The sequence below is a fragment of the Clostridium luticellarii genome (genome assembly GCF_002995845.1).
Classification (GTDB): domain Bacteria; phylum Bacillota; class Clostridia; order Clostridiales; family Clostridiaceae; genus Clostridium_B; species Clostridium_B luticellarii.
On the sequence record NZ_PVXP01000005.1, the window covers coordinates 1 to 57,671 of the forward strand.

Below are 57,671 nucleotides of genomic sequence, written 5' to 3' on the forward strand. Positions count from 1 at the left end.
ATATTAATTCCTGAATTATCCCTCTTTATCATTCCGAATTCTTGACTTGCAGAAAGTACAGGAAGTTCCGGATGATTTTTATCAACTACCGTAAAAAAAATATCACCAGCCTTACGCTGTTCCCAAGGATCAGTAAATCCCGGGAAACGAAGTTCTGGAAAACTTTCACCATTTTTCGGGAACATTTTTTGCAACAAACTTTTCTTCTTATCCTTCAAGTGATTTAACTTACGCTGATGAAGGGTGATGAGGTGGTCAATATTATTGAAAAATCGTCCGATTTTCTCTTGTTCAGCCTTATCTTTTGGTATTGTTAATTCTGTTTCAAAGAAATCTGAAGCGGCAATATTTAATAGGCCATGATTTCTTGCTCCCTCAGCTGCGTGTTTTGAAACCTCATGATACCAGTATGTCGTATCATAGTATTTTGTCAAGAAATCACTATTCACATCAGTTAGCTTGAAAACGATGTAAAGCGTTGATAATACGCCCATATCATAACGATCAAGACGTTTAACTGCACCCCAAGGATAACCATTTGAATATGATTTGTTATAAGCAAATTCACCATTTTTCACTAGATAATATCCACTTACATCACGACTCGCAACAGTCTTATTAAAGAACATGTTTTGGTCTACTAATCCATCTTGTGCAGAAATTGTTAGTGGTAATGTTGACTCTAAATCTTTGTTCTTTCGAGTAACACGTTCAGCAACTTCACCCAGCTTACGCTGTTCCCAAGGGTCGGTAAATCCTGGAAATCTTATTTTAGGTACATTAGCTTTATTTTTATCCATTTTATCTCCTATCTTAACTGTCAATTGATAATTAGCAGTTCAATAATTAATTTTAAAGTTTTATTAGATATGAATTAGCTTTCAGCATGCTCATCAGCCAATTCATAAATGGCTTTACGCAAACCATTACGGTACTTGATTTTAGACAAAGATTGTATCTTTTCGTCATGTGCCAACATCTTATAGTCAACGCTTGCTTTGGCAATTATATCCCGGATTTGACCAGCATCATCTAAATCCTGCATATCATAACGATGATGACTAAATAATTCACGCATCTGGGCACTTGTAATAATATCTGTAATTCCCCACTTCACTCGAAAATCCAGGAACATTCTATCAAGGCTGACATTGTTGGCTGCTTGAATAATTTGTTCACTATCTCTCAATTTTACTGGATATTTAAGATTATAACCTTCCGGTGGAAAATGCCCTTTGATAATAGCGATTGCTGCATTCATGACCTTTACAGCATAATTTCTGTCTTCCAAACCAGTGGCAAACTGATCAATTTTCTCTTTCGTAGCTTGCGCTTCCTGACTTTTGCCCTCATGCACCTGGTTTAATAATTGTTCCACCAATTCAGTTAAATAATCATAATCTATTTTCACATCCTTCACATGGGTCATTTTCAACTCAATTTGATAAAAAGGAATTTTCTTTTTCTTCGACATAAACTGTTTAAGCTCATTGGTTAAAGTTGTGGTAAGCATGGTTTCTTGAGCACCTGTCATGCCTAATTTTTCAACTAATTCATCAGGATTGTCGTAGTTGAAACCTACTGTATTTCCATCAACTTCTTCAGGTGTATATTGTTTTAATTTAGCCACACCGGCATTATAATCACGCAGCAAATCAAACATATCTTCTTTTTGCTTCTCAGAAGGTGGTAATTGCTGAAACTCATCAGTTAAGCCATCTAATTTCTGAACAGCCTCTTTGACTTCATTAAATATATCTTCAAAGGGTTTAGCGATAATACCATCTCTTTGATTGGATTTACGCTGCTCATTTTCTGATAAAATTGCTGAATCTTTATTGGCATAAATTGCGAGAGCTTCATTCATCAGCTTCTCATTTTGAGCAGGCCAGCGATAGTTCACAATACGCCCCCAGGGTTTTTCCTGCATGTCAGCAATACGATTTGTCCTTGAATAGGCTTGAATAAGTCCTGCTCCTTTGAGTGTTCTATCTACATAAAGTGTATTAAGTTCCGGTGCATCAAATCCAGTCAAAAGCTGATCTACCACAATCACAATATCCAGGAAGTTCTTGTCCGTAGCAGTTTTATTCAAACGACTAGTAACATCCTGTGTATATCCAGCTGCATCATCCATGCCAAAGCTTGTACCAAATTCTTTGTTATAGGCCTTTATAGCATCATATAAACCTTGATTGGCAGCAAGCATGCTGTCATTATTGGATGAGTTCTGGCTGAATGTAACTGCTACTTTTAATGTCTGACCACCATTTTTCCTATTCTCATCATTTACTCGCTGAAATTCACTAAAATACATCATTGCCATTGGAGTACTGGCTTTCCCGCCACCAACATGAGTGGTAAAGAGGGCATTATATTTACCTTCATTTGAACGATTTCTCCAGTTCTTGAAAATATCTTCAACTACTAACTTGATATGATCCGGATTTTCATCATAAAAGCTTGGTTCAACTGCGTCATCCATATCTTCCTGACTTAGATTATTGATCTTATCTTTAATTTTTTGTTCAGTCCACTTCGGATAGCGTTCCCGGTAGAAATTTGGCAGATATTTGGTTTTCATTTGCTCTTCATCAATGGTTGTTTCAAAATCCACTTTAAAACCTAAAACATTTCTGTCTGCAATTGCTTCACGAATAGTATAGGCATGTAGCAGTGGTCCAAAAATGTCTTCAGTTCGCAAACCGCTGGTAGTTTCATCAAACATGGGTGTTCCTGTATAACCAACCCAGGCGGATTTTCTAAAAGCCTTTTGTATCTTTGCAAAACTTTCGCCGCCAGTTGAACGGTGTGCCTCATCCACGATAAATACAATATTTTTATCAGGTGCTTTAAAAGATTTACGTTTCACTAAAGTATCAAGTTTTTGAACAGAAGTAACAATGATACTATTATCTTTGCTCTTTAATTTACGGCTTAAATCAGTAGTATTATTGGTATCTTGAACACTTCCAATCATATCTTCACCAGCATCCGGGTCATAGGCCCTGTAATTTTCATTTGTCTGTTTCGTTAAAGCAATTCTATCCACTACGAAGACAACTTTGTCAACTTTGGGCATGCGGCTTGCAAGCCATGCTGTTTTAAAACTGGTTATGGTTTTGCCGGAACCAGTGGTATGCCAAACATAACCTACTTTATTTGTACCCAGTTCAAAATCAACTTTCTTTAATTTTTCAATTACATTCTGAGTGGCGTATACCTGATATGGACGCATTACTTTTAACATTTGTTTGTTTTTTGTGCCATCCAAAATCATATAATTAGTAGCCATCTGATGTGCCATTGGAATACTTAGCATTGAATCCGCAAACTCTTTCCAATTACGAACAATGGTATTATCACTTTTACGCTGCCAGTTAAAAGCAAAGTCCTTATTGAACTTATCCGGCGTGGTATTAGCCATATACTTCACGTTATTTGGCGTAATTGCCACTAATATCTGCAAGGTGGAAAAAATATCACGATATTGGTTTTCTTTGGAATATTGATGTATTTGATTCAGCGCTTCATTGACATCATGCGTATCACGTTTTTCTTCAATTTGTATGATAGGCAAACCATTAATAAGAAGTGTAGTATCAAAACGACGATTTTGTTTCCCGGCGATAACTGCAGGGCGTTCAATTTGATTAACCACTTGATATACCGTATCCCCAGCACCGATTTGTTTTTGATCGAAAACCGTTAAAAACACGTGACGGCCGTCATCTAAATCAATTTCAATCTGCGATACACCATTAAGTCCATATAAAAATTGTCCGGCTTCATATGGTGTTTGAATATCAGATATAATCTTTTTAACTTGATTAAATTCAACAGTACTTAGTGGATGATCAAGTGTATTTTGATTGTGCCTCTCAAGAATTTCTTTGAAGTTATCCCAAAGCTGGTCTGTAGTTTTAATTTTTGGTTCATACTTCCACAGCTTTGTTTTCACACAGTAATCAGCAGATTTTTCACTAACCTTAAAGCCACCAATTACTTCCAAATGTTCAGGTTTAGTTATGGTTCCACTGGTAATATATTGTATTAATTCAGTTTCAAATTGCTCTTCATTCATTTTTCACCTGCCTCCTCTAATTTGGATAATATGATTTTTGTTTCAAGTTCTGCTGCTCTATTCTTAACAGCTTGCAGCCTTAACTGATTAAAATAGACTTGTCCTATAATTTTTTGCTTATCTATGGAAGGTATATTCGGTATTTTAAGCTCTTTAAGCTGCTTCAGGGTATATTTTAAAACTTGTGAACCCTGCAGTCCCAACACAAACTGTTTCTTGATTGTTTTGTTTTCATTAATAAGATAAACCAAAAACTTCGGATCAATGTTATTGCCAGGTAATAACTTAACGTAGTTTTGCGTATAAAGATATCCCTCGTGCTCTTTTCTTACCATGGCTGCAGTTCCCGTGATTAAACTAAACACCACATCACCATGGCACAAGGTATTTACTTTGTCATTGGTTCTAACTTGTTTATTGTCCGCACCGTTTGAAATAATACCCACCAGATCATCCGTTAAATCTGTTTGACTATAATAGGCAAAAAGCGGTGCTTTCTCATCAAACACTTCAGTAATTCTAAACTGGGGGGATCCACTTACTAATTCAACCAATTCACTCAACTTTTTCATAAAATATTGTGCCTTTCTAAAATTAACTTTATTTACTATGATGTAATTATATCACATGTGAAATTTTATTGCAACTATTAAAAATGTAATTTTAAAAAATTACATTTTTAATATCACACATTAATTTCAATAAAATAATTAAGTCTAACCAACATATTAATTTTAACAAAAAATGCTGAAAGTCACTGATTTCAGTGACTTTCGATTGTATAAAAATTTTAGTTCTTATTTGGTGAAAGCTATAGGTATATATTCGCTGTTTCTTACTCCTGTATCCCCAAACATATACGCTTTTACTATTTGCTAATTCAGACTATAACAATTCCTATAGCTGTCTTTCCTTTTAAGCTTGACTACAACCATTCCGCATGCCATTAGACAAGCTGTAGATATAATTATGCAAAAATACTGGCTTTTGCATAGAGATGTCCACCTTTCATAACTCTAATCTTAACTCTTTCTTTTGCTATATCGCAATTATCAACTCCAATATAATTCATAATTACATAATAAATAGATCTATATATGTACGTTTTTCCGGCACCATTTACTCCTGCGAATATAGTATAAATAGCCATTACTTTTTACCTATCACCTTTTTTGCTCTATATTGGAGAGCAATAACTTCTTCAACCATTTTGGTATTGGAAATGTAGAAAAAAATAACAGCAGTGCGTATTACACTACCGTTCTTAATCAAATGCACCTCTATTATGTTTCCTATTCCCACGAATACAAATCTTATTCATATTCTCTCATTCTTTTATATCTGTTTACAATTGCAGCAATGACCCGGGCAGCACGTTTTAATTCATCTTTTTTGTGAGTTGACATCAAGGCTACACGAAGCCTTGCGCACCCTTTCTTAACAGTTGGATAACGAATTGCCGAAATATAATAACCTTGTTCAAATAATTCCCTGGATATCTCCATGGCACTTTTTTCATCACCTATAATAATAGGAATAATAGCAGTCTCAGAATCTACTTCAATTCCTGCTTCTCTTAAACAGTTGCAAAAATATTGAATATTTTCCTGTAATGCCTGTACTCTCTGTGGCTCATCCATGATTAATTCAATGGATTTTATTGAAGCCGCCATAACAGCTGGAGATAACGACGTGGAAAATATAAAACTGCGGGACTCATTTTTTAGATATTCAATCAATTCTTGTTTCCCACAAACAAATCCTCCCTCGCTGCCAATGGAGCAGTGCAATTGCACTACCGTTTTTAATCAAATGCACATTTATTATGTTTCCTATTCCCCCGAGTACAAATCTATATGTATTCTCTCATTTTTTATATCTGTTTACAATTGCGGCAATGAGCCGGGCAGCACGTTTTAATTCATCCTTGTTGTGAGTTGACATCAAAGCTACACGAAGCCTTGCGCACCCTTTCTTAACAGTTGGATAACGAATTGCCGAAATATAATAACCTTGTTCAAATAATTCCCTGGATATCTCCATGGCACTTTTTTCATCACCTATAATAATAGGAATAATAGCAGTCTCAGAATCTGCTTCAATTCCTGCTTCTCTTAAACATCTGCAAAAATATTGAATATTTCCCTGTAATGCCTGTACTCTCTGTGGCTCATCCATGATTAATTCAATAGATTTTATTGAAGCCGCCATAACAGCTGGAGATAACGACGTGGAAAATATAAAACTGCGGGACTTATTTTTTAGATATTCAATCAATTCTTGTTTCCCACAAACAAATCCTCCCTCGCTGCCAATGGCCTTGCTTAAAGTACCCATTATAATGTCAGGATTTCGCGTCATATGAAAATATTCCATTGTTCCACGGCCATTTTCTCCAATTACTCCTGTGGAATGTGCTTCATCAATCATAGAAAATAACCCATACTTGTTCGCAATTTCTACCAATTGCGGCAAATTCACAATATCTCCATCCATGCTAAATACGGCATCACTTACCACTAAACCTTTACTGCATGGATTTTGTTTAATTTTATTCTCTAAGTCATTCATATCATTGTGGCGATACACTACAATTTTTGCCTTACTTAAACGACATCCATCAATTATACTGGCATGATTCAACTCATCACTAAAAATAACATCATCTTTTGAACACAGCGCAGAAATTATCCCTATATTCGCCATATACCCAGTATTATAAACTAAAGCTGCCTCTGTTCCTTTAAATGCCGCCAGAAGCTTCTCCAATTGATTGTGTAAGTTCATCGTTCCAGTAGTTAATCTGGAGCCGCCAGAACCAACGCCATATTTTTCCATAGCTTTTAGTGCATAAGCTTTCACCTGTGAATCATTAGACATATCCAGGTAGTTGTTAGAGGCCATCATAATCATTTCTTTTCCCTGGAAAGTGACATGTGCACTTTGTGCTGACTTAATCTCATTCATAGTTCGGTACAAATTATTATATTTTAAATTATCCAATGCCTTATCTATAAAATTCCATTTATTTTTTGTACTTTCTTCCGTTTTATACGTCTTATTTAATATGGAAGATACATTTTTAACCAATACCTTCCGTTTTTCTATATAATCAATGCAATCTTGAACTTTGGAACGATCTCCCCTATAAAGAAAAATCCGTCCCCCCTCCTCACTTCCCATTTCCTTCAATTTGGTAATGCGCATATATCCATTTTCCTTTGATGCCACATAACCTGTTACATAATCAGGATCATCGGAAATGCAGATTTCACCAATAATATTAGGCGCATGTGCTACTTTAGTAGCTAATACAATTGCTTCATTGTAGTGATCCTTTGTATCCTTTTTTTTCATAACAGAATTAACTTCATCCATATAGGTAGCTCGAATTCCTCTGTCTTTATCAGGTTCCAATCTTTCTAATGTATCTACGTTTAATAACATAGCACCCCGCATATTATAAGTATCCTTTAATTTTTCTAAAACAGCAGAAGCATTAGTAATGCCTATTTTTTCTAACATAGCTAATAACTTTTGAATGCCCTCCTGGTAACTACTTACATTTACCGTAGTAACAGGCAATGCATCAAGAAATAAAATATCTTCTCGATTTACTTTTTCGATTTTCATATTTATAAAATCTGCTTTGCCTTTTGAGTGATATAATGCCCTAGTCAATAAAGCTTTAGAATATATATAAAGACTGTCTTCCCCTGTTATTTTTTCTGCACCTGAAATATGTTTCTCTATTCCATCTTGACTTTTACTTGCCCTCATTTTTAAACTATATAAATCCATTCAATTCACCTTATCCACATTGGTATTTAGATTTAAATATTTGACACTGCAATAGTAAAGACCATATATAAAAACATCACAATTATTACCATTAATATTACCAATAATTTTAATTATTCTGTGATTTGTATTTTTTATATAATATTTCTATTCTTTTTTAAGAATATAATTAGTATAAATATATTTTGCTTATTTGTCAACCTTATAGTGTGCGTATGGTTGACAATGTGAATTGTTTTTATCCCATAAATCTTAATTTTACTTATTTAGTTTAATCACGGTTTTAACATGAAATGGTTGAGGCAGCATACATACCTGAATCAAATTGTGATAGAACTCAATTTAAATTTTCTAATAAATTAGAGCGATGTAATTACTATATACAATTTTACAAAAACGCTCTTATAATTTTTCATCAAGACATATTTCTGCGTATTTATATACCCCCAGGGGTCGTTAACCTGCTTATCATCCCAGTCTGTGGGAACATAAAACACACGACAAAAAAGGGCATAATGCCCCAAGCCTTTGATATCAGGCTATTCCCGTACTATCTTCACAACGCACTCCACATGGCACGAGAGGATTTATATGATGTCAAACCAGTTTAGGTAACATTTTACAATAGCCTTGACTGCTTTTCGCTCTCACTTATTCCATATAATTCTATTTTTACCCAAACTGACTAAGACATATCATTGACAGCCTAAAGGTTACGAGGATGGGTATGATGTCATATCCAAATGTCTTTTAACAAATAAATGTTAACCGAGGCAATAACTATTTATTTTGTTTTAAAGAATTTCAAATTCATTCTTATTAAATTTTAACAATCCTTCATCTCGCATATTAGATAACTCACGTGACAGTGCACTTCTATCTACACAAAGATAAAATGCAAGTCCTTCTCGGTTATAAGGTATTAAAAATTTTTTTGAATGATTCATTTGAACTTGTGTATTGAAAAATGCTAATAACTTTTCTCTTGTAGTACGTTTTGATAATATCTCCATTTTTTGATTCAGCATTATATTTTTTCTTGCTATCATCGAAAGCATATTTTCTATCAGATTCCAATGAAAAATACAGGCATTATTACAAGTTTTGATGATTCGTTTGCAATCAATAAACATTATTTCACAATTCTCAGTGGCTTGCACTGTTATAGGACATTCATAAATATCAGCATATGCAAATGCTTCTGCAAAAATATCATTGATACCTAAATGGGAAAGAATATTGATATTACCTTCTATATCTTCTTTTATTATTTGAATACCGCCTGACAAAACTATTCCAACATAGTGAACATGAGCACCTTGTTGTATTATCATATCCTTTTTTTTATAATTATTAACTTTTGCAGATAGGCAATTTAAAATACTTTCCAAATCATTCAAATTGAAATTATTGAACAATTCATTATTTTGTAGTTGCTTAAGATATTTCTTCATAGCTCACCTCTTATGTTGCAAATGCAACCGACATCTTATGTTCATTATACTATACTAATACTATAAAAAACAAGGAGGACTTCAAAATGATTAGAAAAATAATAAAAATAGATGAAGATAAATGTAATGGTTGCGGATTATGTGTTACAGCCTGCCACGAAGGAGCCATTGGTATGGTAAACGGAAAAGCAAAGCTTCTTCGTGATGATTATTGTGACGGACTTGGTGACTGTTTACCGACTTGCCCAACCAATGCTATCAGTTTTGAAGAAAGAGAAGCAGCAGAATATGATGAGGCGGCGGTAAAGATGAATATGGAAAATAAGCAGCCTGAAAATTTGGCTTGTGGTTGTCCTAGTACTCAATCAAAAACGTTCAAGCGTAATGTTATTAGTGAAACCAAGGCAGAAACATCTGCAACAATACAAACCCAATTGAACCAGTGGCCAGTACAAATTAAACTTGCTCCACCAAACGCACCTTACTTTAATAATGCTCACCTACTAATTGCAGCCGACTGTACAGCATATGCATATGGCAATTTTCACAATGAATTTATGAAAAACAAAATAACCCTTATAGGCTGTCCAAAGCTGGATGAAGGTGATTACAGCGAAAAGTTCACTGCCATACTAAAAATGAATAATATAAAATCTTTGACAGTAGTAAGAATGGAAGTTCCATGCTGTGGTGGTATTGAAAATGCTGTTAAGACAGCCCTTCAAAACAGTGGAAAACTCATTCCTTGGCAAGTCATAACAATTTCAACTGATGGCAAAATTCTTGAAGCATAATTCATAAACTATATATCTTTACACCCGCAAAGTCTAGGACACTAAATCTTGCGGGTGTTCTTATTTTTTCTATATCAAAAAGTATTCTTAATTCTTAGTTTAGACTATGACAAATACATTTGTTTCAAAAAGTTTATCCCTGCATCCGTTTTATAATAATTGTCTCTTATTTTACAAATTGCTTCCTGCGAAATTTCATCTTCATATATATTGATTAAAAAATCTGCTTCAACAAGAATTTGAAAATCTATGCCATCAATAGCTGTATATGTATGATGATGTCCTACAATAAAACACACTCTTGAAATTATAGTGTCTTCAAAATCAAGCTTTTCAAGTAATTCCTTTGCTAAAGCAGGTCCTTCAATTTGTTGATACTTTCCTGAACTCGAATTATATTTCTGCTCACTTAATTTAATTCCAATATCATGAACAATTGCTGCAATTTCTAAAACTTCTTGGTTTAAGCAATCTACCTTCTCCATCTCTCCAATTGTTTTTGCGAAGCTATATACTTTCATAAAATGATTAATTCTTTTCACATCACTTGCATAATATTTAATCATTTCATTTATTAAAACAGATTTTTTATCCATGCTGTATCCCTCCGTTTATAAAACAACTCCTGACAAAGGCTATCAATTGTCAGGAGTTATATATTGTTTATTTATTAATTTTATGACATGAATAACTTAATATCATCCTCAACTGTACCAATACCTGCAATACCGAATTTCTCAACCAAAACCTTTGCCACATTAGGAGACAAGAAGCCAGGTAGTGTTGGTCCTAGATGTATGTTTTTCACACCTAGATACAGTAATGCCAAAAGAACAATAACTGCTTTCTGTTCATACCAAGCTATATTAAAGGCAATTGGTAACTTATTGATATCGTCCAGACCGAAAACTTCCTTAAGTTTTAGTGCAATAACTGCTAGTGAATAAGAGTCATTACACTGACCTGCATCAAGTACTCTTGGAATTCCGCCAATGTCACCTAAATTCAACTTGTTATAACGATATTTAGCACAACCCGCAGTAAGTATTATAGTATCCTTTGGAAGCTTTTCAGCAAATTCTGTATAATACTCTCTTGACTTCATTCTTCCATCGCACCCTGCCATAACAAAGAACTTCTTAATTGCACCAGATTTAACAGCCTCAACAACTTTGTCCGCAAGTGCAATCACCTGATTGTGAGCAAAGCCGCCTACAATGCTTCCCGTCTCAATTTCTTCTGGCGAAGGCAGTGTCTTAGCAAGTGCTATGATTTGTGAAAAGTCTTTTTTTCTATTTTCATCGGCTTCAATATGTGTGCAGCCAGGATAACCGGTAGCTCCAGTAGTAAAAATTCTGCCCCTTACTTCTTCGCTTCTAGGCGGAACAATACAGTTCGTTGTAAAAAGAATAGGGCCACGGAAGGATACGAATTCGTCAAGCTGTTTCCACCATGCGTTTCCGTAATTTCCTGCAAAGTTGTCATATTTCTTGAAAGCAGGGTAATAATGTGCAGGAAGCATCTCACTATGAGTATATACGTCAACGCCTGTGCCCTTAGTTTGCTCAAGAAGCTGCTCAAGATCAGTTAAATCATGACCCGAAATAAGAATGGCAGGATTTTTTCTTACCCCGATATTTACCTCGGTAATCTCTGGATTTCCAAATCTCGTTGTATGTGCCTCATCCAACAAAGCCATTACCTTAACACCGTATTCTCCGGTCTTGAGTGTTAATGCAACAAGGTCATCAGCTGTAAGAGAATCGTCTAGTGTTGCCGCCAATGCTTCGTAAATAAAAGCATTAATGTCTAAATCCTCTTTGCCAATATTCTTTGCGTGTTCGCCATAAGCCGCCATACCCTTAAGTCCATAAATAATCATTTCACGCAAGGAACGAATGTCTTCATTCTCTGTTGAAAGCACACCCACGGATGTTGCTTTTTCAATCATAGTTTCTCTTGAATCCACCGTGAATATTGATGCATCGTGGAAATCATTTAGGTTAACAGAATTTTTTAGTTCATCTCTTAGCTTAATCATTTTACTGATTTGTGCCTCAATATGACCGTCATCAAAATTTGCGTTGGTAATAGTCATAAACAAGCTACTCAAAACTTCATAATTAGTCTTGTCCAAATTATGTACATCAACCTTTCCTTTTACAACCATATCTGAAATGCCTTTAAGTGTGTATATCAGAAGGTCCTGAAGCTTTGCAACCTCTTCATTCTTTCCGCAAACACCTTTCACTGTACAACCTGTGTTTTTTGCTGTTTCTTGACATTGATAACAAAACATACTCATTTTAAATCCTCCTTTTATTATTAAAATTTTTAGAAATTAGAATTACAAATTTATTCATATTTATTATACTGCTAAATTTTGCATAAGTATGTTGCAAAAGCAACATAACTGAACTAATCTACAAATTTTTTAAAAATATGGGCTGTCGAATCAATTTAGCATATAATATAAACACAGAATCAAAAAAGCCTCAGAAAATCATTAGCCTATAAAATAAGACTAATGATTTTTTAAAGCTCCCTAGTCAACTAGTAATTTATTGTTATTATTTCCCTTTATACGACAACTTCAAACCATAATATTAATTAATATTATTGACCTAAAATTGCTTTTAAATCTTCTTCAGGTGTTGAAATAGGTTTTAAACCAAATTTGTCAACTAATACTTGTAATATATTTGGTGTAATAAATGCAGGTAGTGTTGGTCCAAGACGAATATCTTTAATCCCTAAAGATAATAACGTAAGAAGTATACCCACTGCTTTTTGTTCATACCAAGAAAGAACTAATGAAAGTGGTAACTCATTTACTCCACAGTTAAACGCTTCTGCGAGTGTAAGAGCAACCTTAATAGCTGAATATGAATCACTACATTGACCACAATCAAGCACTCTTGGGAAACCTGCTACTGTTCCTAAATCAAGTTTATTAAAACGGTATTTACCACAGGCTAAAGTTAAAATAATAGTATCCTTTGGAGTTTTTTCTGCAAATTCTGTATAGTAATTTCTACCTGGTTTTGCTCCGTCACACCCTCCTATCAAAAAGAAGTGTTTAATTTTGCCGCCTTTAACCGCCTCTACGATTTCATTAGCATGACTTAAAATAGCATTATGGGCAAAGCCAATGGTAATTCTCTTTTCAGGCTCATCTTCTTGCCATCCACCTAATTCTAATGCTTTTTGAATAATAGAAGTAAAATTTTTTTTACCATTAACTTCTTCAATATGTGGACATTCAGGCATCCCAACTATACTTGTTGTAAATAATCTATCTTTATAGCTGTCTCTTGGTTTTTGTACACAGTTAGTAGTCATTAGTATACATCCAGGAATTCCGTCAAACTCCTCTTGCTGTTTCTGCCATGCACCTCCAAAGTTACCAATTAAATTCTTATGCTTTTTCAATTCTGGATATGCATTTGCAGGAAGCATTTCACAGTGAGTATAAATATTAATGCCTTTACCTTCTGTTTGTTCTAAAAGTTCCTTTAAATCCTTGTAATCATGTCCTGAAACTATAATAAATGGACCTTTTTTCTTTGTAATTAATACTTCTGTTGGCTCAGGATCACCAAAAGGACTAGTAACAGCAGAATCTAATACTTCCATACATTTAAAGTTGGTTTTACCAAGTTCCATGTTTAAATTAAATAAATCTTCAACCGTTAAACTCTCATCAATCGTACCCGCTAAGCCTTTGTAAAAGAAATTATTGACTTCATCCTCAAATTTGCCGAGTATATAAGCATGATGCGCATATGCAGCCATTCCTTTAAATGCGTATATTAACAATTCTCTTAAAGAACGTATATCCATATCTAATTTTTCATCAGACATAATCCCTATATTCTTAGCATCTGCCACCATTTCTTCCATAGTGTTTGGTGCTCTGTAATTTGCCGCTTTAGGTACATTTTCAATTTCACCAACTGCATTTTTAAGTTCTTCTTTTATTTCTTCGGCTTTTTTAATATACTCTACAAATCTAGTCGGATCAAAATTAACATTAGTAAGAGTAGAAAACATAGTATCTACCACAAACTTATTGATTTCACTCCTAATTTTTAACCCTTTCTCCAAATTTTTTTGACCATAAAAACCAATACCTTTCAATTCATGGATAAGTACATCTTGTAAATTAGCAACCGTAGGATTTTTACCACATACACCTGATTTTACACAGCCTTTAGCACCTAATGTTTGCTCACACTGATAACAGAACATTGAATTTTCCATAATAAACCTCCTAGTATTTTGGGATAGTTATATTATTTCCAGAATGAATAAAATATATTATAAAATATCAAAACTCCGCAAAAATGCTGCGGAGTTCAGTTTTTATTAGGATAATAATCCTTTTTTACATAAAATTTTCTGAATTGCTTTTAAAGCCTGTATATCTCTAATACACCTAAATATTATTTACTCTCATTATAAATATAACCCCATCAATGAATTTTATGATGAGGCAATACATATTAACTATTACATTGTTATTCAATTGTTATTACAGATACAGGGCAACCGTCTCTTGCTTCTAATGCTGAATTCTCTGCATCTGATGGTATAGGATCAACATAAACTTCAGCCGGACCATCATCACCCATACGAAATACTTCTGGACACATAGACACACAAAGCCCACAGGAAATACAACCTTCTCTATCAATTTCTGCTTTCATCTCATTCACCCTTTCATATTTTTACATTTTGGGAGCTGGTGCTTTTACAACAATAAGCTCCAATGTTTCATGATGCATATTTTTCACATTCATCTTCGTTTGAAACGGTATTTTTAATAAAGTACCTGCCTCATACTCATGGATATCCTGATCATTAAGTCCTATTGAAAGCTTTCCTCTAATAACTGTCATATAAACGTTTGAATTAGAAAAATGTTCAGGAAGCCCTTCATCTTTATTGAAAATCATGTGAAGATAATGTACATTTTCGTCAAATACAACTTTCTCAACAGCTTTTTCATTGCCTCTAGCCAGTTCAAATATTTGTTCAATCAATATTTAACACCTCCAACCCAATTATTATTTCAATATATTTAGAATTTAATACTACAAATCAATATATATTTATTATACTGTTAACCTTTGCAAAAATATGTTGCAAATGCAACAAATATTATTATTTTTTGCTATAATCAATATTCGCTTTATAAGTTTGTGCTTAAAGATTAAGATGATTTTATATGTTATATATGCTTTAATATTGTTATTTTTCGGTTATCAATGCTGATAATGCCGTCAAGCTGCATTTTTTTAATTTCTCTAAAAAGCGAAGGACGCTGTACTCCGAGATAATCGGCAAATTCTTTTTTACTAAAAGGCAAATACACTGTTTGCGAATGTTGAGCGATTGATTGTTGTAATAAATACTCATAAATATTCTGGCGAAGTGTTTTTCGTGAAAACATAGCAATTTTGTGATTAAGTCCAAGAGAATTTTGCGATAATGATCTTACATATGACATTACAAAATCATAATTGTGAAGTAATATTTCTACAGCTGTTTTTTCTATATGAATAAGACTACATTCAGATGAACAATATATGTTAAGAGGGTAGATATTATTAGTGGCAAATAACAGATTTGCACCAATAATACTATCCTTTTTAAATTCAAACATTATTGTTGAAGAACCACTCTCGGTAAGAGAATAAGCTGTAAGACTGCCCGTAACGACAATATCGAGTGAGTTACATAAACAGCCTTGATTATATAAGGTTTCCCCTTTTGCATACTTTTTAATTTTGATTTGACCTTGAGAAACGAGTAATTCAATATCAGTAACAGGTTTCAAAATCGGAACACATTTTATAATGTCAATATCTTTCATACTATGCCCCCTTTTTTATATTATATCAAAAAGAAACATTGGTGTCTATTATCTCATATAAAAATCACTTATAATCGGATTATCAAATAACAAGGGGGATTTAAAATGGATATATTCACTATAGCAATCTGGATAGGAACAATTATTTTTCTTATTTTTTCTTTGACAAAAAACAGAGAAAAAACAAAAAACGCACTTAGAATGGCTTTTGGCATGGGCAAAAGTATGATTCTCAGTATATTGTCAATTATTTTACTAATAGGTCTTGTTTTGGCACTACTTCCACCTGAACAAATTGCAGGATATGTTGAGAATCAAAATGTTTTAATTGCTACCATCGTATCTGCACTGTTTGGGACAATTACTCTTATTCCTGCTTTTATTGCATTTCCTCTTGTTGGAACACTTATTGGTGCAGGTGTTGGGGTTGTCCCTTCTATTGCTTTTTTAACAACATTAACTATGGTTGGAGTTGTTACATTTCCACTTGAAAAAAAAGAATTCGGAATGAAATTTACAATTGTCAGAAATGGACTTAGCTTTGTATTTGCTATAGTTATAGCACTTGTTATGGGGGTGATAATATGATAAAGATTACAAAAATACTTAAAGAAAATTTATTTACAGCAATAATTATTATTGCATACGTATTAATATTTATTCTTAAACCTGAAACTGGTATGACTGCGGTAGGCAACAGTGGGTACTATTTAAAAGAAATGCTTATGATTATGCCGGTTATTTTCGTTTTAACAGCCTTGCTTGATGTATGGGTGCCAAAAGAAACAATAATGAAATATCTTGGTAGGCAATCAAAATTTAAAGGCACTATTCTATCATTCCTTCTTGGAGGAATATCTGCCGGACCTATTTATGCTGCTTTTCCAGTCTGTATTATGTTGCATAAAAAAGGAGCATCAATAAAAAATATTGTCATAATACTCAGTTCTTGGGCGGTTATAAAAATCCCTATGCTTCTAAATGAAATAAAATTTCTAGGAATTGAATTTATGGTTGTTCGTTGGATTCTCACTGTTATTGCCATTGTTATTTTCTCATGGATAACTTCGAAAATTGTTAAAGATGAAGATATACCAAGCGAGTCCACACCTGAACAAGAAGGGGTAATAATAAATCGAAATGCTTGCATGGGTTGTTCTCTATGTGTAAAGAACTATCCAGAACTTTTTGAAATAAGTAATAAAAAAGCACAAGTTAAAAAATACGATTTCATTCTTGATGATATAAAACTTAATAAAGCAATTGATAATTGTCCTGTTAAAGCTATTAGCTTTTATAAAAGATAAACTGATAAAAATCTGCTAATCCAATCTAAAGTAAGAATTAAAGCTACGATTTCATATCGCAGCTTTAATTCTTATAAAAATATATTTTAATATATAATCCAAAATAGTAATTCAATCATCCGTTTATTTACTATTGTATTTAAATGCTCAGCACGAGTGTATTCGATAGAGTTGCTATAAATTCATCAGTTATGCTTAATATTATCCCTAAAATTTTAATATAGGGTGATTTGTTTATTTGGCTCACCCTATATCTCCACATCAATCTCCATCCCAGATTTAAAGGCAACAGTGACTTTTTCATCATAAACAGTAATTTTTTCTATCAGCTTGCGGACTATCTGTTCATCATACTCCTGTATAGTGCTTTTCTGCTCTTTAAGGAATTTTGTCATTTCAGCCATCCGCAGTTTCTGACTTGCGAACCCTGCATTCTTAGCCAGTGCAGCCTCCTTTTCTTTTCTAAGTCGGTAAATCTCATTTACAAGAATGGAGTAATCTTGGTTGTTATTAGCAAGCTTGAGTAGTTCCTTTTGCAACTGTTCCAATTTTCGTTCAATACGTTCTACCTCACTGCCATCGACCTGGTTCATGACTACTGCAATATTTCGATTTAATATGTCCATGAATTGTGTCTTGGATTCGAAAACGGAATTGACCGCCTGTACTAATGCATTCTTTAAATCTTCCTCCCATATGGTTCGTGCAATGCAATCCACAGCTGTTTTGTCGAGCCTGCTTGCACATCGCCACACGATGGATTTGCATCCGTGGTTATTCCAATGAATTCTTCGAAAGATATCCCCGCAGTGTCCGCAGGTAACAATGGTTGATAAAGCGTATTTACTACTATAAATGCGTTTTTTACCACTATCACCACTTTTGATATTACTCCTACGTTCCATCTCTTCCTGAACCTGCATATATAAATCCCGTGGTATGATGGCATCATGATTGTTTTCCACATAATACTGGGGAACTATACCATCGTTCTTTACTCTCTTTTTGGTAAGGAAGTCTACCGTGTAAGTCTTCTGTAAAAGAGCATCACCAATATATTTTTCATTCTTAAGTATCTTTTTAATGGTTTCCGGTCTCCATTTTTCTTTCCCTGCAGAGGTTAAAATATTATCTGCCATCAATCCTCTTGCTATCTCTATCAGACTTGCTCCTTCCAGGTACTCACAGTAAATTCTTTTTACAACTTCCGCACCATTTGGCTCAATAACCAAATGCCCTTCTTCATCTTTTGTATAGCCGAGAAAACGATTATGATTAATCTGGACAATCCCTTGCTGATAGCGGTACTGCAATCCCAGTTTCACGTTCTGACTTAATGACTGGCTTTCCTGTTGGGCAAGCGATGCCATAATGGTAAGCAACACCTCGCCCTTGGCATCCATTGTATTGATGGATTCCTTTTCAAAATATACGGGTATGTTCTTATCCTTTAGCTGACGGATATATTTTAAGCAGTCCAATGTGTTACGGGCAAATCGGCTGATGGACTTGGTCACTATCATATCGATATTTCCAGCCATGCACTCATCAATCATGCGGTTAAATTCTTCACGCTTCTTTGTATTGGTTCCGCTGATTCCGTCATCTGCAAATATCCCAGCAAATTCCCACTCGGGATTCTTTTTTATAAAATCTGTGTAATGATCTACCTGTGCCTCGTAACTGGTAGCCTGCTCATCGCTGTCAGTAGAAACACGACAGTAGGCGGCTACTCTTAATTTTGGTATCTGTATTTCAGATGCAGTATTTCCAATCCTTGCTTTGGCTGGAATCACTGTTATGTTTCTTGCTGCCATTTTAACTCATCTCTCTTTCTATCAGACTATAAGCAAATTCAGCCTGCTTGTATGGGTCTTGGAATTTAACCTCCAACGGTCTCATCCAAAACTTCAGTGGGGCAGGAAGGACTCCCAAATCAGGTGGTTCGTTTAGCGTTTCATCATGAACCCTCCCCAGTGCAACCGCTCTCCTGTGACGCTCCTCTTGCACCGTATCAAATAAATTTTTATTAATAATGGCAGGATAATACTTTGTTCCAAGATATTTTTTATTACTAAGCATTCGTGATATCCCCGAATGAAATTTATTAATACCTGCCTTGGCAGCTGCGTTTTGCAGACCGTCACCAGACAGATAATTTTCATATAACTGCCTAACTTGCTTGGCACTGACTTCATCAATCACAGCCTTGCCATCTTCTATTACATAACCATAGGGTGTATGTGCAACCATTTAGTTCACCATCCTTTCTCTCAGCGTAATACCGCATTTCATACAGAATCCAATTTCATCTCTGGAATATACAACAATGTTCTCTATAAACCGTTGAAAGATGGCATCTTCGAATTCTATAATTTCTGGATTTCTGGAAAGATAATGAATAAGTGCATCCAACTCCGACAGTTGCTGATGATTACCTGTAGCCGACCTTTCAAGCCGCTTTTTCTCCTGCTTAAGCATTTCTGCCTCTGTCATAATATCTGATAATTCCTTGGTAAAAAGAGCTGCATCCAGAAATCCCTTACCAACAAGTTCTGCTATAACACGTTTACGGTCTGCGTTTTTTTCTATGCGTTCATTTAAATCAGCAAGTGCTGTAATACGGCTTTCGCCACGCATTGCTTTCAGTCCATTTTGTAAAGGTTTTAACACCGATTTATAGCCAAATTTCAGCTTATTCATCATTAGTACAAAGGCTTTATTTATTCCATCCTCACTGATGTATTTCATGGCACATTCTTCTTTATGCTCAATGTGCGTCTGGCAAGTCCATGCAATGTAAGAACCCCTTGCTGTATAATGTGTCCTTCTCTTAAAATGTCCTCCGCAGTTTCCGCAGATGATTTTTCCAGACAGCACATATCTATTCAGATATTTTGAACTGCCCTTATCAATGTTTTTCTCACTTCCATGCTGTCTGATGACCGCCTGCACCGCATCAAAATCTTTATGACAAATGATGGCCTCATGATGGTTTGGTACAAAATACTGCTCATGTTGACCACGATTGGTATGACGGTTAAACTGACTGTCTGTGTATGTCTTTTGGAAAAGAACATCTCCTGTGTATTTTTCATTGGAAAGAATATCTCTTACAGAAGTTCCTGTCCATTTCCCACCTTTTTTTGTAGGAGCCTTGCTTTCATTCAATTCTCTGGCTATCGTATAGCTGCCTTTTCCGGCAAGGGCACATTTGAAAATGCCTCGCACTATTTCCGTCTCGTCTGGAATAATTTCCATTTTTCCATCAGTATTGGCATAACCATATGGAGGGTATGAAATCTTGTAGGTGCCATTTTTAAATCGTATTTTTGCACCCCACTTATTATTTTCAGAGATTGAGGAAGATTCATCCTGTGCCATACTGCTTAAAATGGAAAGGATCAGTTCACTCTCCATTGACTGAGTATTGATGTTTTCCTTTTCAAAATACAGAAAAATCCCAAGGTCTATCAGCTTTCGAACCATTTCCAAGCAATCAAGTGTATTCCTTGCGAATCGGCTGATGGATTTGGTAATAATAAAATCAATCTGCTTTAACTCACAAGCTGTAATCATTGCCTGCAGACCTTTTCGCTTTTCCTTTTTAGTTCCAGTGATGCCTTCGTCATAATACAGTCCAGCGAATTCCCATCCATGATTTGCTTTTATATATTTTTCGTAATGTTCTTTCTGCGCTGCCAAACTTTCCATCTGCTCTTCACTAGCAGTGGATACACGGCAATATGCAGCTACTCGCAGCTTCTTCGAAACCAGACTTACTACAGAAGAGGCATCAATTTTTGTAACTTTTCTCAAGCTTTTCACCTCCTTGTTAGTGTCACATATTACCTCTTAAACCTATATATATCAACGATTTAAGGGCATAATCTCCGCTAAAAACGGGGAGAAAGTTTTGCGATTTAGTTCTGTTATTTTATTAAATTCCAAAGAAGTAATAAGCCCTTTTTCCAGCAAAGTTTTCAATAATCTTTCTGCTCTAAAATAATCAAATTCTCTTTGCAATTGTTCTGTTGTAATTTCCCTTGTAGGAGTTGAATTTTTTATATGTTCCTCTAAAATTTTTGTTACCTTCATAAATCAAACCTCCATTTCTGCAAATATGACTTGCACCTATATGCAAAAAACCGAGGATAATCGAACCCTTAAAAGTATAAAAAATTTCAGTACAAATAAAAAAAGCCTGCAAGAGTGATTAAACTCCTACAGGCAATTCCTTATTCATTATTTATAAAATTTCTACTTAATTATATATCATTATGCAGGCATCAAAGCCTGCTGCCTTTAACTTTTTCAGTTGAACTTCAGCATTTTCTCTTGATGAGAAAGAGCCTGACATAATTCTGTAAACAGTTTTTTGGGTGGATATCTGCTTTGTCGGTATTTTTTCTGTATGACTGATCCCTAACTGGGATAATATAGCTTTGACTATCGCCCTTATTATTTCATTTCTCTTTGCATCAAACAGATTATTATCTGCACTGTTGTCAATAAAACCAACCTCAATTAAAACTGCAGGTGCCTTGGTCTCCCTGAGAACATGGAAGTTCGCAGTTTTAACTCCCCTGTTTGTAAAACCTAAAGCTGCAAGAGATGTCTGTATGCTCTGTGCCAGAGTTTTAGCCTTTGTTCCTGTGTTTAGATAAGTATAAGTTTCCACTCCTCTGGCTTTTTCAGGCTGGTATGCATTCCTGTGAAAAGATATGAAATAATCATAAATACCTCTGTTTTCAAAGCTGCTCCTCTCTCCAAGACTTACCGTCACATCTGAAGTTCTTGTTTCATGGACAGTTACTCCGTATTTTCTGACTTCTACCGCTGCAGCTTTTCCTATACTCAATACATCATCACTTTCTTTCCTGCCTTTGTAGCAGGCACCGCTGTCCGAACCGCCGTGTCCATAATCAAAACATAATCTTGCCATTATTTATCTCTCCTCTCATTTATCTGTTCTAAAATATTCTTCAGTTTTTCAGGTACAGGAAGTCCAACCTTAGCTGAATTTTCCATTATACTGATACCTTCATTGGAAATGTAGAAAAAAATAACAGCAGTGCGTATTGCACTACCGTTTTTAACCAAATGCACATCTATTATATTCCCTATTCCCACGAGTACAAATATAAGTATCTTTTTAAATATTCCCCTGAAGCCAATTTCACTTGAAAGCTTTTTCTCAAGGACTGCTGACATAAGTCCTGTGATGTAATCGACTGCCACAAAAGTAACCAGTGCATACAAAAAGCCATCGAAGCCTCCCAGGAACCACCCGGTATATGCTCCAATGACCGCAAATATTAATTGAAAACTGTTAATTAAATTTTTCACTTTATCTCCTCCATATATTATTAATGCTGCGGCATATCCAGCGGATATACATAGTCACAGGTAAAATCATATTGTATTTTCATGGTATTTGTAGGGGTTTTGGTTATTGCCTCCGGAAGAAGCGTATGTGCTGAAGCCGGGACAATATACTGCTGTTTTAACTCTCCATAACTATCACCGCTGAATGTGAACAATCTTGAGGTATCTTCATCCCAGACAATACTATCGTAATCAGTAGATGTAAAATCTGAAGTGCCGTAAATACTCATATCGCTGTTAAGCTGCAGGCAGGCACCATAATCTATTATCACCCACAATTTATTGTTGGGTATTTTAGTCAGAGTAATTTCATTGTAATTTCTAGAATATATTTGAGTTTTATCAGAAAAAGTACCGTCTTTATTATACTTCGCTATACAACTTTTGTATTTGGAAATTGATCCGGAAGAATCTATACATCCGTTATAAGTTATATACACATTGGCGGGATTTACTGCAATATCATAATAATGCACACCTGATACAAGTTCACCTGGAATTGCAGCACTTTTAGGATATGATTCTACTACAGTAAAATTTTTATCCAGCTTTTTAAAAGAACCGTCACTTATAAGTATCCAGAAATTTGTACCGTCATAAGCTATGGCCTTGGCAGCTGCAGGAAGCGCTGCATCACTTTTCTTTTCACCTGTAATCTTATCATATACATGCAGTGTTTCTGAATTAATTTCCAATGCATAAAGATTTGTTTCATCTGTGCATAAGTTATAATCAGGCAGATAATTTCCACTGCTGCCTTCTTCTAAAGTTTTCCTGGCATACAGCGGATTTATCCTGGGAACTTGAGCACTGCTCCCGACTCCTGCACCGCCTGTCCAGTATATGCTTTTAAAAGTTCCGTTGGCCGCATTTGTCGGAAAATCCATGACATAGTGTTTTGTGTTTCCATTTCTTGTCGTTTCAGCACTATTTACATTGCCCTTCAAGCTGTCACTGCTGCTGTACTTATATAGGCTGTCAGCATAACCTACAATACTCCCCCAGGTAAAATAATCATACGGATCTTCTGGAATATCTCCCGTAGTAAGAACCATTATCCTGAACGGATAAGTTGTATATATTCGGGTGAGCAAATTATCCTGATCATTATCCAGCATAGGATAATAGAAACCGTCAAGATAAGCTATACTGCCAAATACGGCAGATATTCTGTTTTCACTTTCAGCTTCATAAATCTGTTTTCCTGTAAGTGAATCATATAACTTGACCGTAGCTGTACCTGTGAAAGGCATTATCAGTTTTTTCTTCAACACTTCTATTTTAGTTCCCTTTATTAGATCTTTGCTGTAAGCTAAACTTTGTTTGTATGGCATAGGATTCCTTCTCTCTAAAATTTTGAATATAAAATAGAATTACAAAAATTTTGAATATTATAAAGCATTTTTTTAAAAATAAATTGGCTCTTGGCACCATCCTAAAAATTTCCCTATTCCTTGATTAAATTTATTATTTGTTTGTTGTAACACTTCCAGCTCCTTAGTTGACAAAATTTTAAGGTATTCTTTCCAATCTATAAGTGCCAGTACGTTATTTATTATTTCTGTAACTACATTTAATAGATTGGAAACAAAGGTATGAGCTTCAATATAGTATAAATTCCCATCACACCACATAATGCCAAATTCTTTTAAATCACCTTTCGAAAATACTTTAATGCAATCTACAACTTTCTTCGGAATTCTATACAAATTTTTTTCGTATCCAGAACTTTTTTCTAAATAATGTATTCCTTTCATAAATTCTCTATGCTGTAATGTATCTCTAAGAGGATATACCATCTTAATTTTATTTTGTATAATATTATTAGTAAGATATTCGTATAACTTGATATTTTTTATATGCAATTTATTATAAAATTTAGTTGAAGTCTTTTTTGATGGTATTTTAAGCCCAACTTCCATGTTACTCAATTTTAATGAGTATAGTTTTGTTATTATCCAAGCAACATCATCAAATACACCCGTTATAAGCATAATTAAATAACCTAAATGATAAACAGTGTTATCTTGAGTATCATTATTGGCATACTTTAAATCATAAAAACTAACTTTATCCGCAGCTCTGCAGATCATCTCTAATCGTAACGATAAGCTATCAAATTGATTGAATACATCTTCCGATATATTTTTACCATGCAATGATACAACATTTGACCAAGAATATTGATAATTAAAAAATAATTTTTTAAACCTATATAAATAATAGTAGCCCTCATTTACTTTATAATAAGGATTAACATAAAAATATCCCAGATTTACTAATAATATTCTTACCAGATCAATGGCATTTATAGAATCTACATCCTTACTTTTTCTGTATTTACTTTTAAAAAAATTATCGTTTTCACTTACAACAAAATAATCAAAATAATTATTTCGAGCAGTGAATAAGTCAATTTTATTTACACTACTTCCCTCTACCAAGTTATTTTTATACTTATCTAAGTCTTTACCCATTAAAACTACATTTTCAAAAGTTCGTGATTTTATTGTAATAAAATCTTTACATTGCTTATATTCTGTTATCTCGACGCCTTTTTGTTCCAAAATTTTTATTACATCATTACTATCTGTTGGTGTAAATATTATATTTAAAAATTTAAACTGGCTTAAATCTATAAGAGAATTTATTGTTAACTCTTCATCTATAATTGCCTGATGAAAACTCTCAGTGTGAATTAATAACTTTATTAGAGGAATGTCATTTTTTTCTCTATCAAATGGAGTCTTTTTATTAATTATAATGTTTTTCACCCTTTCATTGAATACTTAAAACACATGCTTTTCTTACCAGTACTAATTGTATATCACAAATACAATTATATTTTCAGAAAACCTCATATTAACATTTATTATATCATGTCTCCTAGATACTATTTTAAAATTCATATATTTTCCTATATTACATTATAATTAATCCTCAATTCTTTCAATTTCAAAATATCCGTACTTGAACTAACTTCCATATACCATGCAAATCTTATTTTTTTATCCGAAAATCCAAGGGAGGTCCATTGTGCTTCAGTAATTCCCTGAAGCTCCGCAGCAGACATCCCTTTACTTTTTACATCCTGCATATTTGTTATATCCACCAATATCCATGAACTGCCATTCCATGCTTTCCATGAAACTCCGCTGTCTGTGCTTACTATAAAAGCTATGATTCCACTGCCAATGCTGTCCATGGTCAATACAACATTTGCGATATCCTGTATATAGGCTTCACTAAATGAAACGTCCTCCAGCATTCTTACTATTATAGGTTTAGGAACAATTGTCTGGGTTATTTTTGGCGCAGGCAGTTCTTCTGAAGGTGACCATATTTTTAAGACCGGAGATGAAGATACAAGTCCTGTTCTTTCTTTGTGGCAGATATCATCACCATAGGTTTGAAATTTTTCTGCTGTCAGCGGCAGTTCTGAAATTTTGACATAGCTTTCGCTTACAGTATCCCAGTGTTTGATATCACTTCCGTCAGCTATAAGATATTTTATATCGGTCTGAATATAGGAACCTTCCTTGACAGTATACGCTTTTCCCTGTTCCTGTCCGGGAATAAAAGCATAGGATTTGCTGTTTTCAAGAGTTAAGGCAGTAGTTCCAAGTACAGGATTTGCAAAGGAGTTCGTACCTGTATTAGGTATTTTGTCAATGACAAGCACCATAAACAGTATAAGCTCCCACACAAGATCAAGAGTTCCCCAGCTGCTGTAGCTCTGATGTCCTTCCCATCTTATTCTGAATGTTGGTCTGCAATTCACTGTTTCTTTTGCATAGTAGATATTATCCGCCCCGGCATCTCTCCTGTTTATTTTAAGCTGTTCAGCTGCACCGGTGAAACCAACCCAGGAATTTCCGCTTACGCTGATTGCAGTTCTGCAGTTTGTTCCATTATAGAAAAAATCGAAACCAATGTCCGGGAAACTAACTGTGCTGTCATCATTATGAGAACTCAACAAAGTCATGCCGCTGTTTCCCTTTGGAGAAATCACAGCTGCAGTATATATGCCCAATTATTCCACCTCCAGTTTTTCAATGCCTGCAAAATTACCGCTGTCCAGAAGTTCAAAGCTGTACATTTTACCTGAATCTACAGACTCACTTGCTGCCGTTCCCTCGTAAATTGTCCTGAAGCAGAGTCCATCACTGTCCAGTATTAATACATCTTCATCTATTGAATACCTGTACTTGTACTGTGGGGTGAAATACAGGATATCCCCGTATTTTTTAATTGAAACAGCATAGTTTGTGTTCATATTTTTGCCGTTTATAATTGCTGATATATCTGCTGTTTCATGAATTCCGACTGTCTGGGTAAGAGGATTCTGAAATTCCGTTCCCATATAGTTACTTTTCACTTTGCTTAAATACAAGCTGTTTATATTCACAAGTTTCTGACTCTCAAGACATTCTGCATGCGGGTGTTGGGCACTTAATCCGCCCTGGAGATTTCTTCCGTCAATCATACACTGAAGATTGAACATCGGTATATTTATCGTACCTGTATCCACCTTTAAAAACACAGCTATATAATGTGCTCCCTGCTGAACCTGAGGTATTCCAAGAGGCATACCTACAACATTATCCCCCTGCTGCAATTTCTGCTTAGGTGTAAATACAATATCCACATTGTCCAGCTGAATCTGAATTGTTATTGTACATGAACTTTCTGCTGTGCAGTACATGCTGAAATTTATTGAAAGGTTTGTATCCGCCGCTGCTGTTATCCCGAGATAAACCGGCTCAACGGGCGACGTACCTACAGTCAGCGGCACAGGATTGGCATAATAAAGCATTGAGCTGAAAGATGCGGCCACCTTATTTCCCAGTTCATCCAGGGTTGTTTTAATATTTGCCGTATCAAGCTTGTTAAATATGCTGTCCCTGGGCTGTCCGAGTTCAACTTCAGCATTTACACCAGTTAAGACATCCTTCTTTATTTTAATTACAGGTACTTTCACATCAATGCCAAAGTCTTTATGTCTTACTATAACCAGATCTCCTACATTTACTGTCTGGAGGTGTCTATAATTTTCATACTCCTTTGTCCTGCTAAGTTCAACAAAATCCACATCAATGTTCACCCTGCTTAAGCCTGTTACCTCTGCTGCCTCCTGAGCCAATGATCTTAATGTGACCTCATCTTCCGCATCTTTGAATTCCACCTTTTTTATTATGGGAAAAGGCGGATAAGCATCACTGTTCCAGTTGGGGACGCTTATATATTTTTCAGTAAGCTTTACACCATTTTTACCTACGGGGTAGAGTTTTGTCACAACACTTGTCGTGTCTATATTGAATTTCAATCCTGTTATATTCTTACCCTGGGCAATCAATACTCCTGCATCACTACCTATAGTTTTTAATATCTTGATATCAAAGTTGTCTCTTTTAAGTTCTCCGCATCCCCATATAGCAATTATTGAAAATATGGCTTCCACAGGATTTTTCTCTGTAATACTGATGGAGTTTGAAGTTATAATATCACTGTCTGCAGAATATATAGTTATCAGGTCTCCTACAAGGGACTTCTGTAGAGCTGTCTTAACACTGCAGTTTTCAGCCTGCATATTTTCTATGAAGTAATACAGAAGATCATAAAATATGTGTTTTGACCATACCTTGATAATATTTTTAACCTCACTGCTTTTTTCCACTTTATATATCCTGAAAAGCTGCCCTTCTGCTTTAATGATATTCCACTCTGTAAGATATTTTGCCTTTTTAGAATTTGCATAATACTCAAGTTCCAGAGAATAATCACCGTTTAATTCTTCAGTTATATAACAGCTTACAGCGTCACTTAATACCCCAAGACCGCTGTTGTCAAAGTTTCCTTTGGCAGTCTTTTTATCATAAACACACATCATTTTATCAACTCAAATCATCTTAATTTCGGATAATAAAAAAATCAGCTTACTATAACTATAATAAGCCGATTTAATGCGAAAATCCTACTTTAATACTTTCCTTATCAGTTCAATTTCATCAATATCTAAATCTGTCAGTTCTTTTATTGTTTTGTTGTCCATACCTTTTTTAATTGCTCTTTTGACTATCTCTATAGTTTTTTCTTTTTTTCCTTCATCTTTTCCTTCATCTATTAAGCTTCTACCGAGTTCAGTCATCTTCAATTTCTCCCGCTGATTTTAAAACCTCATTATACAACTTTACCGACATTCTAAAACCATTCTCTATTAATACATCTAAATATTCCTTTACACTATCAATCTTCTTATACTCTTTTGCCAACAATAATATACCCATAAGTCCAATTGATCTCAATAATACCGTTTCTGCAAAATGTCTGGCTGATCTATCATCTATTACCACTCTTTTTATTTTTAATTCTTTTGCTGCAACCATTACTTCAAGTTCGCCTCTATGAAGTCTTCCATATAATTGTTCTACCAAAAGTTTGTTTTTTACACTATATATTTTTATATAACCATTCTTCACAGCTTGAATTAATTCTTCTGTTCCTATATTTTTAATCTTTTCAGCTGCTGTTATCTCTCTATAAACCTCATCTGTAATATAAACCTCATCAAAAATTTCCCACAACAGATCTAATTTTTTAATGCTGCTCAATCCTATAATGGGACTTGAATTACATATAGCTTTAATCATTCCTGCTTTCTCCCAATTCATCTTTAAAGTCTTTTACTGCAATTTCATCCATGTGGAACTCATCTTCCGTATATTCATTCCAGGGTATATTTTTATTTTTAAGCAAAGTCATAAAATCGGAAAGTCCCATTTCTGCTATTTCCGCTGCCCGTGCTAAAGACACTGATCTACTGGTAAATAATGCAATTGCTATAGATATTTTTATATTGTCATTTAAAGATCTTGAAAGCCCTAAATCTTCTATAAGAGGTATTAAGTCATTAGATATATTTAAATCAACCTTTACTTTTTCGGCACTCATTTATTTCACACCCTTAATCATCATTTATTATAATTATACCCTATAATATAGATAAATTAAATTATCTGCCGTATTTTTTATTTATATCATTAAAACCACCGTCAGTTTGGCAAAATTTCAGATTTAACAACATCTCCTATTATATTTTCCCCCGGTTTCAGTTTTGGAAACTCTCTTTTCATTTTATCGTTCAGATCATTTTTTGTTTAAATTTTATGACTTTTTAACATCCTTATTATTCAATATACTAACCTCTTAAAAAATTTTATTTGGTAAACTTTTACGCCTTTCTGGACACATTTTATATATCTTAGTCCTCTACTCATCTATTTTGACACAATTCGACAATACATTCTGTATGCGAAGTCTGCGGGAACATGTCCACTGGCTGCACTTTTTCTGCCGCATAGCCCAGATCACGCAGGACTGCCAGATCTCTGGCCAGGGTGGCGGGATCGCAGGACACATAGACTATGGTCCTTGGGGACATGTCGGCGATGGAATGGAGAAGGGCTGCGGCACAGCCTTTTCTGGGGGGATCCACCACTACCGCGTCAGCCCTTGTTCCCTGCTCTATGAGCCGGGGGATGACCTCCTCGGATTTGCCTGTTATGAACTCCACATTGTGGATATTGTTTTCTGCTGCATTTATTCTGGCATTTTTCACAGCTGCTTCTATTATCTCCACACCGTAGACCTTTTTTGCCTTTTGTGAGAGAAAAAGTGAAATGGTACCGGTGCCGCAGTAGGCATCAAACACAATTTCATTTCCCGTAAGACCGGCATATTCCAGTGCCTTGTGGTAGAGAATCCGTGTCTGGATTGGATTTACCTGAAAAAAGGACAGGGGGGATATGTTGAACTTGAAATTGTCTATATAGTCGCTTATACTGTCTTTTCCCCACAGGGTTACAGATTTTTGTCCCAGTACTACATTGGTTTTGCTGCCATTTATGTTCTGGATTATACTTACTATATGAGGTATATTTCCAGTTAAAATTTTTATGAATTCATCCCTGGCTGGAAGTTCAGCGCCGGAAGTTACGATTACCACCATTATTTCACCTGTGGTGAAAGCTTTTCTCAGCATTATGTGTCTTATAATTCCTCTTCCGGTTTTTTCATCATAAACGGGTATGCTGTATTTTTCAATCCATTCCCTGATAAATTTCACTGTTTCATCCGCAGACTCATCCTGTATGAGACAGCTGTCCATATCTATTATGTCATGACTTCTGCTGGCATAAAATCCAATTTTCAATCTAGAATTGAACCTGCCCACGGGAAGCTGCACTTTATTTCTATATCTATAGGGGTTTTTCATACCTATAGTATCGTATAATTTCAATGTACCTTCCGTGGAAATTGTCCGTGAGTTTAAAATATTCCCTGATGAACCTTCAAGGTTTTTTTCAGAGCTTATATTTCTAAATTTCGAATCTGCACTGCGGGAGCCTTCACCGGATTCAATCACCTGGAATTTACCTATTCTCTCAAGGCAGTCCTTCACCCTGTTTTTCTTGAAATCCAGCTGTGCTCTATAGGACATGTGCTGCAGCTGACAGCCGCCGCATCTTCTGTATATGGGACAGGGCGGATTAACTCTCTCCGGGGATGACTCAATGATATGCAGCAATTTTCCGAAGGCAAAGTTCTTGTTTACCTTTACCACCTTCATTGTTACTTTTTCTCCCTGCAGAGCACCAGATACAAAAACAGTGAATCCATTTATTTTTCCAATTCCCTCTCCCTGGTATCCCATGCCATCTATTTTAAGTGTGTATTCCATATTTTTTTCTACTCTTTTATCCATAACTTTTCACCTACTAAAAAACTTTAATTGTCTGGTTATATTATCAAGTGATTCCTCAAGATATATTCTATCAAAAAAAATGCACCTGCAGTAGGTGCAAAAATATAGAATCAGTTGTCTTACTTTCCATCATACAATTCTAACCATATATTTATTTATTATACATCAAATCCATGATCATTTCCAATTTTTCAAGCAAAAAATAAAAAATAATTTTAAAATAAATTTTAAAAAAACTGTTGACTATATTTCAGTTCATGATATAATATTATTAAAGAATAATTATTACTTGATATTATTAATCAGAAAACAACTTATAGTATTAACATATATATTAAAATCAAATCGGGAGGGATTTATTATGAAAAACAATAAAAAATTTGAAAAGAAAGTACAGGAAGATGTAATAAATGAAAGAGTGATATTTGCAGCAGATGAAGATGAAGTGGTATTGAACTGCGAAGGAGAACCCTGCAACTTTTCTTACAACAAAAATCTATAGGATACACTAAATGAATTTGACATATATTAATTTTAAAGCAGCCCAGAGGCTGCTCTTTTTTTATCCGGACACTGCCGCTTTATTATAAAGTTCAAATAATAAATATTAAATATCAAATAATGAGGATTTTCGTTTCTACCGAAAATCCTCATTATTTGATATTTGAAATCTGATATTTGATATTTACATTATATTGGCTCTGCCGTTATATACAATGCCCCTTATTACATCCATGGTTACAAAAGTACCTGTCTTCAGCACTTTAGTTGCTCCCCCAGCACTGCAGATTATAGGTATTTCCCTACTTATACACTCAATGGCAAGATGTGATGTCAGTCCGCCTTTCTCCGCTATTACTCCGGCAACTCTGTCCAGTACATTCATATAGCCTCTATCCAGATTCTTGATCACCAGGATATCATCTCTTTCAACAATTTCATCTGCCTCTTTAGGACTGTTTACTATTTTTACATTTCCATATCCCGGTCTGATTCCGGAGCCTCTGCCCTGAACCAGTATGTCGCCTACTATATGCACCTTCAGCATGTTGGTAGTTCCCGAATAACTTACAGGTATTCCTGCAGCTATAATCACCAGATCACCCTTTTGTACATAGCCGCTTTTTAAAGATATTGCCACGGAATTTTCTATGAGTTCATCTGTTGAATCAACCTTATTCGTAAGTATGGGATATACTCCCCAGTTTAGAGCCAGGCTCCTTGCAACTCTGTGACTTGGTGTTACGGCTATGATGTGGCATTGTGGTCTATATTTTGAGACCATTCTTGCGGTATGTCCGCTTTGAGTTGCAGTGATTATGGCTGACGCCTTCAATTCCGAAGCAGTAGTACAAGTTGCCAGGCTTATGGCATTGGGAACATTTTGTACATGAGCTTCTCTTTTTTTCTCCAGCAAAGCATCATAATCAATCTTCTCTTCTGCAGTCTGAGCTATTTTTGCCATAGTCCGTGCAGCTTCCACAGGATATTTTCCATTGGCTGACTCCCCGCTTAACATTATGGCATCCGTTCCGTCAAATATGGCATTGGCTATATCGGATGCTTCTGCTCTTGTAGGCCTTGGATTTCTTATCATGGAATCCAACATCTGGGTAGCAGTTATGACAGGTTTCCCAACTCTGTTGCATTTTTCTATTATCAATTTTTGGATCAGAGGAACCTGTTCTATGGGAATTTCCACTCCCATATCCCCTCTTGCCACCATTATCCCATCTGAAAACTTTATTATTTCATCTATATTATCAACGCCCTCACGGCTTTCAATCTTGGAGAATATCTGTACATCTTGTCCTCCATTTGCTTCAAGTACTTTTCTTATAGTTAAAACGTCAGAAGCCTTCCTTATAAAAGATGCCGCCACCATGTCTATTTCCATTTTACATCCAAACTTTAAATCCTCTTCGTCTTTTTCCGTAATGGCCGGAAGTGATATGGAGACTCCCGGTGCATTTACTCCCTTGTGATTGCTGATAGTTCCACTGTTTTCCACTATGCAGTTTATCCTGTTTCCATCAACGCTTTCAACTTTTAGATCAACCAGTCCGTCGTCAATCAATATATGGTTGCCCTTTTTAACATCTTCACACAATCCCTCATAGGTTATAGAACACTTGTGGCTGTCTCCAAGCACATCTTCCCCGCAGTAAATGGTGAACTTGTCGTTTTCCCTTAGTTCCACCTCTTCTTCTTTGAAATTTCCCGTTCTTATTTCAGGTCCCTTGGTATCCAGCATAATTGCTATTGGCCTGTTGTACTTTTTCCTCAATTTCTTTACAGTATTTATCCTCTCTTCATGTTCAGCATAATCCCCATGTGAAAAATTGTGTCTTGACACATTCATGCCGGCTTCAATAAGCTTTGATAAAACTTCCTCTGAGCCGCTTGCAGGCCCAATGGTAAAAATCATCTTAGTTTTTTGCATATTTTACAATCCTCCTCAATCACTTCATTTTTAAATACTGCTAGGCCAAAGCATTTGCTATCCTGTACAATTTATCGTCAAAATGTCTTGGTACATTTAAAGCTTCATCTATATCCAAATCAATAATTTTTCCATCCTTGATTCCAACCACTCTGGAGGAATCCCCATTTTCCAGCAGTTCTACCGCCCTGTAACCAAATCTGGAGGCCAATATTCTATCCATACAGCTGGGACTTCCCCCTCTTTGGATATGTCCCAGTTTTGTAGCTCTGGCCTCTATCCCCGTAATATCCTGTATTTTTCGTGCAAGGGCTTCAGCACCCCCAATGCCTTCTGCCAGAACTATCAAATTATGCAATTTACCTTTATTTTTTGCTTTCAGCACATCTCCACATAATTTGTCCCGATCATACCCTATCTCAGGTAAGATTATATTTTCGGCTCCCCCTGCAAGTCCGGAATAAAGTGCTATATCCCCGCAGTTTCTTCCCATGACCTCAACAACACTTACCCGCTCGTGGGAAGTGGAGGTATCTCTCAATTTGTTTATGGCATCCAGTACCGTATTTACCGCTGTGTCAAATCCTATGGTGAAATCCGTATATGGCAGATCATTATCTATAGTTCCTGGAATTCCAATAGTGGCTACAGACATTTTAGATAATTCCCGGGCTCCTCTGAAGGAACCATCTCCTCCAATTACCACCAATCCTTCTACGCCGAATTTTTTCAGCATCTGAACTGCTTTTTTTCTTCCGCTTTCAGTTTTGAACTCTTCACTGCGGGCAGTCTTCAATATAGTTCCTCCCCTTTGTATAATATCTGCCACACTGCTTCTGTCCATGGATATTATCTCACCGTTTATAAGCCCGCTGTACCCTCTTTCTATTCCCATCACAGTAAAATTTTTATCCAGAGCTGTTCTCACTACTGCTCTTATGGCAGCATTCATCCCCGGAGCATCTCCCCCGCTTGTCAATACAGCTATTGTTTTCATATTAGTACCTCCCACGACCACCGGGACTATTAATGTCCCATATTGATCAAAACCAACATATTATAATTACAACTATGATTATAGCATAGAATTACATTTTTTTCAGTATCTTGCCATACTAATTTATAAACTAATTTTAAGATCAGGTGGAGTTCCAAAAAAACACTTTCCTCCACCTGAAAATTGAAAACTTGAAAAGAAAATTTTCTCTTTAGTATTTTGTTTATATTACAACTAAAATATACGGATTTTTAAATAATTTTTAAATTTTCTTCCCCGAATTTTCTTTTAAGAACAGCCATGAGCTCGGAACTAGGTTCCACCCACAATTCTCTGTCAAGTCTGAATTTTTTTCTCTCCACTTTTGTACATAAATATACGGGCATATTACCTTTATAGCTCGAAAATATGGATTTGATCTCAGATAAAATATTCTTTAAGCTATGTTGATTCTCAATTAAAATGTAGAGTTTGCCTATATCCACTCTCACCAGAGATTCCATATTTTCACAGAGAAGTTTGGGATCCTCCTCTTCCCTGACACTTACCCTTCCGCTTATTATAATCATGGAATCATCATAAATCAGATCCTTGAATTTCTGAAATACCGCTGGAAATATTATTATTTCCATAATTCCATACAGATCTTCTATCTTGGCAAAAGCCATCATATCATTATTTTTGGTTATCTTCCTGGATACTTCTGAAAGTATCCCTCCAATTATGACTCTATCTCCGTCTTTTACCCTGCTTTCCCCCACAAAACCTTCTTCCAGGGTTTTCGCACTGACTATGTCTGATATTCTGGTATCGGTTTGAAGTTTTAAGGTCTTGGCATATTCTTCAAGAGGGTGCCCTGAAAGATAGAGCCCTGTCATCTCTTTTTCCATAGCCAGCATGTCTTTTTTCTTGAACTCACCTATTTGGGGATACTGTATTTTTACACTATTCTCTTCAAGCTGGGAGAACAGGCTAACCTGGCCCTTTATATTTTTCTTTCTGGAATTTATGATACCGTCAATTACCTTCTCATGTACTGCCACCAGCTGGGATCTGTATACGTTGAAACAGTCAAAAGCACCTGCCTTGATAAGACTTTCCACCACTCTCTTATTTATGGAATTCACATCTATATTACTGCAGAAATCAACTAAATCCTTAAATTTACCATGGCGGTTTCTGGATTCAACTATGCTGTTTATTATGTTTTCACCCACATTTTTTACAGCAGACAGCCCGAACCTGATACTGTCGTTTTCCACTGTAAATTTAGCATAGCTTTCATTGATATCAGGGGGAAGTATTTTTATTTTTTGATTTTTTGCAAATCTTATATAATAGGCAACCTTTTCACTATCCCCTTTTACGCTGTTTAACATTGCTGCTGTATACTCTACCGGATAATAACACATCAAATATGCAGTTTGAAATGCCACCACTGCATAAGCTGCTGCATGAGATTTATTAAAAGCATAGGAGGCAAAATCAATCATGGAATCGAATATTTTATTGGCAATAGTTTCGGATATCCCATTTCTTATACATCCGGGAACTTGTATTTTCCCGTTTTCGTCCACTATTCCATATACGAAATTATGTCTTTCCTCTTCCATAACATGATGTTTCTTTTTGGACATAGCCCTCCTTACAAGATCACTTCTTCCCATAGAATATCCTGCCAGATCCCTCACAATCTGCATTACCTGCTCCTGGTACACCATGCATCCATAGGTAACAGAAAGAATATGCTGGAGCTGGGGAGTTATGTACTCAATTTTATCCGTGTTGTTCTTGTTCTTTATATATTTTGGTATTTCAGACATGGGACCTGGTCTGTAAAGACTTATTCCTGCTATTATGTCCTCCAGTGAATCTGGATTTAGTTCCTTCATGAAGGAAGTCATTCCAGGAGACTCAAGTTGAAATACTCCAGTGGTTTTCCCCTGCCCTATCATGGAATATATGGCCTCATCATCATAATCTATACTGTCCAGATCAATTTCCCTGCCTTTGTCTTTTTTTACCATATCCACCGTATCCCTGAGTACAGTCAAAGTACGGAGTCCCAGAAAATCCATCTTTAAAAGTCCAAGCTCCTCCAGGGTGTTCATGGTGAATTGAGTCACTACATTATCTTCATTTTTTTGGAGGGGCACGTAGCTCACAAGGGGCTTTGACGCTATTACCACTCCCGCAGCATGGGTGGAAGTGTGCCTTGGAAGCCCTTCAAGAGACCTTGCCACATCTATGAGTTCCTTAGTCCTCGGCTCAGCTTCATAGGCTTCCTTGAATTCAGGATTCATCTCAAGAGCTTTATCTATAGTTATATTTAAAACTGAAGGAATCATTTTAGCTATTCTGTCCACTTCTCCATAGGAATAATTCATGGCTCTTCCCACATCTCTTATGACTGCCCTGGCTGCCATGGTTCCGAAGGTTATAATCTGTGACACATTGTGTTTCCCATATTTTCTGACCACATAATCTATAACCTCTCCACGTCTTTCATAGCAAAAGTCACTGTCAATATCCGGCATGGAAACCCTCTCCGGATTCAAAAAACGTTCAAAAATAAGATTGTATTTTATGGGATCTATCTTTGTAATTCCAAGGGTATAGGCAACTATGGAACCTGCTCCGCTTCCCCTGCCAGGACCCGTCATAATCTTGCTTTCCCGTGCAAATCTTATAAAATCCCAGACTATGAGAAAGTAATCCACATATCCCATGGACTTTATTACGCCAAGTTCATATTCAAGTCTGTCTTTTAATTTTTCAGTTATATTTTCATATCTTTTCTGAAGTCCGCTGTAACACAGATCTTTCAGATAGGTATAGGCATCTGTTCCCTCCGGGAGAGGAAATTTGGGGAGTTTTGACTTATGAAATTCATAGTCAAAATTACATTCTTCTGCTATCTTAACCGTATTTTCCAGTGCTTCAGGCACATTTGAAAACATCTTGTACATTTCTTCTGGAGATTTCAGATAAAATTCATCTGAAGGATATCTCATTCTGTCCTCTTCATCTACAGTTTTTCCCGTCTGTATACAGAGCAGTATATCATGAGCTCTGTAATCCTCTTTTCTTATATAATGGACATCATTGGTAGCCACCAGGGGAATATCAAGCTCTTTGGACATGGCCATCAGCTGATCATTGACTTTAAGCTGCTGCTCCATTCCATGATACTGAAGTTCAAGGTAAAAACCATCCTCGAATGTGTCTTTGTAAAACAGCGCTGCATTCCTGGCAGTATTTAGATCATCCTTTAATATATTTGCCTGCACCTCACCACCCAGGCAGGCACTTAAAGCTATGATACCGCTGCTGTGGGATTTCAAATAATCATGATCCACCCGTGGTTTATAATAGAATCCTTCAATTGAGGCAGTTGAAACTATCTCCATCAGGTTTTTATATCCCTCTTCATTTTTTACAAGAAGGACGAGATGATAGTTTTCATTTTTTCCATTATTCTGTTTTATATGCATATCTCCCTGTGACACGTATATCTCACAGCCTATTATGGGTTTAATCCCCTGAGCCCTGGCCTCCTTATAAAAATCCACACATCCATACATGACCCCGTGATCTGTTATAGCCATACTATCCATTCCCAATTCCCTGGCCCTTGCTATAAGCTCCGGAATCTTGGCTGAAGAGTCCAGAAGGGAGTATCCCGTATGCTGGTGCAGACTCACCCACTTACACTTTTTCTCCATAATCCATTACCTCCCTCTGCCTTCATGAGCAAATACCGACGGTCACCTTCTTATCATTCTTGCAGATAAAATGCATTTTCCGACTATATCCTTCTTCCCGTCAAACATATCTACTTCCACCTTGCAGTAATTTATACCCTCATCTATAATATTCACATATATATTAATATCACTGTCCATCTGCACTGGATTCATAAAATAGGTATTTATACTGTCCACCAATATATTGGCCTTGTTTTTCTGTCTCAAAATCATAATCGCCATAGTAGACAGAAGCATATTGAGTGTGCTCCAGGAAGCAGTTCCTATGGGATCCAGCATTTCAGGAGTTATCTTTCCCGTAAAATGAGCTACATCATCTTCAATATTGAACTCAAATTCCTTCAATATGGAATCTTCCAGCGTCTCACCGGCTTGTGGCTGTCTTGCCATGTACTGAAGTGCCTTTATTACATCTCTTCTGGTTATAACGCCCTTCAGTTTTTTACCTTTTACTACAGGGAAAAGTTCTATACCTTCCCATCCCATTATATGAGCTGCATAAGCTACTGTAGTTTTAGGCGTCACCGTGATGGGATCCTTGTGCATTACTTTACTCACCGGATCACTGTCTGTATGATGATTTGACAGATCCTTTAAAGATACAATCCCAACTACCTTTTTATCACTGTCCACTATGGGATATCTCTCATGCTTGACCTGCTGCATTATCTTTTTCCATTTCTCCACCGTGTCTGTAATTTCCAGGTAGCAGGGACTGTCTTCCATTATATCCTCTACCAGAATTATGTCCTTCTTTATTAGATTTTCAGAAATAGCCCTGTTTATCATACTTGCCACAGTGAAGGTGTCATAACTGCTGGATATTATGGGAAGGCACTTCTCATTGGCCAGCTCCTTTATTTCATTGCTGCATCCAAAGCCTCCGGTTATGAGAACTCCTGCATCATTTAAAAGTGCAAGCTTTTGTGCTTCTTCTCTGTTTCCTATTATAACCAGGCAGTCCTTTCTTATATACTGCTTCATGGCTTCTATTGTCATTGCGCCTATTATAAAACTATGAAGCATTTTATGTATTCCATTTTTACCGCCCAGCAGACTTCCATCCACCACGTTTATAACTTCACCATAGGTCAACGACTCAATATTTTTCTTTTCAACTTTTTCTATTCTAACCGTTCCAACCCTTGGAATAGTAGTAACTATACCCAAGGTGTCGGAATCTTTTATAGCCCTGTATGCCGTTCCATCGCTGACACCCAGTTCACTGGCTATGCTTCTCACTGAAATCTTGGTGCCAACTTCCAGTGAAAGTATATATTTTATTATATCCTCATGCTTAGACATATCTTCCCCTCCTACTTTTCTTTCCTAAGTTCCCCCGCTATTTTTTCAATTCTTCTCAATCTATGGTTTACTCCTGACTTTCCCACTTTTGGGCTCAGCATCTCGCCTAATTCCTTTAGAGACTCATCTGGATAATTTAATCTAAGCTCTGCAATCTCTCTTAAATTTTTAGGCAGCCTGCTTAACCCTATTTTCCTCTGTATAAGTTTTATACTTTCCGCCTGCCTTACCGATGCATTTACAGTTTTACTCAGATTTGCAGTTTCACAATTCACAAGCCTATTTACGTTATTTCTCATTTCCTTCATTATTCTTATATTTTCCAGTTTTAAAAGTGCCGAGTAAGCCCCTATTATATTTAAAAGATCTACTATCTGTTCTCCTTCTTTAATATACACAATAAAGCTGTTCTTTCGCTGTATTACCTTGGAATTCAATCCATATTCATTTATAAGACTGCTTAGATCCTCTGCATATACATCGTTGTGAGTTACAAATTCCAGATGATAAGTTTTTTCAGGATTGCTGATGCTGCCTCCTCCCAAAAATGCTCCCCTTATATATGCTCTTTTAAGCAAATCAGTGGCTACTATATTTTTGGGTATGCTGTAATCCAGAGAAAATGCATCTTCTTCCTCCTTTAAAATCCCCACTTCCTTGAGCAGTGATCTCACACTCTCATTCTCCGTTATAATTACCTCATATACATTGTTTTTCTTCAGAGAATTGCTCTTTTTTACCAGTATCTTTGTATGTATATTGAATTTATTCTTTAATATTTTGAAAAGAAATCTTGTGGTAGATGCATTTTCCGTAATTATCTTAAAGCCAAATTTTCCTATCCCCCCTAAAAGCAAAGTTCCGCTTACTTTCATTATTGCAGACAATTCTGCCGCAGCTTCTTCCCTGCTTATATTCGTATACCTGCTGATTTCATTTTTTACCTTCAACGAAAATGACATATCCGTTCTCCCATTTATCTCTTAATTTCCTTCAATCTCTCCGACAAATAGAAATATTCTATTATCTTTTTTCTGTCATATAAAAGTTTTTTGTCCATAATTGTCTCTATCAATATAGAGGCCAATTTTTCAGAATTATGCCTTATGAGTCCATTTTGGGCACTTATAAAATCACCTTCTATGGCTTTTACTCCCAGTGAGGATATTGCATCCTCATTTATTTTAACTAGATGGGATTCTTCCTCTTTATATTTTCCTTCCAGCTCACTGTCTATTTTGCCCACATTCACAATTACATAATCCATTATACCGCTTCCCACATGATCAAAAATGGCTTTTATATGATCTTCCACCGAAAATCCATCTGTCTCACCGGGCTGGGTCATTATATTCGATACGTAAAGCTTTATGGCACTGGTATTTCGCACAGCATCTGCTATATCCTTCACTAAAAGATTAGGAATAATACTTGTATAGAGACTTCCCGGCCCCAATATTACAGCATCTGCTTCAGCTATTGCATCTACTGCTTCCTTCAAAGGCCTTGCATTACCAGGCTCTATAAATATCCTGTCTATAACGGTGTTCTGCTCAATGGCCTCTCTTGGAATATTGGATTCGCCTTCCACAATAGATCCGTTCTTCAGCTTTGCCTTTAAAACCAGATTATCCAGAGTGACAGGCATCACCTTCCCGGTTACTGCAAGAACAGAACTCATCTTATGTACAGCTTCCTCAAAATTTGCCGATATCCCGTCCATGGCTGCCAGAAATAGATTCCCAAAACTCTGATTTTTAAGTCTTCCATCCTTGAATCTGTACTGAAGCAAATCCTCCATAAGAGGTTCGGTATCCGCAAGAGAAAGTATACAATTTCTTATATCACCCGGCGGGAGCATGCCCAAATCCTCCCTGAGATCTCCGGAACCGCCGCCGTCATCTGCCACAGTTACTACCGCGGTTATATTCGAAGTATAGTACTTGAGTCCTCTAAGCATGGTTGAAAGTCCTGTGCCGCCGCCTATAGCTACAATTTTAGGTCCTTTTACCAAAAGACGCTTTTCATATATGAGGTTTTCCAATTTTTTAGAATCCAGAGATACACTTAAATACCCCTTGTTTATCAAGGCTATTATAGAGCGCATTCCCTGGGTTATAGAAATATACACTACAAAAATTCCCGATACAATTAAAAACATATAAAAGCAGATGTAATAAAAACTGTAGAATCTTCTATTTACAAATTCTATTACTCCAAATATTATGAACAACACTCCCATGGCTCCAAGCATGACCCATCTTTTAACTTTTATACCGGGCCTGAGCCAATCTACAATCTTCATAGTTTTTTACCACCTTTATTATTTACATCTTCCTCAATATCTCTGTGGTCTATATTGACTTTATGTCCGTTAGCCTTCAGCCTTTTATAGATATCATTGGCAATAGTAACAGAACGGTGCCTTCCGCCAGTACATCCTATAGATACGATAAGCTGCCTTTTACCCTCTTTAAGATAATTTGGAATTAAAAATTCCAGCATATCCTCCAGCTTATCTATAAATATCTCTGTCTCTTTAAAACTCATTATATATTCAATCACAGGCCCATCCTTCCCTGAATATTTTTTTAATTCAGGAATATAGAAGGGATTGGGCAGAAATCTTACATCAAACACCAAGTCTGAATCCACGGGTATACCATACTTAAAGCCAAAAGAAAGCACCGTTATCATCAGTTGGGTCTCCATCTGACCTTCCTCCGAGTATATTTTTGTTATTTGTTCCCTGAGTTCTCTTGTTGCAAGGTTTGAAGTATCTATTATGTTGTCCGCCCTGTCTTTTATATCTCTGAGCCTGTTTCTCTCCCTAAGTATACCTTTTAAAATTCTCCCGTCAGGAGCCAATGGATGCTTTCTTCTGGATTCTTTAAATCTTTTGACAAGGACCTCATCTGAAGCATCCAAAAACAGTATTTCATACTTGTATCCTTCTTTTTTTATATAATTCAGGCTTTCAAATATATCATCAAAAAACTGCCCTCCTCTTATATCTATTACCAAAGCTATTTTATCTATTTTACCATCGGTTTGATAACAGGCCTCTGCAAATTTAGGTATAAGGGTAGGGGGAAGATTATCCACACAAAAAAAACCTAAATCTTCCAAGCTCCTTACCGCCTGAGTTTTCCCAGCTCCGGATAATCCTGTAACTATAACAAATCTCATGGACGCATCCCTCCACCAACAAATATTCAGCATTACTGTATAAAATCTACTTATGTAAACTTACTTTTTTTAATTATAGCACAATGGATGGGAAGAATAAATATAGCTAAAGTGGAGAATCAAATGCAGTGCCAGCACCAATTCTCCACCTATTCGAAAAAAATTTTGTATTTAGTCTTCTCCTATAATCCTGACTTCAGTATAAAGATCTACATTGAACTTTTCTTTTACCCTGTCCTGTACAACCTTTATCAAATTCAAAATATCACTGGCAGTAGCATTACCTCTGTTTATTATAAATCCTGAATGTTTTTCTGAAACCTGGGCGTCTCCAACACTCTCACCCTTTAAGCCGCTGTCTTCTATAAGTTTGGCCGCGAAATGGCCCGCCGGCCTTTTAAAAGTACTTCCTGCAGATGCATATTCCAGCGGCTGTTTTTCACTTCTTCTTCTATTTAAATCATCTATACGGTTTTCTATCTTTTGGTATTCCCCCTTTTCCAAATTAAATGCCACTTCCAAAATGGTATACCCATACATTAATATGGAACTCATCCTGTATCCCAGCTTTAACTCCTCTTTATTCAGTATTCTAACATCTCCACAGTTGTCTACAACTTTTGCACTTTCTATTACATTGGAAATCTCACCATTGTAGGCTCCTGCATTCATTGTAACCGCTCCCCCTACACTTCCGGGAATTCCACAGGCAAATTCAAGTCCCGTCAAACTGTTATTCAAAGCTGCAGCGGAGATATCTTTAAGAGATGTTCCGCTTCCAGCAGTAATCCTGTTTCCCTCAACTTTAATATGATTCAACTTTATAAGTTTAATTATTATGCCTCTTATTCCTCCGTCCTTTACAAGCAAGTTGGAACCATTTCCCATTATATAAAAGGGTATTTTTTTTCCCCCGCACAATTTTATTACATCTACCACCTGTTGAAAATTCCTGGGGGTAATGAGTATATCTACAGGTCCCCCCACCTTAAAAGAAGTATGATATTTCATAGGTTCATCTATTTTTATATCCTCTTCATCCAATATTTTTCTTAAATTTACAGCAAAACTTTTAAACTTATTCATTGTAAGTATTCTCCTCGAAAATTAAAATTAAGTATTATATTTAGTATAATGTATGTATAATACTTAATCAAGAATTATACATTCATATATATTACATTCTACCCATTAAGTTCAATTTAATTGATTTTTCTCCTTCTTGAAGTAGAAAATTATGCTCTTGGCCGTACGGCTGTCTATAGAAGGAGTAGCTGCCAGTTCTTCCAGACTTGCCTTTTCTATATTTTCTATGCTTCCAAATTTTTTCAGCAGCTGTTTTCTTCTGGCGGTTCCCACATTGGGTATGTCCTCAAGCACCGAATGAAGTACTCTCTTGTTTCTGAGACTTCTATGATAGGTTATGGCAAACCTATGTACTTCATCTTGTATTCTGGCAATGAGCTTGAGAAGATTTGGCCTGTAACCTATAGTTACCTCTTGATTATAGTATATAAGTCCTCTTGTCCTATGTCGGTCATCTTTCACCATTCCACATACAGGTATATCTATATCGAGCTCTTTCAATACCTGAAGTGCTACATTTACCTGCCCTTTTCCTCCATCCATGAGAATAAGATCCGGGAAAATGCAGAATTTTCCTGCACTTAATTCCAGATTTTTTTCCTTTATCTTCTCTATTTCCTCCAGGCCATGCTGAAACCTTCTCTTAATTATCTCCCTCATGCTGTCATAGTCATTGGCTCCCACTACAGTATTTATCTTAAATCTTCTGTAATCACTGTTTTTAGGCCTTCCGTTCTCAAACACCACCATGGAACCCACGGAATCCACTCCCTGAATATTTGATATATCATAGGCCTCTATTCTGTGGGGAATATCATCAAGTTCCAGTATCTGAGAGAGTTCCTCAAGAGAGGTGTCATAGAGTTTTTTATCCTGAATGAACTTCAGTTTGAAATTCTTAAGTGTGGTCTCTGCATTTTTTCCCACCAGATCCAGAGTGGCCTTTTTCTCACCTCTGACAGGTGTCTTTATATAAACCCTGGAACCCTTTTTCATACCGAGCCAGTCCTCCAGCAGGTGGACATCATCCACTTCAGGAACATATATGGTCTTGCCTATATATGCTGTACCTCCATAAAACTCCTTTATAAAATTGGCTATTATCTCACCTTTAGGCAGATCCACTGTATTTTCCACAATAAAATGCTCTCTGCCGATTATCTTTCCGGATCTCAGGAAAAATACCTGGAGACAGCTGTCTTTTCCATCAGAATATATGTTTATGAAATCTTCATTTTCAAAACCGACTGTAGTTATCTTCTGCTTTTCAATAACCTTTTTTACAGCAAATATCTTATCCCTCAGCTCTGCGGCTTTTTCAAATTCAAGATTTTCCGACGCAGAATTCATTTCGTTCTCCAAATTTTTGATTATATCCTTGTTTTTCCCGGATAAAAAGTCTATTACTCCATTCACTATATCCCTGTATTTTTCCTTGCTTATATGTCCTCCACAGGGAGCTTTACAGAGCCCTATATAGTAATTCAGGCAGGGTCTTGTTCTTTTACCGTTTTCCTTTATGGAAAACCTGCAGGTTCTTATTGGAAATATCTTTTTTATAATCTCCATGGTTTCATATACAGAAGAAGAACTTATATAGGGTCCAAAATATTTTGCCCCATCCCTGGCCACAATTCTGGCATATATTATTCTGGGGAAATCCTCATTTACAGTTATCTTCAAAAATGGATACCTTTTATCATCCTTCAGCAGTATATTATAATGTGGTCTGTACTTTTTTATCAAATTACATTCCAGGATAAGTGCTTCCATCTCCGAATCAGTTACAATGTATTCAAATTCAGAAATATGGCTTACCATGGCCTTCACTTTTTCAGAATGATTTCTGGAACTCTGAAAATATTGTCTAACCCTGTTTTTCAAGATTTTTGCCTTACCTACATATATAATTTCTCCCAGGGAATTTTTCATCAAGTACACCCCGGGTCTATCTGGCAATACCTTTAATTGATATTGAAAGTCAAACACTAGATCACTCCTAAAACTATCTATAAAATATAACCGGAAGCCTGTATATGGTAAATAAAATCCCGAATACCATCAAAAGTCCTTCTATAGCAGAACCAATTTTAGAATTGCTTCTGTAAGTAAGCGGGAATTTGAATTTCCTGTTTTCAAAGGGATAAAACAAAGCTATTCCCCTATTTGTAAACATGTCGCAGAACAAATGCATTCCATACCCTATCATAAAATAATACACCAGATAGTGCAGATTGTACATATTCCCCAGATATCCCACAATAAAAGAGAACATTATCATGCCTGTGAAGCTGTGGGTCAATCCGCTTCTATGGGTAGATACCGCTATTATGATAAGCGATATTCCAACAGCCTTTATTATAGGCGTATCTGTATACAGATAATCATACCATATGAGAAGAATGCCGGTGCAGCCATATAGTACAACCTTTGTAAATTTATTCTTAAAAGGAAGAATATACTTGTTTATCATGCTTTTGGGATGATCTACATCCGGAAGTATGGATGCAAATGCCACTAACAGCACTCCTATATAATTAAATTTTTCCGGAAGCATGTTGTAAATGGACAAATAAGTAACTATCCCCATGCCTGCATGAGTCTTACCCTTCATATTTTTCCCTTCTCAGCTGTTATAATATTAGACAATTTTCTTCCTTCTAATTTCAATGACCTCTATATTGACTATATTATAACATTAAATTCGGGGCAATTTTCTATTTTAACGCATAAATTTCCCGGGAAATTTATTCAATTGACAATTTACAATGGACAATTAACAATTGTTAATTATTAATCGTCAATTATTTCCTAAGTGCTGTTCTTATAACCTCTGAAGCTATAGAAGCAGCCAATTTACCGCCCTGGCCTCCGTTTTCTACAATTACCGCCACAGCTATCTGCGGATCTTCATAAGGTGCAAAACCTATAAACCAGGAATGAGGCACAGAATTTTTTCCCATGGCTTCATTATCTGCTGTTCCCGTCTTTCCGGCTACATCTATTCCTTCCACAGAAGCATTAACTCCTGTTCCTGACTCCACCACGGATTTCATAAGATCCCTCATGGTATTTGCGGTATCTGCAGAAATTACCTGTCCTACCTGTTCCGATTGTATGCTCTTTACCTCTTCTCCTGTATTTGTGAGTACATCACTCACCAAATGCGGTTTCATCAGTACTCCTCCATTGGCTATAGTACTGGTAATCACCGCCATTTGAAGCGGACTTGCCAAATCACTGCTCTGTCCTATGGCACTTTGGGCTATGCTCCCTTTTTCATAAGATTTCAGGGATGGAAACTTGCTGGGTTCTACCGGTATGCCGTCTGTTGGAATTTCCTTGTTGAAAAACAATTTTTCCGCAGTCTGCTTAAGCTTGTCATTTCCCAGTTCAAGCCCCAGGCTTCCAAAATATACATTGCTGGAGTGAGTATAGGCACTTTTAAAATCAATGGTTCCCAGAACCTCACCTGCATAATTATGGAGAGTATACCCGCCTCCAATGGGAAGCTCTCCTGTATCCTGAAAAGATCTATTTTGAACTCCAGGTATATTCTCCAGAGCACTTATGGCCGTCACAGTTTTAAAAGTGGATCCTGGCGGGTACAGACCAGCTGTAGCTCTGTTTAAAAGTGGTCTCGTGCTGTCTTCATTCAGCTGTTTCCAGGTATTCTGAAGATTATTCGGATCAAAGGAAGGCTTTGACACCATGGCTATTACTTCCCCTGTCTTAGGATTTAAAGCCACAACCGCACCTCTGTTGTCGCCCAGCAGATCATAAGCTCTCTGCTGGGTGTCTAAATCCAGAGTGGTCTTTAAGCTGTACCCCACCTTTTTTTGAACTTTTCCTTTATTTAAAATAAAACTCTTTATACTATCCTGAATATTTGAGGACATCAATTCCTCATCATATTTCCTCTCAAGGCCCGTAATACCGTATTTAATATCCACATATCCAAGTACATGGGCAAACATTGGTCCTCCTGTATACTCTCTCTTTTGAGTTTCTGCATTTATAGGTTCACTTTTAGTAAGTGCATTTCCATTTCTGTCATATATGGTTCCCCTCAGCACCTCGTTCCTTTTTATCCAGAGTCTTCTGTTGTAAGTACTGTTTACTATCTGGGGACCTGTTAGAATCTCGAAGTAAGTCATATAGGAAATAAGTGCTATAAAACATATTAAAAAAACCAACATCACTTTCTTTATATTACTCAATATGTTATTCATTCTGCTACCTACCCTCTTCTGATATCTTCTGGATTATTCCAAGTGAAAAAAAGGTTATCAACATGGAGCTTCCGCCCCTGCTCACAAGAGGCAGCGTTATACCTGTAAGTGGAATTGCATTCATGACGCCGCCTACTATAACCAGTACTTGTGAAGCAATCATGGCACTATACCCCACAGCCAAAAGCCTGGAAAACTCGTCATTGCCGTATACTGCAGCTCTCATACACCTGTAAAACAATAAAAAATACAATATTATTATGGCAAAGCCAATCAATATCCCCAGTTCCTCACAGAGCACTGCGAATATAAAATCCGTAGTATTTATAGGTACATACTCCGGATGACCAAGCCCAAGTCCTGTTCCTGTAAGTCCCCCGGATGCTATGGAAAACATGGATTGAACAACCTGATAGCTCTGATCATTTGCATAGGGCCAGGGGTTTCTCCATATCATGACCCTGGTTCTCACATGACCGAACAATTTATAACTGAGAACGGCTCCTGCAGCAAACAGCAGAAAGCAAACTATGACATATTTAAATTTTGAAGTCGCTATATAGAGCATGGTTATGGCTATCCCAAAAAATATAAGGGCGGATCCCAAATCTTTTTGTATCACCATGAACCCAAGGGACATCATTACTGCCAGTGCAGGTATTATAAGATTTTTGAAATTTTTATAATCCTTTAAATCTGCAGCCAGATATGCCACTAAAAACAATTTTCCAAATTCCGAAGGCTGAAATTGAAATCCACCCAGATCAACCCAGTTTTTGGAACCATTTAATTCAATTCCCATAAAGGTGCCCATCCCCATAAATATAAGCGTGAACACCAGATATATGTATTTATATTTGCTGAATCTGCTGGTATCAGGCATTAATACCACAATGAGTATAAATCCTGTAACACCTATTGCAAACCAAATTATCTGCCTGATTGCAACTGTCATATCTATTCTATACAGCATCACCATACCTATGACTGCCAGTATGCTGGAAAAAATAAATATATATTTATCTCCATCGGAAAAAAATTTTCTTATTACAAAATAAGAATATCCTATGAGCAGGCAAATTACCAGTGCCATTATCATGGCACCCTTGTCAAAAGGCTGTTTTATTATTGCCAGATTGAAAAAACACACAAAGCATAAAAGATATGTATATTTCAATAATTTTTTTTCGTCCTTACTAGAGTCCAATGCTTTCACCACCCACCTATTACAGTAATTTTATGATATATAAATTAAAATCACCCTATGACTTTAAAAGATGTATTTCCTATTCTAACTTCATCCCCGGAATTCAGATAGTGTTTTCCCCTAAGTTTCTTTCCATTTAAAAGAGTTCCATTGGTACTTTCCAAATCCTCCAATATACAGTCCTTCCCATTTTTTATATATATTCTGGCATGATGTCCTGATGCATAAGGATCTTCCAATATAAGCTGATTGTCGTTCTTTCTGCCCACGGTTATTTCCCTCCTGACCGGAATTACGGCTCCCTTTCTAAGATTTGAATTGTTGCCTGGATTTATCACTTCAAGTCCAAAGGATTTTCTATCCGTTCTTCTAGCCGTTCTGCTTCCCACTTTTATATCTTTGTACATTATTTTAAGTGCCCAAAATATTATAATATAAACTATACCTATGATTACGATTTTAAAAATCATACTCAATCTACTCAGGTCCATTTAAAGTATCCTCCTTAACACATATAAAGACTAGCATCACAAGTGCACCTATGCTAGCCTTTATATAGATTATAACATTTCTTTTAAATATTGTCCTGTATAGGAGTTTTTATTTTCAGCTATTTGTTCCGGACTGCCAGTACAAACCACAATACCACCTTTTTCCCCGCCTTCAGGTCCAAGATCAATGATATAATCTGCACACTTTATAACATCTAAATTGTGTTCTATGACCACCACCGTATTTCCTACATCTACAATTCTCTGAAGTATATTTATAAGCTTGCTCACATCATCTATGTGAAGTCCTGTAGTAGGCTCATCAAGTATGTACAGAGTTCTCCCAGTACTTCTTTTAGACAGCTCATAAGCCAATTTGATTCTCTGAGCTTCTCCTCCTGAAAGCTGGGTAGAAGGCTGGCCGAGTTTAATATATCCCAGACCCACATCCAGCAGTGTCTGTAATTTATTTTTTATCCTGGGTATATTTTCAAAGAACTTCAATGCTTCTTCCACCGTCATATTGAGCACATCATCAATATTTTTGTTTTTGTACTTTACTTGAAGTGTCTCCCTGTTATATCTCTTCCCTTTACATACCTCACAGGGAACATATACGTCTGATAAAAACTGCATCTCTATTTTTATTATTCCGTCACCGCTGCAGGCCTCACATCTGCCGCCCTTTACATTGAAACTAAATCTTCCAGGTTTATACCCTCTCATTTTAGCCTCCGCCGTATTTGAAAACACCTCTCTTATTATATCAAATACTCCTGTATAAGTAGCGGGATTCGATCTTGGAGTCCTTCCTATGGGACTTTGATCTATATTTATAATTTTATCTATATTCTCTATGCCGAGAATGCTGTCATATGCTCCCGGATTATCTTTTGAATTGTTCAGCTTCTTATGCAGGGCTTTATAAAGTATTTCATTTACCAAAGTACTTTTTCCCGAACCGGATACCCCGGTGACACAGTTAAATATACCCAGCGGGAAATCCACATCTATATTTTTTAAATTATTCTGCCCGGCTCCTATCACTTTTATGAATTTACCGTTGCCCTTTCTTCTCTGCTCAGGAACTTCTATTTTCTTCCTGCCTGTCAGATACTGTCCTGTTATGGATCTTTCACACTTCATAATATCCGAAATCGGTCCTGCTGCAACTACTTCTCCACCATGCTCTCCTGCTCCAGGTCCTATATCCACTATAAAGTCTGCCTGCCTCATAGTGTCCTCATCATGCTCCACCACCACCAGAGTGTTTCCAAGATCCCTAAGATGCTTAAGCGTGGCAATAAGCCTGTCATTGTCTCTCTGATGGAGTCCTATACTGGGTTCATCCAGTATGTAGAGTACGCCTACCAGTCCGGAGCCTATCTGCGTGGCAAGTCTTATCCTCTGAGCTTCCCCTCCGGACAGAGTTCCCGCTGTCCTCGAAAGGGTCAAATAATCAAGTCCCACATCTATTAAAAATTGAAGTCTGCTGCTTATCTCCTTAACTACCTGCTCGCTTATAATCTTATCCTTCTCTGACAGCTTTATTTCTTTGAAAAATTTCAGTTCATCTTTTATGGACATACTGGAGAACTCAAATATATTCTTTCCGCCAACTGTAACGGACAGTGCAGCTGGATTCAATCGGGCTCCCCTGCATGTGGGACATGGGTTGTCACTCATGTAATTTTCTATTTCTCTCTTTATATAGTCGGAATTTGTCTCCATATACCTTCTCTTTAGATTATTCACTACTCCTTCAAAGGAATGATTGAATTCCATCACTCTATTTTCCTTTTTATATCTAACCCTTACCTTCTCTCCCCTGAGTCCATATAAAAGTACGTCCAAAACCTTCGGACTAAGTTTTTCCACAGGAGTGTCCAATTTAAATCTATATTTTCTCGAAAGGGCTTTAAGTATGCTGAAGGTCCAGGAATCTTCCTTTAAGCTCCCTTCTCCCCAGGGCATTACAGCTCCTTCCAATATACTTTTTTTCTTGTCAGGTATAACCAGATCCTCGTCTATCTCAAGTAATGTTCCAATTCCATCACAGGTATCACATTTTCCAAAAGGTGAATTAAAGGAAAAAGTTCTTGGAGTAATTTCCCCTATACTTATGCCACAGTCAGGGCATGCAAATTTTTCACTGAAAAGCATATCCTTTCCATCTAAAACATTTATTATAACCACACCCTCTGACAATTTGAGGGCAGTCTCTATAGAACCTGCCAGCCGTCCTCTTATTTCACTCTTGATAATCAATCTGTCTACAACCACTTCAATAGTATGTTTTTTATTTTTTTCCAGCTTTACTTCTTCATCTTCCAAATCCACTACAGTACCATCAATTCTCGCTCTTACATATCCATTTTTTATTATATTATTCAGTACTTTTACATGTTCTCCCTTTCGAGCCTTTACTATGGGAGAAAGTATCTGTATTCTAGTCTTTTCAGGCAGAGTCATAATTCTATCCACCATTTGATCCACCGTCTGCTGTGTTATTTCCTTGCCGCATTTTGGGCAGTGGGGCACACCTATACGGGCATATAAAAGTCTCAAATAATCATATATCTCAGTAACAGTCCCCACAGTGGAACGGGGGTTCCTGCTGGTTGTCTTCTGATCTATGGATATGGCAGGAGATAAACCTTCAATATATTCTACATCCGGTTTATCCATCTGGCCTAAAAACTGCCTGGCATAGGCAGACAATGACTCCACATATCTTCTCTGACCCTCTGCATATAAAGTATCAAAGGCCAATGAGGATTTTCCCGATCCTGAAAGGCCGGTAAAAACTATCAATTTGTCTCTTGGTATAGTTAAGCTGACATTTTTCAAATTATGCACTTTGGCGCCTTTTATCACTATGCTATCTCTCATTGATTTAACTCCTTAGTATTTTGATTGACTTTACACAGGTTTCTTATTCTTCTGTTTCTTAAGTGATGTTATTATATCCCTCAGTTTAGCAGCTTCTTCGAATCTAAGCTCTTTAGCTGCCGCCCTCATCTGTTTTTCATGGGTCTTTATGAGTTCATCTATTTTTTCATTATCTGCCTTTACAGCTTCCTTTAAACTGCTGTATTCCTCTTTTTCCTCCAAAACCATGGTTGATTCTATGACTTCTCTTATATCCTTGTGTATAGTTGTAGGAGTGATGCCATTTTCTTCATTATAGGCCATTTGTATTTTTCTTCTCCTCTTTGTCTCGCTTATAGCCTTGTTCATGGAATTGGTAATGTTGTCCCCATACATTATAACTTTGCTTTCAGAATTTCTCGCAGCTCTGCCTATGGTCTGTATAAGCGATCTCTCCGATCTTAAAAATCCTTCCTTATCGGCATCCAGTATGGCGACCAATGCCACTTCAGGTATATCAAGTCCTTCTCTTAAAAGATTGATACCCACCAGAACATCAAATTCACCTTTTCTTAAATCCCTTATTATTTTCATTCTGTCTATAGTTGATATATCCGAATGTAAATACCTGGCCTTTATATCCATATTTTTAAAATAATCTGTCAAATCCTCCGCCATCTTCTTTGTAAGAGTTGTAACAAGAGTTCTAAAACCTGCGGCGGAAGTTTCCTTTATGCTATTGTAAAGATCATCTATCTGTCCTTTAATAGGTTTTACTATAATCTCCGGATCCAAAAGCCCGGTAGGTCTCAATATCTGCTCAACTACATTTTGTGAATGCTCCAGCTCATAATCCGAGGGAGTAGCACTTACAAATACCACCTGATTTATTTTTTTCTCAAATTCCTGAAACTTAAGAGGCCTGTTGTCATACGCAGATGGAAGCCTGAATCCATATTGAACAAGAGAGTCCTTTCGGGATCTGTCCCCCGCATACATGGCCTTTACCTGAGGGAGTGTCACATGACTCTCATCTATAAAAAGTAAAAAATCTTCGGGAAAATAATCTATTAAAGTTTGAGGAGGACTTCCTTTTGACCTGCCGTCCAATATTCTGGAATAATTTTCAATTCCGCTGCAGTATCCAACTTCACGCATCATCTCTATGTCAAAATTGGTCCTCTGCTTTAACCTCTGAGCTTCAAGCAGCTTATCCTGGGAGGTAAGTTCCTGGAGTCTGTCTTCAAGCTCCTCTTCTATTTTATTTATGGCTGCCTCCAGCCTTTCCCTGGAAGTGGCAAAGTGGGATGCCGGAAATATGGAGACATGATTTCTGACTCCAATAGTTTTTCCTGTAAGCACATCAAATTCTCTTATTTTGTCAACTTCATCTCCGAAAAATTCCACTCTTATTCCATGATCCGTGGAGGAAGCAGGAAATATATCCACTATATCCCCCTTTACTCTAAAAGTTCCCCTCACAAAATTTATATCATTTCTCTCATATTGAATTTCCACTAACTTTTTCAACACATCATCCCTGTTCTTTATCATACCTGGTCTTAAGGACAATGTCAGTTTCTTGTATTCTTCTGGATTACCAAGTCCATAAATACAGGATACTGAGGCCACGACAACCACATCCCTTCTCTCCAGAAGAGCAGAGGTGGCGGAGTGTCTTAATTTGTCTATCTCATCATTTATGGATGCATCTTTTTCTATGTAAGTATCCGTCTGAGGTATATATGCTTCCGGCTGATAGTAATCATAATAGGAGACAAAGTACTCCACGCTGTTTTCAGGAAAAAATTCCCTGAATTCCGAGCACAGCTGTGATGCCAGAGTCTTGTTGTGGGCAAGTACAAGAGTGGGTTTTTGTACCTTTTCTATTATATTCGCCATGGTAAAAGTCTTTCCTGAACCAGTTACACCAAGCAGTGTCTGAAATCTATCCTTTTCTAAAATACCTTTTGTTATAGCATCTATTGCTTTCGGTTGATCACCTGTAGGTTTAAATTTAGAATGTATTTTAAATTTTCCCATCTTTAATCATCCTTATCTTTATTTTTTATCTTGTCAAGTACATCAGAAAACCTATTTTTATCAAGCTTTACCACCATGCTGTTTTTAGGTATTTTTCTTGGCACGAATACTATGCCCAATTTTTTATCGCCGTTCATCTTGCTGTAACTAACCTGTTCAAAATTTCCCGCAGCTTTTTTTACCTTAAGCCATATGAAATTCGAACATTCTCTGATAACTTCTGCTATTTTATCTTCACTGCGGATTTCTTCATTATTTATCTCCACCAGCAGATCCCCACTTTTGATTCCCATTTCATCGGCTGGAGAATTAGGTGCCACCGCAAGTACCATAATACCCTCGTCGGTACTTATATATTTGGGAGTTCCTTTTACTTCTATGTGTCTCTGAAGCATTATAATACCTTCATGAGCTGCAGGTGCAAATATCACTACCAAAAACTTCAGCCATATACTTAAAACAGCCAGCTGTGCCAGGCCAAATAAAACAGCACTGTACAATATTATAAGTCCTCCCGACAAAAAAGATTTCTCCCTGGCGTCTCTGGTAAATGTAACACTATTGTATCCTGTCACCGCATAAAATGGTATGAGGGACACCACTGCACTTTTTAAAACATCATAGGGTATGGAATTATTTATAAGCGGCCACCACTGCGGAAGAGATACCTGCCAGGAAGTACCTGCAAGTGATCTGTCATGAAGCATAAAAAATACCGCCAGAGGAATTGCCCAATACCTTTGAAGTGCAAAACCTCCTATTATGTTTCCATTTTTACTTGAAAAAACAGGAATAGCTCCTGTTTTTCCATCCAGCATAACTAAAATTCCTTCTACAAAATGAAGTACTGCCACCATGCTCATAAGTGCCACTACATCTATTTTCAGAAAATCCAGACCGGAAATGTTAAAAATCCGTGAGGATGAAGCCAATACAAGACTTAAAAATCCCAATATTGCCCCAGAATATGAAAAGCATATAAATCTCAAATTAAAAAACATAAAGACTATAGATGCTAGGAATACTAAATCCACAGCTGAATCCTCATCAAAAACTATTCCCAAATAAGACATAATAATGCTTGCCAGTATACCTCCAAAAATTCCAATTACAAGCTGAGATACAGTGAGCTCAAAAGAAGAATTAATCCCCTCTCCAATTATCATCTTCTGCATTATAACTGTGTGCTTATTTTTTCTGTATAATGTAAACATTAAAATAGCTAAAACCAACAGAAAATATGGCTCTGTCAGTGCAAAAGCTATAGATTTCAACGTGTACAATAATATCATCAGAATTAATTCCCCTCTCCATCAAGTGATTCCTAAATGGCAATTCTCGGACAAACTAAGTTAGACAGAAATCATCTGCCTAACTTAAAATCTCAAATATATTATAATTATATATTCATTCAGCGTCAAAATTATTTAAAATCATATCTTGCTCTTTGCTGTCTCTAAAGCTTTATTGAATTGAGGATCTTTAGTTCTATCATAGGCTGAATTCTTAAGAGTTTCAGGATACTTAATTTCTATATCAGGTTTTATCCCTTTTTTGTGTATATTCTCGCCATTCGGTGTATAATATTTCGATATGGTAACCTTAAGTGCAGTACCGTCTCCTGTATCCAGCACAGTCTGAACAACCCCTTTTCCATAGGTCTTTTCCCCAACTAAAGTTCCAAGTTTATAATCTCTGACTGCCCCGGAAAATATCTCTGAAGCACTGGCTGTATTGCCATTGGTAAGTACAGTCAAAGGCAGATTGTTGAAATCCCCGCCTTTTGATTTATATTCCTTTTTATTATTATATTTATCTATAGTTGAGACTATTACCTTGCCTTTGGGCACAAAATTTGAAACCATATCCACACATTGATCCAGAAGTCCTCCCGGATTATCTCTTAAATCCACAATCAAGGATTTCATTCCCTGTCCCTTCAGCGTATTCAATTCACTTTCAAAACTCTTAGCCGTATTCTCATCAAACATAGACACCTGGATATACCCCACTTTATCCTGGAGCATTTCACCCTTTACCGTGGAAATATCTATCTTTTTCCTATCCACATTTACATCAAAACTGCCTTTGTTTTTCCTGTATATTGTGAGGGTAACTTTTGTATCTTCCTTGCCTTTCATGAGAGATACCGCTTTTTCCAGTTCTTTTCCGCTAACTGCAGTTCCATTTACCTTCTGAATTATATCATTTTCAATTATTCCCGCCTTTTTGGAAGGTGAGTTGTCAAATACATCCATTACTACAATGTTATTGTCCTTTGCGGTGACCTGAATTCCTATTCCACTGTAATTTCCCTCAGTCTGGACATTAAAGTCATTATATTCCTTTTTATTCATAAATACAGTATATGGATCATTTAGAGACGAAGTCATTCCTTTTATGGCTCCCTCCACCAAGGTGCTGTCATTTATGGGACCATCATAATATTTATATAACTCATTTCTAACCTGAAACAATTTTGAAAATTCTCCTATGACATTACCTTGAGTACTTCTTATGAAACTAGTAGTTCCAAACATTGTAAGAATATTTGTCACAAGTACGATAAC

At 36.3% G+C, this 57,671-nt stretch carries 47 protein-coding genes and 2 pseudogenes (1 of these 49 running past the window's edge); 4 read left to right on the forward strand and 45 right to left on the reverse strand.

The genetic code is table 11. The annotated features are described in order from the left end of the window. The 8 genes and pseudogenes from CLLU_RS03120 to CLLU_RS03155 all read right to left on the reverse strand — a co-directional run. Positions 1 to 800 (reverse strand): restriction endonuclease subunit S (locus tag CLLU_RS03120; protein ID WP_170065723.1); only part of this gene is annotated, 800 nt, incomplete at its 3' end. A 74-nt stretch (positions 801 to 874) separates the two neighbouring features. Then, on the reverse strand, positions 875 to 4,084 hold the full coding sequence (locus tag CLLU_RS03125; RefSeq protein WP_106008125.1) for a type I restriction endonuclease subunit R: 3,210 nt from the start codon (positions 4,082 to 4,084) through the stop codon (positions 875 to 877). Beyond that, positions 4,081 to 4,656: a restriction endonuclease subunit S gene (locus CLLU_RS03130; RefSeq protein WP_106008126.1), complete on the reverse strand. Its 576-nt coding sequence runs from the start codon at positions 4,654 to 4,656 to the stop codon at positions 4,081 to 4,083. Before CLLU_RS03130 ends, CLLU_RS03125 begins: the two co-directional genes overlap by 4 nt. Before the next feature lie 395 nt (positions 4,657 to 5,051). Next, a complete protein-coding gene (locus tag CLLU_RS03135; protein ID WP_106008127.1) occupies positions 5,052 to 5,234 on the reverse strand; it encodes a hypothetical protein in 183 nt (60 codons plus the stop codon). 65 nt (positions 5,235 to 5,299) lie between these two features. After that, positions 5,300 to 5,395, reverse strand: a pseudogene (locus tag CLLU_RS19015) (phage holin family protein); the annotation flags it as partial. Between the two features lie 2 nt (positions 5,396 to 5,397). Further along, positions 5,398 to 5,880: an aminotransferase class I/II-fold pyridoxal phosphate-dependent enzyme gene (locus CLLU_RS03145; protein ID WP_106008128.1), complete on the reverse strand. Its 483-nt coding sequence runs from the start codon at positions 5,878 to 5,880 to the stop codon at positions 5,398 to 5,400. A gap of 70 nt (positions 5,881 to 5,950) precedes the next feature. Beyond that, a complete protein-coding gene (gene bioF, locus CLLU_RS03150) occupies positions 5,951 to 7,885 on the reverse strand; it encodes an 8-amino-7-oxononanoate synthase (RefSeq protein WP_106008129.1) in 1,935 nt (644 codons plus the stop codon). Positions 7,886 to 8,679: 794 nt separating this feature from the next. After that, entirely contained in the window at positions 8,680 to 9,339 is a 660-nt protein-coding gene (locus CLLU_RS03155; protein WP_106008130.1) for a Crp/Fnr family transcriptional regulator, read from the reverse strand. 86 nt (positions 9,340 to 9,425) lie between these two features. Between CLLU_RS03155 and CLLU_RS03160 the strand changes: the two genes are divergently transcribed. Next, positions 9,426 to 10,133 (forward strand): ATP-binding protein, encoded by a 708-nt coding sequence (locus CLLU_RS03160; RefSeq protein ID WP_106008131.1) that lies wholly within the window; start codon positions 9,426 to 9,428, stop codon positions 10,131 to 10,133. A 104-nt stretch (positions 10,134 to 10,237) separates the two neighbouring features. On the opposite strand, the gene CLLU_RS03165 is transcribed toward CLLU_RS03160, so the two are convergent. The 6 genes from CLLU_RS03165 to CLLU_RS03190 all read right to left on the reverse strand — a co-directional run bounded on the left by CLLU_RS03165 (position 10,238) and on the right by CLLU_RS03190 (position 16,011). Next, the gene (locus CLLU_RS03165; protein ID WP_106008132.1) at positions 10,238 to 10,729 is read right to left on the reverse strand and encodes an HD domain-containing protein; all 492 of its coding nucleotides are present in this window, start codon (positions 10,727 to 10,729) and stop codon (positions 10,238 to 10,240) included. An 80-nt stretch (positions 10,730 to 10,809) separates the two neighbouring features. Next, a complete protein-coding gene (gene hcp / locus CLLU_RS03170) occupies positions 10,810 to 12,438 on the reverse strand; it encodes a hydroxylamine reductase (protein WP_106008133.1) in 1,629 nt (542 codons plus the stop codon). Positions 12,439 to 12,749: 311 nt separating this feature from the next. Further along, positions 12,750 to 14,396 (reverse strand): hydroxylamine reductase, encoded by a 1,647-nt coding sequence (hcp, locus tag CLLU_RS03175; RefSeq protein ID WP_106008134.1) that lies wholly within the window; start codon positions 14,394 to 14,396, stop codon positions 12,750 to 12,752. A gap of 257 nt (positions 14,397 to 14,653) precedes the next feature. After that, positions 14,654 to 14,842 carry a ferredoxin gene (locus CLLU_RS03180; protein ID WP_106008135.1) on the reverse strand — a complete coding sequence of 63 codons (189 nt, stop codon included), beginning with the start codon at positions 14,840 to 14,842 and terminating at the stop codon, positions 14,654 to 14,656. A gap of 21 nt (positions 14,843 to 14,863) precedes the next feature. Further along, complete coding sequence (locus CLLU_RS03185) at positions 14,864 to 15,178, reverse strand: cupin domain-containing protein (protein ID WP_106008136.1); 315 nt, start codon at positions 15,176 to 15,178, stop codon at positions 14,864 to 14,866. 188 nt (positions 15,179 to 15,366) lie between these two features. Continuing rightward, positions 15,367 to 16,011: a Crp/Fnr family transcriptional regulator gene (locus tag CLLU_RS03190; protein ID WP_106008137.1), complete on the reverse strand. Its 645-nt coding sequence runs from the start codon at positions 16,009 to 16,011 to the stop codon at positions 15,367 to 15,369. 105 nt (positions 16,012 to 16,116) lie between these two features. Between CLLU_RS03190 and CLLU_RS03195 the strand changes: the two genes are divergently transcribed. Further along, positions 16,117 to 16,599 carry a permease gene (locus tag CLLU_RS03195; protein ID WP_106008138.1) on the forward strand — a complete coding sequence of 161 codons (483 nt, stop codon included), beginning with the start codon at positions 16,117 to 16,119 and terminating at the stop codon, positions 16,597 to 16,599. Beyond that, positions 16,596 to 17,318: a permease gene (locus CLLU_RS03200; RefSeq protein ID WP_156212870.1), complete on the forward strand. Its 723-nt coding sequence runs from the start codon at positions 16,596 to 16,598 to the stop codon at positions 17,316 to 17,318. The genes CLLU_RS03195 and CLLU_RS03200 overlap by 4 nt, the downstream gene beginning before the upstream one ends. Positions 17,319 to 17,566: 248 nt before the next feature. On the opposite strand, the gene CLLU_RS03205 is transcribed toward CLLU_RS03200, so the two are convergent. The 14 genes and pseudogenes from CLLU_RS03205 to rlmD form a co-directional block, all read right to left on the reverse strand. After that, positions 17,567 to 19,135 (reverse strand): recombinase family protein, encoded by a 1,569-nt coding sequence (locus CLLU_RS03205; protein WP_106008139.1) that lies wholly within the window; start codon positions 19,133 to 19,135, stop codon positions 17,567 to 17,569. A gap of 1 nt (position 19,136) precedes the next feature. Continuing rightward, a complete protein-coding gene (locus CLLU_RS03210; RefSeq protein ID WP_106008140.1) occupies positions 19,137 to 19,571 on the reverse strand; it encodes a recombinase family protein in 435 nt (144 codons plus the stop codon). Beyond that, positions 19,572 to 21,137, reverse strand: coding sequence for a recombinase family protein (locus tag CLLU_RS03215; protein ID WP_106008141.1), 1,566 nt, complete (start codon positions 21,135 to 21,137; stop codon positions 19,572 to 19,574). It lies immediately after the preceding gene. A gap of 51 nt (positions 21,138 to 21,188) precedes the next feature. Further along, positions 21,189 to 21,416: an SHOCT domain-containing protein gene (locus tag CLLU_RS03220; protein ID WP_106008142.1), complete on the reverse strand. Its 228-nt coding sequence runs from the start codon at positions 21,414 to 21,416 to the stop codon at positions 21,189 to 21,191. Between the two features lie 166 nt (positions 21,417 to 21,582). Then, entirely contained in the window at positions 21,583 to 22,263 is a 681-nt protein-coding gene (locus tag CLLU_RS03225; protein WP_106008143.1) for an N-acetylmuramoyl-L-alanine amidase, read from the reverse strand. Then, positions 22,263 to 22,667 carry a phage holin family protein gene (locus CLLU_RS03230; protein WP_017894918.1) on the reverse strand — a complete coding sequence of 135 codons (405 nt, stop codon included), beginning with the start codon at positions 22,665 to 22,667 and terminating at the stop codon, positions 22,263 to 22,265. The genes CLLU_RS03225 and CLLU_RS03230 overlap by 1 nt, the downstream gene beginning before the upstream one ends. A 20-nt stretch (positions 22,668 to 22,687) precedes the next feature. Further along, positions 22,688 to 24,040, reverse strand: coding sequence for a hypothetical protein (locus tag CLLU_RS03235; protein ID WP_106008144.1), 1,353 nt, complete (start codon positions 24,038 to 24,040; stop codon positions 22,688 to 22,690). A gap of 72 nt (positions 24,041 to 24,112) precedes the next feature. Next, complete coding sequence (locus CLLU_RS03240) at positions 24,113 to 25,480, reverse strand: hypothetical protein (protein ID WP_106008145.1); 1,368 nt, start codon at positions 25,478 to 25,480, stop codon at positions 24,113 to 24,115. Positions 25,481 to 25,623: 143 nt separating this feature from the next. Continuing rightward, positions 25,624 to 26,739 carry a hypothetical protein gene (locus tag CLLU_RS03245; protein ID WP_106008146.1) on the reverse strand — a complete coding sequence of 372 codons (1,116 nt, stop codon included), beginning with the start codon at positions 26,737 to 26,739 and terminating at the stop codon, positions 25,624 to 25,626. Further along, the gene (locus CLLU_RS03250; protein ID WP_106008147.1) at positions 26,740 to 28,596 is read right to left on the reverse strand and encodes a phage tail spike protein; all 1,857 of its coding nucleotides are present in this window, start codon (positions 28,594 to 28,596) and stop codon (positions 26,740 to 26,742) included. It lies immediately after the preceding gene. A gap of 84 nt (positions 28,597 to 28,680) precedes the next feature. Further along, a pseudogene (locus CLLU_RS19505) lies at positions 28,681 to 28,869 on the reverse strand (hypothetical protein); the annotation flags it as partial. Further along, entirely contained in the window at positions 28,847 to 29,377 is a 531-nt protein-coding gene (locus CLLU_RS19510; RefSeq protein WP_420866702.1) for a PIN domain-containing protein, read from the reverse strand. The gene CLLU_RS19510 and the pseudogene CLLU_RS19505, both read right to left, overlap by 23 nt. Beyond that, entirely contained in the window at positions 29,349 to 29,657 is a 309-nt protein-coding gene (locus tag CLLU_RS03265) for a UPF0175 family protein (RefSeq protein WP_106008149.1), read from the reverse strand. Before CLLU_RS03265 ends, CLLU_RS19510 begins: the two co-directional genes overlap by 29 nt. A gap of 322 nt (positions 29,658 to 29,979) precedes the next feature. After that, positions 29,980 to 31,470 (reverse strand): 23S rRNA (uracil(1939)-C(5))-methyltransferase RlmD, encoded by a 1,491-nt coding sequence (gene rlmD / locus CLLU_RS03270; protein ID WP_106008150.1) that lies wholly within the window; start codon positions 31,468 to 31,470, stop codon positions 29,980 to 29,982. A gap of 361 nt (positions 31,471 to 31,831) precedes the next feature. On the opposite strand from rlmD, the gene CLLU_RS18830 reads away from it, so the two are divergent. Continuing rightward, the gene (locus tag CLLU_RS18830) at positions 31,832 to 31,972 is read left to right on the forward strand and encodes a hypothetical protein (protein WP_170065724.1); all 141 of its coding nucleotides are present in this window, start codon (positions 31,832 to 31,834) and stop codon (positions 31,970 to 31,972) included. A 183-nt stretch (positions 31,973 to 32,155) separates the two neighbouring features. On the opposite strand, the gene pyk is transcribed toward CLLU_RS18830, so the two are convergent. From pyk to CLLU_RS03355, 17 genes are all read right to left on the reverse strand, one after another. Further along, positions 32,156 to 33,913 carry a pyruvate kinase gene (gene pyk / locus CLLU_RS03275; protein ID WP_106008151.1) on the reverse strand — a complete coding sequence of 586 codons (1,758 nt, stop codon included), beginning with the start codon at positions 33,911 to 33,913 and terminating at the stop codon, positions 32,156 to 32,158. Between the two features lie 40 nt (positions 33,914 to 33,953). Next, a complete protein-coding gene (pfkA, locus tag CLLU_RS03280; RefSeq protein ID WP_106008152.1) occupies positions 33,954 to 34,910 on the reverse strand; it encodes a 6-phosphofructokinase in 957 nt (318 codons plus the stop codon). Between the two features lie 251 nt (positions 34,911 to 35,161). Beyond that, positions 35,162 to 38,635, reverse strand: a complete 3,474-nt coding sequence (locus tag CLLU_RS03285) for a DNA polymerase III subunit alpha (protein WP_170065725.1) — start codon at positions 38,633 to 38,635, stop codon at positions 35,162 to 35,164. A gap of 42 nt (positions 38,636 to 38,677) precedes the next feature. Further along, positions 38,678 to 39,982, reverse strand: a complete 1,305-nt coding sequence (locus tag CLLU_RS03290; RefSeq protein WP_106008154.1) for a DRTGG domain-containing protein — start codon at positions 39,980 to 39,982, stop codon at positions 38,678 to 38,680. Between the two features lie 11 nt (positions 39,983 to 39,993). Beyond that, entirely contained in the window at positions 39,994 to 40,944 is a 951-nt protein-coding gene (gene whiA, locus CLLU_RS03295; RefSeq protein WP_106008155.1) for a DNA-binding protein WhiA, read from the reverse strand. Between the two features lie 14 nt (positions 40,945 to 40,958). Continuing rightward, positions 40,959 to 42,287 carry a gluconeogenesis factor YvcK family protein gene (locus CLLU_RS03300; protein WP_106008156.1) on the reverse strand — a complete coding sequence of 443 codons (1,329 nt, stop codon included), beginning with the start codon at positions 42,285 to 42,287 and terminating at the stop codon, positions 40,959 to 40,961. Then, the gene (gene rapZ, locus CLLU_RS03305; protein WP_106008157.1) at positions 42,284 to 43,171 is read right to left on the reverse strand and encodes an RNase adapter RapZ; all 888 of its coding nucleotides are present in this window, start codon (positions 43,169 to 43,171) and stop codon (positions 42,284 to 42,286) included. Before rapZ ends, CLLU_RS03300 begins: the two co-directional genes overlap by 4 nt. A 171-nt stretch (positions 43,172 to 43,342) precedes the next feature. Beyond that, the gene (gene murB, locus CLLU_RS03310) at positions 43,343 to 44,257 is read right to left on the reverse strand and encodes a UDP-N-acetylmuramate dehydrogenase (protein WP_106008158.1); all 915 of its coding nucleotides are present in this window, start codon (positions 44,255 to 44,257) and stop codon (positions 43,343 to 43,345) included. 111 nt (positions 44,258 to 44,368) lie between these two features. Then, positions 44,369 to 46,246, reverse strand: a complete 1,878-nt coding sequence (gene uvrC / locus CLLU_RS03315) for an excinuclease ABC subunit UvrC (RefSeq protein WP_106008159.1) — start codon at positions 46,244 to 46,246, stop codon at positions 44,369 to 44,371. Between the two features lie 16 nt (positions 46,247 to 46,262). Then, entirely contained in the window at positions 46,263 to 46,871 is a 609-nt protein-coding gene (locus tag CLLU_RS03320) for a metal-dependent hydrolase (RefSeq protein WP_106008160.1), read from the reverse strand. Positions 46,872 to 47,061: 190 nt separating this feature from the next. After that, a complete protein-coding gene (locus CLLU_RS03325; RefSeq protein ID WP_106008161.1) occupies positions 47,062 to 48,489 on the reverse strand; it encodes a peptidoglycan D,D-transpeptidase FtsI family protein in 1,428 nt (475 codons plus the stop codon). Positions 48,490 to 48,493: 4 nt separating this feature from the next. Further along, on the reverse strand, positions 48,494 to 49,696 hold the full coding sequence (locus CLLU_RS03330; RefSeq protein WP_106008162.1) for an FtsW/RodA/SpoVE family cell cycle protein: 1,203 nt from the start codon (positions 49,694 to 49,696) through the stop codon (positions 48,494 to 48,496). Between the two features lie 50 nt (positions 49,697 to 49,746). Next, positions 49,747 to 50,187 (reverse strand): FHA domain-containing protein, encoded by a 441-nt coding sequence (locus tag CLLU_RS03335; protein WP_106008163.1) that lies wholly within the window; start codon positions 50,185 to 50,187, stop codon positions 49,747 to 49,749. 69 nt (positions 50,188 to 50,256) lie between these two features. Then, a complete protein-coding gene (gene uvrA / locus CLLU_RS03340; RefSeq protein ID WP_106008164.1) occupies positions 50,257 to 53,079 on the reverse strand; it encodes an excinuclease ABC subunit UvrA in 2,823 nt (940 codons plus the stop codon). 30 nt (positions 53,080 to 53,109) lie between these two features. Then, positions 53,110 to 55,101, reverse strand: coding sequence for an excinuclease ABC subunit UvrB (gene uvrB, locus CLLU_RS03345; protein ID WP_106008165.1), 1,992 nt, complete (start codon positions 55,099 to 55,101; stop codon positions 53,110 to 53,112). A 2-nt stretch (positions 55,102 to 55,103) separates the two neighbouring features. Further along, positions 55,104 to 56,396: a PDZ domain-containing protein gene (locus CLLU_RS03350; RefSeq protein WP_207655937.1), complete on the reverse strand. Its 1,293-nt coding sequence runs from the start codon at positions 56,394 to 56,396 to the stop codon at positions 55,104 to 55,106. A 138-nt stretch (positions 56,397 to 56,534) separates the two neighbouring features. After that, positions 56,535 to 57,671, reverse strand: the 3' portion of a protein-coding gene (locus CLLU_RS03355) for a S41 family peptidase (protein WP_106008167.1). 36 nt of this gene lie beyond the right edge of the window; 1,137 of the gene's 1,173 nt are visible here — the last part of the coding sequence; the start codon falls outside the window, past its right edge; the stop codon is at positions 56,535 to 56,537.

Excerpts from the sequence above, each read along its gene's own strand:
- CLLU_RS03125 (WP_106008125.1), bottom strand. The coding sequence starts at position 4,084 with ATGAATGAAGAGCAATTTGAAACTGAATTAATACAATATATTACCAGT.
- CLLU_RS03130 (WP_106008126.1), bottom strand. The coding sequence starts at position 4,656 with ATGAAAAAGTTGAGTGAATTGGTTGAATTAGTAAGTGGATCCCCCCAG.
- CLLU_RS03135 (WP_106008127.1), bottom strand. The coding sequence starts at position 5,234 with ATGGCTATTTATACTATATTCGCAGGAGTAAATGGTGCCGGAAAAACG.
- bioF (WP_106008129.1), bottom strand. The coding sequence starts at position 7,885 with ATGGATTTATATAGTTTAAAAATGAGGGCAAGTAAAAGTCAAGATGGA.
- CLLU_RS03155 (WP_106008130.1), bottom strand. The coding sequence starts at position 9,339 with ATGAAGAAATATCTTAAGCAACTACAAAATAATGAATTGTTCAATAAT.
- CLLU_RS03160 (WP_106008131.1), top strand. The coding sequence starts at position 9,426 with ATGATTAGAAAAATAATAAAAATAGATGAAGATAAATGTAATGGTTGC.
- CLLU_RS03165 (WP_106008132.1), bottom strand. The coding sequence starts at position 10,729 with ATGGATAAAAAATCTGTTTTAATAAATGAAATGATTAAATATTATGCA.
- hcp (WP_106008133.1), bottom strand. The coding sequence starts at position 12,438 with ATGAGTATGTTTTGTTATCAATGTCAAGAAACAGCAAAAAACACAGGT.
- hcp (WP_106008134.1), bottom strand. The coding sequence starts at position 14,396 with ATGGAAAATTCAATGTTCTGTTATCAGTGTGAGCAAACATTAGGTGCT.
- CLLU_RS03180 (WP_106008135.1), bottom strand. The coding sequence starts at position 14,842 with ATGAAAGCAGAAATTGATAGAGAAGGTTGTATTTCCTGTGGGCTTTGT.
- CLLU_RS03190 (WP_106008137.1), bottom strand. The coding sequence starts at position 16,011 with ATGAAAGATATTGACATTATAAAATGTGTTCCGATTTTGAAACCTGTT.
- CLLU_RS03195 (WP_106008138.1), top strand. The coding sequence starts at position 16,117 with ATGGATATATTCACTATAGCAATCTGGATAGGAACAATTATTTTTCTT.
- CLLU_RS03200 (WP_156212870.1), top strand. The coding sequence starts at position 16,596 with ATGATAAAGATTACAAAAATACTTAAAGAAAATTTATTTACAGCAATA.
- CLLU_RS03205 (WP_106008139.1), bottom strand. The coding sequence starts at position 19,135 with ATGGCAGCAAGAAACATAACAGTGATTCCAGCCAAAGCAAGGATTGGA.
- CLLU_RS03210 (WP_106008140.1), bottom strand. The coding sequence starts at position 19,571 with ATGGTTGCACATACACCCTATGGTTATGTAATAGAAGATGGCAAGGCT.
- CLLU_RS03220 (WP_106008142.1), bottom strand. The coding sequence starts at position 21,416 with ATGAAGGTAACAAAAATTTTAGAGGAACATATAAAAAATTCAACTCCT.
- CLLU_RS03225 (WP_106008143.1), bottom strand. The coding sequence starts at position 22,263 with ATGGCAAGATTATGTTTTGATTATGGACACGGCGGTTCGGACAGCGGT.
- CLLU_RS03235 (WP_106008144.1), bottom strand. The coding sequence starts at position 24,040 with ATGCCATACAAACAAAGTTTAGCTTACAGCAAAGATCTAATAAAGGGA.
- CLLU_RS03250 (WP_106008147.1), bottom strand. The coding sequence starts at position 28,596 with ATGATGTGTGTTTATGATAAAAAGACTGCCAAAGGAAACTTTGACAAC.
- CLLU_RS19510 (WP_420866702.1), bottom strand. The coding sequence starts at position 29,377 with ATGAATTGGGAGAAAGCAGGAATGATTAAAGCTATATGTAATTCAAGT.
- CLLU_RS03265 (WP_106008149.1), bottom strand. The coding sequence starts at position 29,657 with ATGAGTGCCGAAAAAGTAAAGGTTGATTTAAATATATCTAATGACTTA.
- rlmD (WP_106008150.1), bottom strand. The coding sequence starts at position 31,470 with ATGGATAAAAGAGTAGAAAAAAATATGGAATACACACTTAAAATAGAT.
- CLLU_RS18830 (WP_170065724.1), top strand. The coding sequence starts at position 31,832 with ATGAAAAACAATAAAAAATTTGAAAAGAAAGTACAGGAAGATGTAATA.
- pyk (WP_106008151.1), bottom strand. The coding sequence starts at position 33,913 with ATGCAAAAAACTAAGATGATTTTTACCATTGGGCCTGCAAGCGGCTCA.
- pfkA (WP_106008152.1), bottom strand. The coding sequence starts at position 34,910 with ATGAAAACAATAGCTGTATTGACAAGCGGGGGAGATGCTCCGGGGATG.
- CLLU_RS03285 (WP_170065725.1), bottom strand. The coding sequence starts at position 38,635 with ATGGAGAAAAAGTGTAAGTGGGTGAGTCTGCACCAGCATACGGGATAC.
- CLLU_RS03290 (WP_106008154.1), bottom strand. The coding sequence starts at position 39,982 with ATGTCTAAGCATGAGGATATAATAAAATATATACTTTCACTGGAAGTT.
- whiA (WP_106008155.1), bottom strand. The coding sequence starts at position 40,944 with ATGTCATTTTCGTTGAAGGTAAAAAATGAAATCAGCAGGTATACGAAT.
- CLLU_RS03300 (WP_106008156.1), bottom strand. The coding sequence starts at position 42,287 with ATGAAGATTGTAGATTGGCTCAGGCCCGGTATAAAAGTTAAAAGATGG.
- rapZ (WP_106008157.1), bottom strand. The coding sequence starts at position 43,171 with ATGAGATTTGTTATAGTTACAGGATTATCCGGAGCTGGGAAAACTCAG.
- murB (WP_106008158.1), bottom strand. The coding sequence starts at position 44,257 with ATGAATAAGTTTAAAAGTTTTGCTGTAAATTTAAGAAAAATATTGGAT.
- CLLU_RS03320 (WP_106008160.1), bottom strand. The coding sequence starts at position 46,871 with ATGAAGGGTAAGACTCATGCAGGCATGGGGATAGTTACTTATTTGTCC.
- CLLU_RS03325 (WP_106008161.1), bottom strand. The coding sequence starts at position 48,489 with ATGAATAACATATTGAGTAATATAAAGAAAGTGATGTTGGTTTTTTTA.
- CLLU_RS03335 (WP_106008163.1), bottom strand. The coding sequence starts at position 50,187 with ATGGACCTGAGTAGATTGAGTATGATTTTTAAAATCGTAATCATAGGT.
- uvrA (WP_106008164.1), bottom strand. The coding sequence starts at position 53,079 with ATGAGAGATAGCATAGTGATAAAAGGCGCCAAAGTGCATAATTTGAAA.
- uvrB (WP_106008165.1), bottom strand. The coding sequence starts at position 55,101 with ATGGGAAAATTTAAAATACATTCTAAATTTAAACCTACAGGTGATCAA.